The sequence below is a fragment of the Lentzea pudingi genome, from assembly GCF_014646255.1.
GTDB lineage: Bacteria > Actinomycetota > Actinomycetes > Mycobacteriales > Pseudonocardiaceae > Lentzea > Lentzea pudingi.
The window spans coordinates 167352-224758 of sequence record NZ_BMNC01000004.1; the positions used below are offsets into that span (position 1 = coordinate 167352).

50 protein-coding genes (2 of these 50 cut by a window edge) are annotated in these 57407 nt (G+C 69.2%); 26 read left to right on the top strand and 24 right to left on the bottom strand.

Annotation, left to right across the window (positions count from 1 at the left end; genetic code table 11):
- Positions 1-453, top strand: the end of a protein-coding gene (locus IEY88_RS16260; protein ID WP_229693441.1) for a PP2C family protein-serine/threonine phosphatase. The gene continues 768 nt to the left of window position 1, outside the view; only the last 453 of its 1221 coding nucleotides appear in the window; its start codon lies off the left edge, out of view; the stop codon is at positions 451-453.
- A gap of 213 nt (positions 454-666) precedes the next feature.
- A complete protein-coding gene (locus IEY88_RS16265; protein ID WP_189155597.1) occupies positions 667-1014 on the top strand; it encodes an STAS domain-containing protein in 348 nt (115 codons plus the stop codon).
- Between the two features lie 11 nt (positions 1015-1025).
- On the opposite strand, the gene IEY88_RS16270 is transcribed toward IEY88_RS16265, so the two are convergent.
- Both IEY88_RS16270 and IEY88_RS16275 read right to left on the bottom strand, forming a co-directional pair.
- The gene (locus IEY88_RS16270; protein WP_189155598.1) at positions 1026-1448 is read right to left on the bottom strand and encodes an ATP-binding protein; all 423 of its coding nucleotides are present in this window, start codon (positions 1446-1448) and stop codon (positions 1026-1028) included.
- A 72-nt stretch (positions 1449-1520) separates the two neighbouring features.
- On the bottom strand, positions 1521-2165 hold the full coding sequence (locus IEY88_RS16275) for a carbonic anhydrase (protein WP_189155599.1): 645 nt from the start codon (positions 2163-2165) through the stop codon (positions 1521-1523).
- A gap of 298 nt (positions 2166-2463) precedes the next feature.
- Between IEY88_RS16275 and IEY88_RS16280 the strand changes: the two genes are divergently transcribed.
- Together IEY88_RS16280 and IEY88_RS16285 are read left to right on the top strand one after the other, a co-directional pair.
- Positions 2464-4440, top strand: coding sequence for an APC family permease (locus IEY88_RS16280; protein ID WP_189155600.1), 1977 nt, complete (start codon positions 2464-2466; stop codon positions 4438-4440).
- Positions 4441-4480: 40 nt separating this feature from the next.
- Complete coding sequence (locus IEY88_RS16285) at positions 4481-5185, top strand: FadR/GntR family transcriptional regulator (RefSeq protein WP_189155601.1); 705 nt, start codon at positions 4481-4483, stop codon at positions 5183-5185.
- Here IEY88_RS16285 and IEY88_RS16290 read toward each other — a convergent pair.
- Complete coding sequence (locus IEY88_RS16290; protein ID WP_189155602.1) at positions 5168-6022, bottom strand: alpha/beta fold hydrolase; 855 nt, start codon at positions 6020-6022, stop codon at positions 5168-5170. The two genes, IEY88_RS16285 and IEY88_RS16290, sit on opposite strands and share 18 nt — an antisense overlap.
- A 135-nt stretch (positions 6023-6157) precedes the next feature.
- On the opposite strand from IEY88_RS16290, the gene IEY88_RS16295 reads away from it, so the two are divergent.
- The 4 genes from IEY88_RS16295 to IEY88_RS16310 all read left to right on the top strand — a co-directional run bounded on the left by IEY88_RS16295 (position 6158) and on the right by IEY88_RS16310 (position 8766).
- Complete coding sequence (locus IEY88_RS16295) at positions 6158-6505, top strand: 2Fe-2S iron-sulfur cluster-binding protein (protein WP_189155603.1); 348 nt, start codon at positions 6158-6160, stop codon at positions 6503-6505.
- Positions 6506-6507: 2 nt separating this feature from the next.
- Positions 6508-7419 (top strand): catechol 2,3-dioxygenase, encoded by a 912-nt coding sequence (locus tag IEY88_RS16300; RefSeq protein ID WP_189155604.1) that lies wholly within the window; start codon positions 6508-6510, stop codon positions 7417-7419.
- The gene (locus IEY88_RS16305; RefSeq protein WP_308425988.1) at positions 7416-8411 is read left to right on the top strand and encodes a zinc-binding alcohol dehydrogenase family protein; all 996 of its coding nucleotides are present in this window, start codon (positions 7416-7418) and stop codon (positions 8409-8411) included. Before IEY88_RS16300 ends, IEY88_RS16305 begins: the two co-directional genes overlap by 4 nt.
- 100 nt (positions 8412-8511) lie before the next feature.
- A complete protein-coding gene (locus IEY88_RS16310) occupies positions 8512-8766 on the top strand; it encodes a hypothetical protein (RefSeq protein WP_189155605.1) in 255 nt (84 codons plus the stop codon).
- A gap of 77 nt (positions 8767-8843) precedes the next feature.
- On the opposite strand, the gene IEY88_RS16315 is transcribed toward IEY88_RS16310, so the two are convergent.
- The 4 genes from IEY88_RS16315 to IEY88_RS16330 all read right to left on the bottom strand — a co-directional run bounded on the left by IEY88_RS16315 (position 8844) and on the right by IEY88_RS16330 (position 11962).
- Positions 8844-9311: an SRPBCC domain-containing protein gene (locus IEY88_RS16315; RefSeq protein ID WP_189155606.1), complete on the bottom strand. Its 468-nt coding sequence runs from the start codon at positions 9309-9311 to the stop codon at positions 8844-8846.
- On the bottom strand, positions 9308-9628 hold the full coding sequence (locus IEY88_RS16320; RefSeq protein ID WP_189155607.1) for an NAD(P)H-binding protein: 321 nt from the start codon (positions 9626-9628) through the stop codon (positions 9308-9310). Before IEY88_RS16320 ends, IEY88_RS16315 begins: the two co-directional genes overlap by 4 nt.
- A 60-nt stretch (positions 9629-9688) precedes the next feature.
- Entirely contained in the window at positions 9689-10252 is a 564-nt protein-coding gene (locus IEY88_RS16325) for a TetR/AcrR family transcriptional regulator (protein WP_189155608.1), read from the bottom strand.
- Between the two features lie 114 nt (positions 10253-10366).
- Positions 10367-11962, bottom strand: coding sequence for a right-handed parallel beta-helix repeat-containing protein (locus tag IEY88_RS16330; RefSeq protein WP_189155609.1), 1596 nt, complete (start codon positions 11960-11962; stop codon positions 10367-10369).
- Between the two features lie 511 nt (positions 11963-12473).
- On the opposite strand from IEY88_RS16330, the gene IEY88_RS16335 reads away from it, so the two are divergent.
- Complete coding sequence (locus tag IEY88_RS16335) at positions 12474-13526, top strand: LacI family DNA-binding transcriptional regulator (RefSeq protein WP_189155610.1); 1053 nt, start codon at positions 12474-12476, stop codon at positions 13524-13526.
- 44 nt (positions 13527-13570) lie between these two features.
- Here IEY88_RS16335 and IEY88_RS16340 read toward each other — a convergent pair whose 3' ends face one another.
- Positions 13571-14125 (bottom strand): sigma-70 family RNA polymerase sigma factor, encoded by a 555-nt coding sequence (locus IEY88_RS16340; RefSeq protein WP_189155611.1) that lies wholly within the window; start codon positions 14123-14125, stop codon positions 13571-13573.
- A gap of 134 nt (positions 14126-14259) precedes the next feature.
- Between IEY88_RS16340 and IEY88_RS16345 the strand changes: the two genes are divergently transcribed.
- From IEY88_RS16345 to IEY88_RS16355, 3 genes are all read left to right on the top strand, one after another.
- Positions 14260-15111: a DUF4394 domain-containing protein gene (locus IEY88_RS16345; RefSeq protein ID WP_189155612.1), complete on the top strand. Its 852-nt coding sequence runs from the start codon at positions 14260-14262 to the stop codon at positions 15109-15111.
- Positions 15112-15269: 158 nt separating this feature from the next.
- Complete coding sequence (locus IEY88_RS16350; protein WP_189155613.1) at positions 15270-15746, top strand: ATP-binding protein; 477 nt, start codon at positions 15270-15272, stop codon at positions 15744-15746.
- 163 nt (positions 15747-15909) lie between these two features.
- Positions 15910-16290, top strand: a complete 381-nt coding sequence (locus IEY88_RS16355) for an STAS domain-containing protein (protein ID WP_189155614.1) — start codon at positions 15910-15912, stop codon at positions 16288-16290.
- Here the strand turns inward: IEY88_RS16355 and IEY88_RS16360 are convergent.
- On the bottom strand, positions 16279-18213 hold the full coding sequence (locus tag IEY88_RS16360) for a SpoIIE family protein phosphatase (protein ID WP_189155615.1): 1935 nt from the start codon (positions 18211-18213) through the stop codon (positions 16279-16281). The genes IEY88_RS16355 and IEY88_RS16360 overlap by 12 nt on opposite strands.
- Before the next feature lie 39 nt (positions 18214-18252).
- The gene (locus tag IEY88_RS16365; protein WP_189155616.1) at positions 18253-19797 is read right to left on the bottom strand and encodes an anti-sigma factor antagonist; all 1545 of its coding nucleotides are present in this window, start codon (positions 19795-19797) and stop codon (positions 18253-18255) included.
- Positions 19798-19914: 117 nt separating this feature from the next.
- Here IEY88_RS16365 and IEY88_RS16370 point away from each other — a divergent pair, with 117 nt between their 5' ends.
- Together IEY88_RS16370 and IEY88_RS16375 are read left to right on the top strand one after the other, a co-directional pair.
- Complete coding sequence (locus tag IEY88_RS16370) at positions 19915-20379, top strand: STAS domain-containing protein (protein WP_189155617.1); 465 nt, start codon at positions 19915-19917, stop codon at positions 20377-20379.
- Positions 20380-20520: 141 nt separating this feature from the next.
- Entirely contained in the window at positions 20521-20979 is a 459-nt protein-coding gene (locus tag IEY88_RS16375; RefSeq protein ID WP_189155618.1) for an ATP-binding protein, read from the top strand.
- Positions 20980-21217: 238 nt separating this feature from the next.
- Here the strand turns inward: IEY88_RS16375 and IEY88_RS16380 are convergent, their stop codons facing one another.
- The 7 genes from IEY88_RS16380 to IEY88_RS16410 all read right to left on the bottom strand — a co-directional run bounded on the left by IEY88_RS16380 (position 21218) and on the right by IEY88_RS16410 (position 34708).
- Entirely contained in the window at positions 21218-22267 is a 1050-nt protein-coding gene (locus IEY88_RS16380) for a magnesium and cobalt transport protein CorA (RefSeq protein WP_189155619.1), read from the bottom strand.
- A 76-nt stretch (positions 22268-22343) separates the two neighbouring features.
- Positions 22344-24587 (bottom strand): SpoIIE family protein phosphatase, encoded by a 2244-nt coding sequence (locus IEY88_RS16385; RefSeq protein ID WP_229693442.1) that lies wholly within the window; start codon positions 24585-24587, stop codon positions 22344-22346.
- Positions 24588-24616: 29 nt separating this feature from the next.
- On the bottom strand, positions 24617-29161 hold the full coding sequence (locus tag IEY88_RS16390; protein WP_189155620.1) for a hybrid sensor histidine kinase/response regulator: 4545 nt from the start codon (positions 29159-29161) through the stop codon (positions 24617-24619).
- Positions 29162-29292: 131 nt separating this feature from the next.
- Positions 29293-30081 carry a GAF and ANTAR domain-containing protein gene (locus tag IEY88_RS16395; RefSeq protein WP_189155621.1) on the bottom strand — a complete coding sequence of 263 codons (789 nt, stop codon included), beginning with the start codon at positions 30079-30081 and terminating at the stop codon, positions 29293-29295.
- Between the two features lie 361 nt (positions 30082-30442).
- Entirely contained in the window at positions 30443-33202 is a 2760-nt protein-coding gene (locus IEY88_RS16400) for an AfsR/SARP family transcriptional regulator (RefSeq protein WP_189155622.1), read from the bottom strand.
- Positions 33203-33348: 146 nt separating this feature from the next.
- Positions 33349-33957 (bottom strand): hypothetical protein, encoded by a 609-nt coding sequence (locus tag IEY88_RS16405; protein WP_189155623.1) that lies wholly within the window; start codon positions 33955-33957, stop codon positions 33349-33351.
- 133 nt (positions 33958-34090) lie between these two features.
- Positions 34091-34708, bottom strand: coding sequence for a response regulator transcription factor (locus IEY88_RS16410; RefSeq protein ID WP_189155624.1), 618 nt, complete (start codon positions 34706-34708; stop codon positions 34091-34093).
- Between the two features lie 386 nt (positions 34709-35094).
- On the opposite strand from IEY88_RS16410, the gene IEY88_RS16415 reads away from it, so the two are divergent.
- On the top strand, positions 35095-36999 hold the full coding sequence (locus IEY88_RS16415) for a DUF1996 domain-containing protein (protein ID WP_229693443.1): 1905 nt from the start codon (positions 35095-35097) through the stop codon (positions 36997-36999).
- Between the two features lie 118 nt (positions 37000-37117).
- Here the strand turns inward: IEY88_RS16415 and IEY88_RS16420 are convergent, their stop codons facing one another.
- A complete protein-coding gene (locus IEY88_RS16420; RefSeq protein WP_189155626.1) occupies positions 37118-37612 on the bottom strand; it encodes a MarR family winged helix-turn-helix transcriptional regulator in 495 nt (164 codons plus the stop codon).
- Between the two features lie 108 nt (positions 37613-37720).
- On the opposite strand from IEY88_RS16420, the gene IEY88_RS16425 reads away from it, so the two are divergent.
- The 3 genes from IEY88_RS16425 to IEY88_RS16435 all read left to right on the top strand — a co-directional run bounded on the left by IEY88_RS16425 (position 37721) and on the right by IEY88_RS16435 (position 40949).
- The gene (locus IEY88_RS16425; protein ID WP_189155627.1) at positions 37721-38947 is read left to right on the top strand and encodes an amidohydrolase family protein; all 1227 of its coding nucleotides are present in this window, start codon (positions 37721-37723) and stop codon (positions 38945-38947) included.
- 64 nt (positions 38948-39011) lie between these two features.
- Positions 39012-39479: a MarR family winged helix-turn-helix transcriptional regulator gene (locus IEY88_RS16430; protein WP_229693444.1), complete on the top strand. Its 468-nt coding sequence runs from the start codon at positions 39012-39014 to the stop codon at positions 39477-39479.
- Positions 39480-39602: 123 nt separating this feature from the next.
- On the top strand, positions 39603-40949 hold the full coding sequence (locus tag IEY88_RS16435) for an amidohydrolase family protein (RefSeq protein ID WP_189155629.1): 1347 nt from the start codon (positions 39603-39605) through the stop codon (positions 40947-40949).
- A 39-nt stretch (positions 40950-40988) separates the two neighbouring features.
- On the opposite strand, the gene IEY88_RS16440 is transcribed toward IEY88_RS16435, so the two are convergent.
- Positions 40989-41372, bottom strand: coding sequence for a hypothetical protein (locus IEY88_RS16440; protein ID WP_189155630.1), 384 nt, complete (start codon positions 41370-41372; stop codon positions 40989-40991).
- A gap of 111 nt (positions 41373-41483) precedes the next feature.
- Here IEY88_RS16440 and IEY88_RS16445 point away from each other — a divergent pair, with 111 nt between their 5' ends.
- Both IEY88_RS16445 and IEY88_RS16450 read left to right on the top strand, forming a co-directional pair.
- The gene (locus tag IEY88_RS16445) at positions 41484-42287 is read left to right on the top strand and encodes an ABC transporter ATP-binding protein (RefSeq protein WP_189155631.1); all 804 of its coding nucleotides are present in this window, start codon (positions 41484-41486) and stop codon (positions 42285-42287) included.
- A gap of 3 nt (positions 42288-42290) precedes the next feature.
- Positions 42291-44792 (top strand): ABC transporter permease, encoded by a 2502-nt coding sequence (locus IEY88_RS16450; RefSeq protein WP_189155632.1) that lies wholly within the window; start codon positions 42291-42293, stop codon positions 44790-44792.
- Positions 44793-44946: 154 nt separating this feature from the next.
- Here the strand turns inward: IEY88_RS16450 and IEY88_RS16455 are convergent, their stop codons facing one another.
- Together IEY88_RS16455 and IEY88_RS16460 are read right to left on the bottom strand one after the other, a co-directional pair.
- Positions 44947-45603, bottom strand: a complete 657-nt coding sequence (locus tag IEY88_RS16455) for a response regulator (protein WP_189155633.1) — start codon at positions 45601-45603, stop codon at positions 44947-44949.
- On the bottom strand, positions 45591-46793 hold the full coding sequence (locus IEY88_RS16460) for a sensor histidine kinase (protein ID WP_189155634.1): 1203 nt from the start codon (positions 46791-46793) through the stop codon (positions 45591-45593). The genes IEY88_RS16455 and IEY88_RS16460 overlap by 13 nt, the downstream gene beginning before the upstream one ends.
- A gap of 280 nt (positions 46794-47073) precedes the next feature.
- Between IEY88_RS16460 and IEY88_RS16465 the strand changes: the two genes are divergently transcribed.
- Positions 47074-48195 carry a serine hydrolase domain-containing protein gene (locus IEY88_RS16465; RefSeq protein WP_189156046.1) on the top strand — a complete coding sequence of 374 codons (1122 nt, stop codon included), beginning with the start codon at positions 47074-47076 and terminating at the stop codon, positions 48193-48195.
- 298 nt (positions 48196-48493) lie between these two features.
- Positions 48494-49693 (top strand): serine hydrolase domain-containing protein, encoded by a 1200-nt coding sequence (locus tag IEY88_RS16470; protein ID WP_229693445.1) that lies wholly within the window; start codon positions 48494-48496, stop codon positions 49691-49693.
- 97 nt (positions 49694-49790) lie between these two features.
- On the opposite strand, the gene IEY88_RS16475 is transcribed toward IEY88_RS16470, so the two are convergent.
- Positions 49791-50744 (bottom strand): quinone oxidoreductase family protein, encoded by a 954-nt coding sequence (locus IEY88_RS16475; RefSeq protein WP_189155635.1) that lies wholly within the window; start codon positions 50742-50744, stop codon positions 49791-49793.
- Positions 50745-50872: 128 nt separating this feature from the next.
- On the opposite strand from IEY88_RS16475, the gene IEY88_RS16480 reads away from it, so the two are divergent.
- Positions 50873-51808 carry an AraC family transcriptional regulator gene (locus tag IEY88_RS16480; protein WP_189155636.1) on the top strand — a complete coding sequence of 312 codons (936 nt, stop codon included), beginning with the start codon at positions 50873-50875 and terminating at the stop codon, positions 51806-51808.
- A gap of 46 nt (positions 51809-51854) precedes the next feature.
- Here IEY88_RS16480 and IEY88_RS16485 read toward each other — a convergent pair whose 3' ends face one another.
- Entirely contained in the window at positions 51855-52544 is a 690-nt protein-coding gene (locus tag IEY88_RS16485) for a TetR/AcrR family transcriptional regulator (RefSeq protein ID WP_189155637.1), read from the bottom strand.
- Positions 52545-52637: 93 nt separating this feature from the next.
- On the opposite strand from IEY88_RS16485, the gene IEY88_RS16490 reads away from it, so the two are divergent.
- Complete coding sequence (locus IEY88_RS16490; RefSeq protein ID WP_189155638.1) at positions 52638-53591, top strand: zinc-binding dehydrogenase; 954 nt, start codon at positions 52638-52640, stop codon at positions 53589-53591.
- Between the two features lie 122 nt (positions 53592-53713).
- Entirely contained in the window at positions 53714-54379 is a 666-nt protein-coding gene (locus IEY88_RS16495; RefSeq protein ID WP_189155639.1) for a response regulator, read from the top strand.
- Between the two features lie 78 nt (positions 54380-54457).
- Here the strand turns inward: IEY88_RS16495 and IEY88_RS16500 are convergent, their stop codons facing one another.
- Positions 54458-55657, bottom strand: a complete 1200-nt coding sequence (locus tag IEY88_RS16500) for a monooxygenase (protein WP_189155640.1) — start codon at positions 55655-55657, stop codon at positions 54458-54460.
- A gap of 253 nt (positions 55658-55910) precedes the next feature.
- On the opposite strand from IEY88_RS16500, the gene IEY88_RS16505 reads away from it, so the two are divergent.
- Positions 55911-57407, top strand: the 5' portion of a protein-coding gene (locus IEY88_RS16505) for an MMPL family transporter (protein ID WP_229693446.1). It continues 594 nt past the right edge of the window; 1497 of the gene's 2091 nt are visible here — the first part of the coding sequence; it begins with the start codon at positions 55911-55913; its stop codon lies beyond the right edge, outside the window.

The window sequence follows — 57407 nt, forward strand, 5'->3', positions numbered from 1 at the left end:
CTCACCCTCGACGGCCACCCGTTCGACCACCTGGTGCGCCGGGCGGGCGAGATCAGCGACGGACTGATGGCCACCGTGCTGATCGCCCGGCTGAACCCGGACACCGGCGCGCTCCGCCTCGCCGGCGGCGGCCACCCGCCCGCACTGCTGGTTCCCGTCACCGGCGAACCCGCGTACCTGCCCGCCAAGGGCCGCGGGGTCGGGTTCCCCAACCCCGGCAGCATCGGCATCCACCACAGCGTGCTCCACCCAGGGGACCAGCTGCTGCTCTACACCGACGGCCTGGTCGAAAGCCGTGGCGACGTGGACGAAGGGGAGCACCGCCTCATCCGCGCCGTCCAGGCCCACGGCGGGCAGCCCCTCGGTCCAGCGCTGTCCGCCGTCGTCGGGGACATGCTCGACATCGTCCGGTACACCGACGACACCCTCCTGCTCGGTGTGCGTTTTCGTTGAGCGGCGCGCGCAGTGCTGAGCGCACTTCGCCGATCGACCGGGTTCACTGTCTGGTGTGGACGGTGCGCCAGCGGCCGCTCGGCGTCACCACGGGTGGCCACGTTCGTCGCGGGCTCCGCCGGTGGAATCGCGTCGTGCGCGCAAGGCTCACCACGTGGTGAGCACGGCGAAATTCATCATGTCGGACCGATGGCCGAGTCCTACCCTGGAGGTATGACCTCCCCTGCAGGTGACTTCCGGGTCACTGCCGCCCATACCTCTCAGACGCTGGTCATCACGGTGTCAGGAGAGCTGGATTCGGCGACGGCCGGCGAGCTCGCGGAGCACCTGGACCGGGTGGCGGCCGGGTCCGGCCCGCTGGTCGTGGACATGACGGGAGTGACGTTCTGCGACTCGTCCGGCCTGAACTGCCTGATGGCCGCGGTGGCGCGCGACGTCGATCTCCGGATCATCGGCTCTCGCCAGGTCCTGAAGGTGCTGCGCCTGGCCGGTGTGATGCACGCGGTGACACTCGAACCCTCCGTGGCGAGAGCGATCGGCAAAGCCGTCGGAGCCGACTAGGTCCGCGGCGTTCACACGACGCTGAGCATGCGGCAGTTCATCTGAGCCCACACGATCTTGCTCTCCACCTCCACGGTGCAGCCCCAGTCACTGGCGAGCTGCTCCACCAGCACCAGACCGCGACCACGTTCCCCGCCCAGCCGCGATGTGCCCAGGAGCGGGAGATGCAGCCGGTCGCCGTCTTCCACCTCGATGTGCACTGTCGGCGCGTTCGGCAGCAGGCACAACCGCAGGTGCATGGGCGGCCGCCCGTGGTCGAAGGCGTTGCTGACCAACTCGGTGACGAGCAACTCCGCGTCCTCCACGCAGTTGTCGTCGGCGTTCACCAGCGCGTGCCGGACTGAGTGCCGCAGGTCCGCCAGTGCTGGTGTGGCGCCGGTCGTCAAGCCCACGTCCAGCAGCAGCCTGCGATCCACCTCGGAAGAGCTGGCCATGGGTCCTCCAGACTTCCGACAACCAGATGCTGTCCTGGATACCCGTTCACAACCGCCGTCAACACTTCGAGATCAACGAATCAGAGGTGGAGAGGCGGAGTCCAGGCCACGGGCCGCCACGAGTCGGGCGCTGCCGTCGGCGAGCCGGTAGCACAGGCCGACCACGGCCGTCTTCCCCGCGGTCACCCGTTCGGCGAGCAGCCGGGAACGGTCGAGCAGCAGGTCGACGGTGAGGGTGACGTGCTCGGCGAGGATCTCGTCCGCGTGCAGGCGCCCGGCGGCACGCGCCGCCAGCACGCTGGGCGTCACCCGTTCGACGACGTCCCGGATGTACCCGGCCGGCAACGCGCCGTCGTCCAGTGCGGCGCACGCGGCAGCGACCGCGCCGCACGCGTCGTGGCCGAGGACCACGACCAGCGGGCAGTCCAGCACCTCCACCCCGTACTCGACGCTGCCGAGCACCTCCGCGCCCACGACGTGGCCTGCCGTGCGCACCACGAACAGGTCGCCGAGGCCGCGATCGAAGATGATCTCGGCGGCCAGCCGCGAGTCCGAACACCCGAACAACACCGCGAACGGACGCTGGGCCGGTGCGATCTCGGAGCGGCGTGTCGCGTCCTGGTTGGGATGCTCGGGCGTGCCGGCGACGAAGCGGCGGTTGCCCGAGAGCAGCAGTTCGAAGGCTTCCCGGGGCGTCGGGGAAGTGAACTCGGTCATGGTCACAGCCTAGGTGAGGCAGTCGGCTGTCGCGCTTTCCGCCGAACGGGATCGTGCGCGCGGACGGTGTCGAGAAGTCACGAACGCACGAGGTGATCTGACGGTCCACTGTGGTCATAGCGTCGCGGATCGGTGCGGCGGCCTTGCCCGGATCGTGGCAGCGGGGAATCGAGGCCGTGAGGTGATCCTCATCTTTACGCGATCCTTACGCCTGAGGCCCCGTTCTTTTACACAGGCCGGACTTCACGCGAAGTTGACTCGCTCCCAAATGACTCATCACTCGCGCGGGGGCTCTGGCATGACCGAAACATCGCAGTTCGCGATACCCGAACGCGTGGACAGCCCGGTTCGGCCGGCTGCTCCCGCGACGGGGCTCGGGCGGTGGTTGTTGCGGCACCGGGTGCAGCCGGTGGTGGGGCCGGAGAGCAGCGAGGCGCACGCCGAGCCGCAGTCCTGGTGGAAGGTGATGTGCCTGACCGGCGTGGACTACTTCTCCACGCTTTCGTACCTGCCCGCCATCGCGGCGCTCGCGGCCGGTGCGGTGTCACCGCTGGCGACGTTGCTGATCGTGGCGCTGACGCTGCTGGGCATGTTGCCGATGTACCGGCGGGTGGCGAAGGAAAGCCCGCACGGGCAGGGTTCGGTCGCGATGCTGGAGAACCTGCTGCCGTTCTGGCGCGGCAAGGTGTTCGTGCTGGTGTTGCTGGGGTTCGTCGCCACGTCGTGGATCATCACGATCACGTTGTCCTCCGCGGACGCGACCGTGCACCTGCTGGAGAACCCGTACGCGCCGGGCTTCCTGCACGGCCACGAGGTCGCGGTCACGGTCGTGCTGCTGCTGGTGCTGGGCGGGGTGTTCCTGCTCGGGTTCAGCGAGGCCGTCGGGGTGGCCATCCCGCTGGTGGCCGTGTTCCTCTTGCTGAACGCGGTGATCGTGGTCGCCGGAGTGGTCGAGGTGCTGGCCGAGCCGGTGGTGCTCGACCGGTGGCTGGACGCGCTCACGTCGACCGGCGGTGGCGTTGTCGGGCCGGCGATCCTCGCGTTTCCGTTGCTGGTGCTGGGTTTGTCGGGCTTCGAGACCGGCGTGAGCATGATGCCGCTGGTCGCGTCGAAGGGCGCGTCGGCGGAGGAACGGCTGCGGGACCGCGTGCGCAACACGCGCAGGCTGCTCACGGTGGCCGCGTTGATCATGTCGGTTTACCTGGTCGCCACGAGCTTCGTGACCACGGTGCTGATCCCGGCGGAGGAGTTCAAGCCCGGTGGCGAGGCCAACGGACGCGCGCTGGCCTACCTCGCGCACGGACTGCTCGGCGACGTGTTCGGCACGGCCTACGACATCAGCAGCATCCTGATCCTGTGGTTCGCGGGCGCCTCGGCGATGGCGGGTCTGATCAACATCGTGCCGCGGTACCTGCCGTCGTACGGCATGGCGCCGGAGTGGTCGCGTGCGGTGCGGCCGGTGGTGATCGTCTACACGGCGGTCTGCATCCTCGTCACGATCATCTTCAACGCCGACGTCAACGCCCAGGCGGGCGCCTACGCCACCGGCATCCTGGCGATGATGGTGTCCGCATCGGTCGCGGTGATGATCTCCGCGGTGCGGCGCCGGCAGAAGCCCGCGGCGGTGGCGTTCACCGTTCTCTCGCTGGTCCTGCTGTACGCGTTGGTCGAGAACGTGATCGAGAAGCCGGACGGGCTGACCATCTCGCTGTTCTTCATCCTCGGCATCGTCGCGATCTCGCTGGTGTCCCGCGTCACCCGCACCACCGAGCTGCGGGTGGAGCACATCGAGTTCGACGAGTCCGCTCGCCGGTTCGTCGCCGACACGCTCGCGCACGACGGCGCCGTGACCATCATCGCCAACCGCCGTCAGGCGGGTGATGCCGCCGAGTACGCGGAGAAGGAGGCCGAGCAGCGGGGGATGAACCCGGTGCCGGGAACGGCGGACGTGATGTTCCTGGAGATCGACGTGGTCGACCCGTCGGACTTCAGCGAGGTGCTGCAGGTGCGGGGGGTGGAGGTGGACGGCCACCGGATCCTGCGGGCGGGCAGTCCGGCCGCGCCCAACGCCATCGCGGCGATCCTGCTGGCGCTGCGCGACTGCACCGGTGTGCGGCCGCACTGCCACTTCGCCTGGAGCGAGGGCAACCCGCTGGGCCACCTGTTCCGGTATCTGCTCCTCGGCCGCGGCGACACGGCTCCGGTGGTGCGGGAGATCATCCGGGCGAGTGAGCCGGACCCGGAGCGGCGGCCCGGCATCCACGTCGGAGGCTGACGCGAAGGCAGGCGACGCGTTCTGTGAAAAGCTGCCGCGCATGACGTCGGTTCCCGAACGCATCGCCGCCGATCTCGAGACGGAGATCCTCGCCCGGAGGCTGGACTCCGGTGCCCGGTTCGCGTTGCGCACCGAGCTGATCGAGCGGTTCGCGGTCAGCGCCAACGCGATGAACGAGGCGTTGCGCATTCTGCGGGAACGCGGCGTCGTCACGGTCAAGCCGGGGGTGCAGGGCGGTGTGTTCATCGCGCAGCCACCGCCTCAGGTCCGGCTGGGCGTGATCGACCTGTGGTTCCGCGGCCTGTCGGTGGATGCTGTGGACCTGTTCGAGGCGCGGTCGGTGCTGGAGGACGGTTTCGCTGCCGTCGCGGCGGAGCGAGCGACTCCGGAGGACGCGCGCGATCTGGAGTGGGCGCTCGAGGAGCTGCGCGACCGCAAGCAGGACCCGAGGCTCTACCTCGAAGCGAACATGCGCTTCCACGGTGTCATCGCTCGTGCCGCGCGAGTCCCGGTGCTGGCGAACGTGTACGAGTCGATCATCACGCTGATGCGCGGCGCGCTGGTCCGTGCCGAGTTCGCGGTTCCGGACCCGAGTGCGGCACTCGACCGCAACGTCGAGGTGCACGCGCTTCTGGCCAGGGCGATCATCTCCCGCGACCGCGAGGCGTTGACCGGCGCCCTGGCCGCTCATCGGACTGATCTCGTTCGCCTCGCTGAGCCTTCGCGATCACCTGGGCGCGCGTGACGCCTCCGCGGCGGCCGGGGACAGGAAGTCCTCCAGCATCGCGACGAACCGCGCGTTCTGCTCGATCTGCACCCAGTGTCCACATTGGGCGAAGACGTGGAGCTGGGAGTTGTCGAGCAGTTCGTTGAGCCACAGGGACGCGGACAGTGGGATGACACGGTCGTCGCGTCCGTGGAAGATCAGCGTCTCGTGCTTCAACGACGCGATCACCTTGTCGGGCAGAGCCAGTGCGTTGACGCCGTTCTGCCGCGGAGCGGGGAACATCGCGGAGTAGGCCTCGTGCACGCCGGTGCGTGTGGCCGCCGCGAGACGTAGTCCGGCGAGATCGTCGTGGATCTTCGAGGTGTCGTAGGTGAAGACCCTTAGAAGTTCCCGCATCGCCTCCAGCGACGGTTCGAACCCCCACACGGCGTCGAGTCCGGGAGTCAGCTGGAACCGCACGCCCGCACTGCCCATCAGGACCAGGCGGTCGACCCGCTCGGGAGCCGCGGCCGCGAGACGCAGTGCCAGCGCGCCCCCGAAGCTGTTGCCGACGACCGACACCTTCGGGACGTCCAGCACGTCGAGGAACTCGATCAGGTGGCGGAGCCACGTCTCCGGTCCGTAGGCGACGCCCGGCGGGCGCTCGGTGTAGCCGAACCCGACGACGTCGGGCGCCAGCACCCTGTGCCGCCGCGACAGCCGAGGCAGCACCGTCCGCCAGTTCGCCCAGGCCGACACCCCGGGGCCGGAGCCGTGGACGAGGAGGACGGGAGGCCCTTGGCCGCGGTCGTGGTAGTTGGTCGCCACCCCGCCGACGTCCACGGTCCGGCCCACCTCTTCGCTGGCTGCGCTCATGAGCCGGATAGTTGCACAACTTTATGGAAGGTTTTAAGAAGTTCGAACTTGAACTACCCCATCGAACGGATTTAGGCTGCCCGTGATCGCTGGAAACTTGTGCAAGTTTTGAGGTACCTCCCCGGGAGGCGTGCAATGAAGGCAGTCCGCGTCGTGCCGCACGACATCGAGGTGTGGGCGCGACCGGGCGAGTCCGTGGTGGACGCGCTGCGCAGGTACGGCTGGCGAAGTCCGTACAAGTGCCGTCGTGGCGGTTGCGGCGCCTGCCGGGCACAGCTGCGCGCAGGAGAGCTCCTGTACCCGCGCGCTGTCGCCGACTCGGTGCTGAGCGCCACCGAGCAGGCGGCCGGTGCATGCCTGCCGTGCCGGGCGGTGCCACTCACGGACGTGGTGATCGACCTCGGGTCGCAACCGCTGCGCGCGGTGCTGGCGAGCTCCGCTCCTCACAAGAATCCCGACCCCGCAGAGCAGGAAGGACCGTGACGATGGCCGTCATCAGACTCGGCTACGTGCATGTTCGTGTCACAGACCTGGCCGAGGCACGGCAGCACTACGAGCAAACGCTGGGCATGGACACCGTTCACGAGGAGAACGGCAGGACGTACCTGAAGTCGTGGGATGACGACGACCACCATTCGGTGGTGCTGGAGGAAGGCGGCGTCGGACTCGTCAAGTTCGGCTACAAGGTCACCGACGACGGCACGCTGGAGACGATCGAGTCGAAGGTCAGCTCGTTCGGCGCGTCCTGCGAGCGCATGTCCAAGGGCGACAACGCCGGCGTGGGCGATGGTCTGCGCATCACGTTGCCCTCCGAGCACGTGCTGGAGCTCTACTCCGAGGTCGAACGCCTGGGCACGAAGGTCGGCAAGCTCAACCCCGACCCGTGGCCTCGCGACCTGCGCGGCATCGGCGTGCCCCGGATCAACCACGCGCTGGTCACCACCGAGGACCCCGCGCTGCTGGAGCGCTTCTTCCGAGACGTGCTGTCCTTCCGCCCGGCCGAGCGGCTCGTGGCGGGCGACGAGGACTCCGACCTGGTGGGTTCGTGGATGTACTGCGGTGACCAGCCGCACGACATCGCCTTCGTCAAGGGCGCCAACGGCAAGCTGCACCACTTCGCCTACGAGATCGACGACTGGAGCGCGCTGCTGCGGGCGGGCGACATCATGTCGATGGACGACGTGCCCATCGACTTCGGACCTGCCCGGCACGGCATCACCCGCGGCGGCACCATCTACTTCTTCGACCCGTCGGGCAACCGCAACGAGGTCTTCGCCGGCGGGTACCGCACCGGCCCCGACTTCCGCCCCATCACCTGGACGATGGACCAGGCCGCCCGTGGCATCAACTACACGCACCGCGAGATCGACCAGGACTTCCTGCGGGTGGTCACGTGAACCCGGCCTCTGCCGCGACCATGCGTGCCGCCGTGCTCGACGCTCCTGGCCCGCCGGAAGCGTTGACGCTGAAGAACTTGCCCATCCCGGAACCGCAGCCTGGTCGGATCCGCATCCGGGTCCGGGCGTTCGGGCTGAACCGCTCCGAGTTGTACACCAGGCAGGGACTCTCGGGCGACGCCGTCACCTTCCCCCGCGTCCTGGGCATCGAGGCGGTGGGTGTCGTCGACCTCGATCCGTCCGGCAGGCTCTCCCGCGGTCAGCAGGTCGCGGCCATGATGGGCGGGATGGGCAGGCAGTTCGACGGCGGCTACGCCGAGTACATCTGCGTGCCGGAGACGTCCGTCATCCCATTCAGCTCTGATCTCGACTGGGCGGTCCTGGGCGCTGTTCCCGAGATGCTGCAGACCGCACACGGTTCACTGACGACGGGCATCGGCCTGAGAAGTGGCCAGAGCGTGCTCGTGCGCGGTGGTACGTCATCGGTCGGGCTCGCGGTGGCGTCACTGGCGAAGAAGCTCGGCGCGACTGTGCTGGCGACCACCCGTGATCACGCCAAGACCGGCCTGCTGCGTCAGCACGGTGCCGACCACGTGCTGATCGATGACGGCGCGATCGCCGCCCGGGTGCGCCGTCACTTCCCCGAAGGCGTCGACGGTGCGATCGAGCTGGTCGGCACGAGCTCACTCCCTGACACCCTGCGTGCCACCCGCGTGCAGGGAACCGTCTGCTTCACGGGCATGCTCGCAGGGGAGTGGACGATTCCGCAGTTCTACCCGATGGACGTCATCCCGCAAGGAGTGCGCCTCACCGCCTACGCGGGAGAAGCCCACAACCTGGATGCGGGCGTGCTGCAGGAGTACCTCGACGACGTTGCGGAAGGGCTGCTGCGGGTTCCTGCTGGGAACCGCTACCGTCTCGAGGACATCGTCCAGGCCCATCACGACATGGAGGCGAACCGGATCGGAGGCAAGGGAGTCGTTCTCGTGTGACGCTTCCCTCCACAGTGGACGCGTGCATCAAGGGAAAATAGCTGGAATGACTGACACCACTGAGAAGACGTGGAGACAGTAGCGGGAACGTCTGGACGTCGTGATCGACGCGGTCCGCGCCCACGCCGCCGCGCAAGGAGTCGACCTCCACGTGCAGGTGGAACCGATCGAGCGGCCAGGTCCTGCGGCTGTCTGGAACTGGCACCTGACCTGTACCGCCGGCGAAGTCGAGTTCGACGTGATCGCTTCGCGGGACTCGGCCGGCTTCTTGGTCGAGGACGACGGTGGCCGGTTCGAGATCGAGTCCGATGCGGCGTCACTTCCCGAGGTGTTGGTCCAGCGGATTGCCGGGTAGGTGTTCTTCGGTGCTGGGCAGGCAGTGACCACTCCGAACCGATCGACCCCGGCAGGTCGCCGTGGCGCGAACCATCGTCAAACGTGGGCCGGGCCGCCGAGATCCATTCCCTCGAGCCATCGCTGGTGCCAGTGGAGCAAGCAGGGGCGCAGCCACCTGCCCGCGATGGCGGGAAGGAGTCCTCGCTGGGTCTCCTCCGTGACGACGTGCGTCGTCCCGTCGTTCCTCGGTGTGAGAAGCCACCGGTGATGACCGTGCGTGCCGAACGCGGTTCCCGTCCAGCCGAGCTCGCGCTGAGGGTCGAAGAAGGTCACGATGCAGTCGACGCGGACGTTGAACGTGGTCCAGCGGAACCGGGTGCCTGGACCGAGTTCCGCCACGTCGTCGAGCCGGATCCTGCGCGCGTTGCGATACCAGTCCGGCCAGGAACGTGCGTCGACGAGCATCTTCCAGATGACGTCGACGTCGGTGGCGACCACCAGCTCGTTGCGGACGTGGACGACCGTTTCCTCAGGTGACAAGCCTTGTGGCCAGTGAATGGTCATGACGTGCTCCGGGCTAGGTCACGCAGGGTTCCCGTCCGGATGCAGGCGTCCAGCACCGGACCGGTGGTCGTGCCGAAGGGGCCTGCGGCGTTGAGCACGACGGTGAGCCCGCGCAGTGCTTCGTCCAGGGTTCGCGGGTCGTCGAGCGTGCCGGTGCGCCAGGGCAGGTCCAGTCTTCGGGCGACCTTCCCGGTCTTGTTCTCGTCCCGTCTGATCAGGACGGGCTCGAGGCCTTTCTCGACGGCGATCCGCGCGGTCAGCTCACCGATGTAGCCGGTGGCGCCGTAGATCGCGATCGTGCTGCTGTGCATCGTCATCACCGAGTCCATGGGTGGTGGTGCTGCGGGGGTGGTGGGGTCACGTGCCGAAGTCGCTGCTCATGATCGGGTGAGGCCGTCCACGGTGGTGTTCACGAGTGCCATGAGCAGCTTTCGTGCCCGCGGTGCGTCGTCGAGCTCGGTTTCCAGGCCCTGCACGGTGCGCACCAGCGCGGTGGCGATGTCGGCGCAGCGATCCGCGCCGGCGCCGGTGGCGGCGAGGACGCGTGCCGTGAGTTGTTCGATCTCGGCGGTGTACTGCGCTGTGCCGGTGGTGGCGACCCGCCCGTACTCGGCGAGCAGTTCCAGGGCGTGCTCGGAGCGCTCGGCCAGACCCAGGGTCAGGCCGAGCTTGGCCTCCAGGACCGCCACGACGCGCGTGGCGATGTCACCGGTCTCGTCCGCGGCTGTCCGTGCTCGGGCTGCCGAGTCGGTGAGGAGGGCGGCCCCCACCGCCCTCAGCACGTCCTCCTTGCCCTTCACCCTCAGGTACAGCGCGGGCCTGGACATGCCCGCGCCCGCCGCGATGTCCGCCATCGTCGCCCGCTTGAAGCCGTGTCGCGCGAAGGCGTCGAAGCCGGCTGCGAGCAGCGGATCACCTGCGACCACATCCCTGACTGACATGCTGACACTATAAGCACACTTTGTCAGAGTGTCACCCAACGAGATGGTTCGCGTCGGCCGGCGGAGAAGCAAGGGGTTCATCTCCACCGGCCGACGTCCGTCGCGAATGGACGATCAGCTGCCGGCGCGCTTGCGCCGCGCCAGCCAGAAGGCCGCGGCACCCGCTGCCAGCACGGCAGCGCCTCCGATGGTCAGGGCGACCACGCTGGCCCCGGTGCTGGCGAGCCCGCCGGAGCCGGTGACGGAGGCGGTCTCGGTCGTTTCCGGCGACGTGGGGGACGTGGTGGTGGTGGCGCCGGTCGCCGGTGCGACCGGGGCGGCCACCGCGTTGTCCCTGGCCGGCGCCGTCACCGGGTCCGCGGGTTCACCGCTCACCGAGAACTCGAAAGCCCCGCGGTCCACCGCGCTTCCCGCTTTTCGCTGCTTGCCCGCGATGTCGTTCGCGGGCAGCTCGAACGCCGTACCGGAGTCGATCGCGGGAGATCCCTCGGTGAGGCGGAAGTCCGCGGTCGCGAGATCGGTGCCCGGCTTGGCCAGTCCGGGGTCCGCCACGAGGTCCTTCGGGCCCATGGCTTCCGGCTTCTCGCCACCGAAGTAGATGTTGTGGTCGTAGGTGACGTTGGTGTTGCGGTGCGTCGAGTTGGTCGGCTTGCCTTCGCGCACGTAGGACACGTTGTTCAGGATGCGCACGTCGTCGCTCATCGCGGCGAAGATGTTCGCGTACGGCTCCATGTTGGTGCTGCGGGAGTTCAGGTACGCGGTGTTGTTGACGATGTCGACGTGCTGCGACTTGTACGAGTGGATGCCCGAGCCGCCGTTGTCGAACGACAGGTTGTTCGCGACGAGGACACGGCCCTTGTAGGCGGGATCGGAGTTGTCCTTGTCCTTCAGGGTGTCGATGATGATCCCGTTGCCGTCCGAGTGCCTGTCGAGCTTCGTCCAGACGACCTTGGTCTCGTTGTCGTGCACCACGTTGCCGGTGATGCGGATCTTGTACTGCGACGGGTCGCCGGGACCTTCGTCCAGCGCGCGCAGGACGGAGATGCCGCTGGTGGCGTACTCGGTGTACCAGGACGTGGAGTTCACCCTGTTGCGGTCGATCGTCACGTGGTCGGCGTCGATGGCCGAGATGCCACCGCCGGGGCAGTGGTGGACGTGGTTGCCGGTGATCTCCAGGTGGTGCGAGGCCTTGCCGGACTTCTCGTCCTTGTAGGCGCCGATGCAGTTGGTGTTGAAGACGGCCTTCTTCTGCCCGGCCTGCTTCCTCGCCTCCTCCAGGCTGATGGACGCGGCGTCGCCCGCCACCTCGAGGCCCCTGACCTTGATGTGGGAGGCGCCGGTGATCCTGACGCCGTGCCACCCGGTGACAGGGGTGAGCACGGGCTTGTGACCGGGGAACGCCTCGTAGGTGATGGGCGCTCCGGGGATGCCGGAGCGGGTGATGTTCACGACGTCGCGGCCCGGCGCGGTCTCCCGGTAGGTGCCGTTCATCAACTGCACCACGTCACCGGGACCGGTGGAGTCGGCAGCCTTCTGAATCGTTTTGAACGGTTGCGCGGCCGACGTTCCCGCGTTGCCGTCCGATCCGGACGGGCTGACGAAGTACGTGGTGGCCGCGGCATTCGCCGTGCCGCCCGAGGCGAGCAGCACCCATGGTGCGGAGCTGACGCTCACCACGACGGCGAGCCGTAAGAGGCGAAGGGATTTCACGTGCTTCCTTCCTGAGGCGACACGGTTCGCGTCCTCGCCCGTTCGGTCGCGGGGCGCGAGTGTGCCGGACGTCCTGTGCTCCCGCAACCCTCCGGTCGGAGGCGTCCAAACGGGGCACTGGCAGGGTCGAGTTCGTTGTGGTGGAACAAAAACCGCTGGTCGGGGAGTGTGGTACGGCGAGGGCCCCCAGCCGGTTGCCGCTCGTGGGAAAAGCTTTTCCCGAGGAGACGCGGAGGATCGTAACCGATGCCCGCCGCGTTGTTCAGGGGGTATGCCTTGTGTTGCGGTGCAAAGCGTTTCATGTGGACTGACGTGCGTCTTCTGGGTGGAAGGCAAGTCCTGTCTTGAAATCAGCGTTCCGGCATGCCTAGAGTGGTAGCGCGGGAAAACATTTTCCCAAGCCTTGCCGACGACTCGCCGCCGGCCGGTGCCGGGCGGTGCCGGACGGCCGGGAACCACTGGTCCGGGGTGGACTGGGTGGGCGGCGGCTTGGTCCGTAGGATCAGCGGGCGTGGAGGGAAACGCGACGCTGTTCGACGTGGCACGGGTGGCAGGGGTGTCCCTGGCGACCGCGTCGAGGGCGATCAACGGCAGTGCTCGGACGGTGGGCGCGGAACTGCGCGAGAAGGTGCTGCGGGCCGCGCAGGAGTTGGACTACTCCCCGAACGTGGCTGCCAGGGCGATGAAGCGCGGCCACGCCGAGGTGGTCGGCATGATCGTCCCCGACATCGCGGACCCCTACTTCTCGGGCATCGCCTCGGGGGTCATGAAGGCCGCCGACGAGCAGGGCCTGATGGTGTCGATCGCCAGCACGCGCCGGCAGAGCAGCCGGGAAGCCGAGTACCTGGAGGGATTCCGCCGCCAGCGCAACCGCGCGGTCATCCTCGCGGGCAGCCGCACCACCAGCCGTGCCGAGGTCGACCGCCTGCGCGCCGAGGTCGACCGCTTCGAGGCGCAGGGCGGCAGGGTCGCGGTGGTGAGCCAGCGCAAGCTCCCGGTGGACACCGTGGTCGTGGAGAACCGCCAGGGCGCCAGGGCGCTGGCGGCGGACCTCGCCGGACTGGGCTACCGCGACTTCGTCGTGCTCGCCGGCCCCCGCGACCTGCTCACCGCCAAGGACCGGCTCGACGGTTTCCGGACGGGTCTCGCCGACCACCGCGTCGAACTGGCCAGGGAGAGGGTCGTCAACGGCGAGTTCAGCAGGGACGGTGGCTTCCAGGCGATGGAGCAGGTCCTGGACGAGCGCGACGACATCGACTGCGTGTTCGCCGTCAACGACGTCATGGCGCTCGGGGCGATCGCGGCCATCCGTTCGCGGGGACTCGACGTACCCCGCCACCTGTCGATCGCGGGCTTCGGCGACATCTCGACGCTGCGGGACATGTCGCCGCGGCTGACGACCGTGCGGGTGGACCTCGAGAAGTTGGGGCGCCTGGCGCTGGAGATGATCTTGTCGGACGGTGGGGGCGTGCCGCGCACCCACCGGGAGAAGTGCCAGGTGGTGCGGGGGTCCAGCACCCCTGGCCGGAAACCCGCCGGCCGCGGGGCGGCAGCGAGGAAATGACCGCAACGCGGTCGCGGGCCGAGGCGGTAGATGCGCAAGGCCCTTCACGCTCCTCGTCGAACTCCCATCTCCTCCATGGTCAGCCTCAACGCCTTCAGCCCGAAGTGGACCCTGCTGCGCAGGGTCGCCTGTGGCACGCCCAGTTCGGCGGCCACCTCGCGGTACGACCTGTCGCGCAGGTAGGTCTCGACCAGGGCGGTCCGCTGGTCCGAGCTGATCCGCAGCAGCGCGACCTGCACCAGGCGCCGGTCGATCGCGGTGCCCGCGATGTCGGTGCTGACCTCACCGGCCGCGGCGGCGGCTCTCATCGCGGCGGCGATCCGCTTGTCGTGGCGCAGTCGCGAGCGGACCTCGTCGATCACCACGTTGCGAGCGATGGTGAACAGCCACACGCGAACGGTGGCCAACTCGGGCTTGAAGCCGCCCGCGGACTTCCACGCCCGCAGGAACACCTCCTGCACCGCCTCTTCCGCCGCGCAGCCGTCACCCAGCTGCCGCACTGCGAAGCGGTGCAACTCCGGCGCGTGCAAGGCGTAGACCTCCCGGACCCTGAAGCTGCCGTGCAGGTCGGGGCTCTGTCGACTGCCGATGTCCGCCATGAGCTCCCCGTCGCCGTTCCTGCGGGGGATTCGAGACCGCGGACATGACGGATGGGTGATTTCGTCCTGTTTTCAACGCGACGGGTGGTCCGGTCGTAAACACCTGCGACCACAACCCACACCGGGAGAACACCATGCGTATTGCTCGCACGACTGCGCTCGTGGGCGCGGCAGCACTGCTCATGACCGCACTCGGCGCCACGCCCGCGTCGGCGTCGGCCGACCAGCCCCGTGTCCACCTGCTGACTTCCGACGGAGTCCTGAGCACCAGGAGCTGGTCGTCCCCGTTGCTGTCCCAGCAGCGCGTCCGCGTCAGCGGGCTCAAAGCCCGCGACCGGCTGATCGGCATGGACGTGCGGCCCGCGACCCGAGCGTTGTACGCGATCGCTGCCTCTGGCCAGCTCTACGTCCTCGACCCGCGCACGGGCAAAGCGACCGCGGTGGGCGCGCCCGCCGCGATCACGGGAACGGCCGTGGGCTTCGACTTCAACCCGGCCGTGGACCGCATCCGCCTGGTCGCGACCAGCGGCCAGAACCTGCGGCTGCACCCGGACACCGGGGCGGTGGCGGCCGTCGACACACCACTCGCCTATGCCCAGGGAGACCGCGCCGAGGGCAGCACTCCGCAGGTTTCCGGCGCCGGCTACACCAACAGCGTCGCCGGTGCGACGTCCACCACCCTCTACGACCTGGACAGCCGCAGGGACACCCTCGTCACGCAGGGCACGGTCGCGGGCGCGACCCCGGTCGTGTCCCCGAACACCGGACAGCTGTTCACCGTCGGCGGCCTCGGCCTCGACATCGCCAAGACCAACGGCTTCGACATCGCCACCGTGGGCGGACGCGACTCCGCCATGGCCGCGGTGCAACCCGACTTCTCGTTGCTGGGCGGATCGCTCCTGGTGAAGGTCAGCCTGACCACCGGCCGCGCCTCGGTCGTCGGCCTCGCCGGAGGTGACGTCGTAGGACTCGCGTTCGCCCGCTGAGCCGGCCGCGAACGGCCGCCGCGGACTCGAGGCCCGCGGCGGCCGGGGCCCTGATCACTTGCGGGTCGCGGTGGCGGCAGCAGGAAGTTCCGCTCGATCGTGACGCAGGGCAGCCGAACCGCCGAGCGGGCGTCGAGCGAACACAGGAAGTGAGGACCGTGCTCCCGAACGACCAGCCCGGCGACGAACCGGGACTCCTCTCGCAGGAGCTGGACCTGGACCGTCCGAGACCGTCGATCGCGGCGGTCAGGGACTGGACCAGGGACGGGCTGAGCGGCCTGGACGAAGACGTCCTGGAGGACGTCGTGCTGGTGATCAACGAGCTGGTGAGCAACGCGTTCGACCACGGCCTGCCCCCGCGCCGGATCAGGCTGCACCGGTCCAGCGATCTCCGCCTGGTCCGGGTGGAGGTCGACGACGCCTCGCTCGACACGCCGGTCGTGGGCGCCTCACGCCTCAACGCCGACCGCGGCCGGGGATTGATCATCGTCGATCGGCTGGTCAAGGGGTGGGGGGTCGTGGACCAGCCGGCCGGCAAGACCGTCTGGGCGGAGGTCGACGCGGTGCTTCCAGTAGGTCGCGACGAGCCTTCTCGACACGATCACCCGACGCTGACCGCCCGCAGCGTGTCATAGAGCGGACGCGGGTCGGCTGGGCCGTGGCCGCGCGGCGGGCAGTCCGGCAGCGGTCGAGCTCGGCGTTGATCATGTGCGGCCGCGTGGCAGCTCTTACGCTCGGAACGCGTCCTGTCGCACTGAGGATCGAATGTCGTTGCCGAGCAGAAGGCCAGGAACTCCGATGGACCCCACAGTTCGGGCCGCGTCGGTCACCGTCAGCGCAGCCGAGCACTCCGACGTGCTGGTCGTGCGGCTGTCCGGCGACCTGGACGCCGAGTCCGCCGTCGCGGCGCAGGCCGCGCTGGTCGAGATGACCGACGGGCTGATCCCGCCCGCACGGGTCGTCCTCGACCTGACAGCGGTGGACCTGCTGTCAGCAGCCGGTGTCCGCGTTCTGCAAGGCCTCGTCGGCACGTTCGCCGAGCGGAACGTCGGTGTTCGTCTCGCGGCGGACCCGGACAGCCTCGTGCACTCGATGGTGAGGCTTGCTCTGCAGGACCACGGAATCGGTGTTCACACCAGCGTGTCAGACGCCCTCCGTGCCAGGTGTTCAGGCAGGTGACCACGGCAGGTCGACGAGATCGAGGACGAAGGCCGCCGGACTGCCGCGGTGGGCGATCAACACCGGTTCGTGGTGATGTGCGGCGAGTTGCCCGGCGAGGTCGTAGAGGATCCGCACGCCCGCGCTGAGCAGGTGGGAGACCTCGGACAGGTCGACGGTCAGGGGCAGCACGCCGCCTCGGGAGGCGAGGAACAGGTGGCGTGCGAACTCGGTCGAGGTCATCGCGTCCACTGGGCCGTGCACGCGTACGACCGCCGTGTCCGGGCCTTCCACCGTCTCGACGCGGAACGCCGGGGAGGGCTCCTCGTGCGAGGCGTCGGGGCTCGTGCCGGAGGCGAGCATCGGGGGTTGGCGGATGCGGTGCCGGAAGGTCACCGTGGTGCCGCGCGCGCCTGGTGGCTCGCCGGCGCGTTGCGGGGGATGGGTGACGGTGACCTCGTCGACGAGTTGCTGGCACAGCATCAGGCCACGTCCTCTGTCGGTGCTGCCGGGGTCCGCCGCACGCCAGCGGCCCTCGTCGCCGACGCGGAGTTCGCAGATGCCGTCGGGTGTCAGCTGTGCGGTGATCAGGACGGTGCCCTGCCGGCCTGGCGGGTAGGCGTGTTCGGCCGTGTTGGTGGTCGCTTCGCCGACGGCGAACTCGAGGACCTCCCGGTCTCGTCGGCCCGCGTTGACGCCGGCCAGCCAGTCCCGGATCTCGCGCCGGGCGAGAGCCAGGTTGGAGAGCGTGCTGGCGAACCGCACCGACAGCGGTGGCACCGGCTCGGCCAGGCGCTGGACCGCGAGGGTGGTGACGTCGTCGCGGTAGCCGGTGCGGGTGAGCAGGTCGATGGTGAGCCGGCAGACTCGTTCGACCGCCTGATCAGTCTCGGTGTGGGGCAGCACGCGGTTCATCGCGGCGTCCGCAGCCAGCGTGGCGAGTTCGACAGCGGCTTCGCCCGGTGTGCGGCCGGGCCGTTCGACCAAGCCGTCTGAGTACAGCAGGACCAGGTCGTCGGGGGCGAGGCGAGCAGTGGACAGAGCGGGGGAGCGGCCCACACCGAGTGGCCCGCTCGTCGGACCGCTCAGGAACTCGGTGGTGCCGTCCGCTCGGACCACGAGCGGCGGTGGGTGGCCGCACGAGCTGTAGGACAACTCTCCTGTCCGCGGATCGAGCTTGACCACCGCGAGTGTGGCGGCGTGCAGGGCCCGGTGACCCGCGGCGAAGGAATTGGTCTGCTCGAGCGCGCTGAGCAGGTCGTCGTTGGTGTGCAACAGGAACGCCAGGACCGTGCGCAGCTGGCCCATCGCCGCCGACGCGGTGACGCCGCTTCCCGCGACGTCACCCACCGCCAGGACGACGGCGCCGTCCTTCAGCGGGATGGCGTCGAACCAGTCACCTCCGGCGGTGGGGCCGTGCTCGCCGGCCAGGTACCTCGCGGCGATCCTGGCCTGCGGCAGCACCGGCAGCGATGTCGGCAACAACGCGGCTTGCAGCTCCGCGACCCCACGGCCGCGCCGATCCCGGACCTGCTCGGTGACGTCGACGGCGTACGCCGAAACGCCGCGAACCGCCCCGTCGTCGTGGAAGTACGGCTCCATCACGAGATCGACGAAGGCCTCCACCGGCCTACCGGCGGCACGATCGACCTGGACACCCCACTCACCGACCGTGTGCGGCTCTCCTGTGACGTAGACCCGGTCGATCCCGGCCTGGACTCGTCGGCCCTCCAACCCCGGCAGCAGCTCACGGGCCGCCAGGCCCACGGGTTCGGAGACCCCGGCGAATCTGCGGAAGGCTTCGTTCGCCGCGACCAGCCGCTGCTCAGGCCCTTCCCAGGCGGCGAGCGCCGGCGACGACTCGTCGAACCGGTCACGCACGACGTGCGGATCGCCGACGCGCCGCAAGTGCGTGGCGTCGTCGCGCCGCGATTCCGGTCCCATATCCGCTAGACGTACCCAGCCTCGCGTCACCTATGCGTGTCAGTCGCTGCCCTGATGGTCAGGGCGCGCGGACGCGGCACGATCGACGCGCTCGTACACCGCCAGCACCTCCTGGCCGAGCTTGTCACGCGCGTAGCGCGCCATCACACGGTCACGCGCGGCGATGCCCAACTCCTCCCTCAGCGTCTGGTCGGCGAGCAACCGCCGGAGCGTCCGAGCCAGAACACGAGGTTCACGTGGCGGTACGTGCAGGCCGGTGATGTTGTGCACGACGATGTCCTCCAGCGCGCCCACCGCGGTGGCGACCACCGGGACACCACACGCCATGGCCTGCAGAGCCACCAGGCCATACGGTTCGGCGGTGGGTACGCAGACCACGACGTCGGCGGAACGCAACAAGACGGGCATGCGGGCACGGGGGACTTCGCCGGCGAACGTGACCCGGTCCCGGACCCCCAGGTCGTGTGCGAGCTCGCGCAGCTCCTGAGCGACCGTGCTGGACCTCGGGTTGTCTCCCGCGATCACCAGCTCGACGGTCTCGAGCGCGGGCAGGCACGCGATGATGTCCGCGAAATCGGTGCCGCGAAAGAATTTCCCGACGGTGACGAGACGTTGCAGCGCTCCCCGGGCGGCGACCGGGCCGTCCGGGTGGAAGTGCTCCACGTCGACTCCGGACGGGATCATGGAGACCTGGATCCGGCGCACGCCCTGTCGCCACATCTCGGAGGCTTCCGGTGAACTGGCCGCCACGACCCATGAGGCCTTGCGCGCGACGAGCCTTTCGACGTCGGCGCGCTGCTGGATCTCCTGCGCACTGACCGCGTTGTAGGAGTGCACGACAGGGATCCAGGTCCGGCGAGAACCGATGGCGGCCGCCAGTCCGGACGTCCAGTGGTGCGTGTGCGCGATGTCCGGCGGACGCGACCTCCAGCGTTGTGCGAGGAACTGCGCGAACTCTTCGAGGTGAGGCACGACCTCGTCCTCGGTGAGCCGGCGGGCAGGCCCTGCCGGCACGTGCACCACCTCGTACCCGTCCTCGGTGCGGACGCGATCCGGAGCTCGGGGATCGTCCCGCCGGGTGTAGACGACCACTTCGTGCCCGAGGCCGCGCAGGGCTGCCGCCAGCTGTGCGACGTGCGTCCCCTGCCCGAGATCGTCAGCGAGCGGGCTGGCCTGCTCGGACACCAGGGCGATCCGCATCGACGCCCGTCCGGCCCTGCGCGCCACGCGGATCGCGTCCGACAGGGTTTCGTGTCGTGAGAAGTTTTCAGCCAACCCGGCGACCTGAAGCGTTCGCGTGATGTGCGCTCCAGGCGTGACGAGATGAAGCGGGATGTCACGGCTCCGCGCGTGCTGTTGGATTTCCATGAGCGCGTTGATGCCGGACGAACTGAAGTAGGACACCTGGCCGAGGTCGACGACGACGGCGTGGGGACACGTCTCCACCTGAGCCGCCAGCTCCGCGACCAGCGCGGGAGCCGTGCTCAGGTCGACCTCTCCCGCAACGGAAACGATCGATATCCCGCCATCGAGTGTCGTGCCCACCGACCAATCCTCGGGCACGTCGAAAAGAGGGTCCCGCATCTCGATCGCTCCCTTGTGCCGGGACGTCATCGAGCTGAATGCTTAACCCGAGAAGCCGCTGAACGCTACCGACCGTAGCCCCCTCGCAACGCTGCCCACAAGCCGAGAAGTGTGAGTTTGACTTTCGCTGAGAACGGGTATGTCCACCGACGACCGATATGCTCAGGAAATCTGATCGCGATCAGTTGGCCATTCGGCAGGGAAGAGGCCTTCGGTGTGACTGAGCCAGCCCCGAGCGTGCAGCCGATTTCCGTCGGGATCAGCCAAGTCGGCGACCAGGTGTCGGTGGCGTCCATCGCCGGTGAGATCGACATGCTGACCGAAGCGGTGGTCCGGGACGCGGTCCGCTGCCAGCTCGCGGCAAAACCGCGCTTGCTCGTGCTGGACCTGACCGAGGTCGGGTTCATGGCGTCGTCCGGGCTCGACCTGATCCTGCAGATCCAAGCTCGCGCGCTTGAACAGGGCACTCGCCTCTCCGTGGTCGCGAACCAGGGTTCCGTGCGCCGCCTTCTGAGTGTGAGCGGCGTCGACACCGCCGTGGACCTGCATCACGATCTCGGCTCGGCTCTGCGGTCGTGCTGAGTGGCCGGTCAGAATGTGGATCTCGTGATGAGAACTCAACCGAAAACGGGTTTGGACTCGCTTTGCAGGTGATTGTGGCGAGAACTGGTCACCGTCGTGGTGAGATGCGGTGGATCAGCGAACGTGGAGGCAAGATCGCTCGTGACCATCGCCGATGAGGACGCCGCGTCATTGGTCGTCGACCTTCCGGTCGAGCGCGAATCGCTGGTGCCCGATGTGCGCCGCGAGGTCGATGCGGCATTGCGCGACCTGGGAGAGGATCACCGTTACGACGTGCTCCTCGTCGTGACCGAACTGGTGAGCAACGTCCTGGACCACACGGCCGGCCCCGGCCGGCTTCGAGTTCTTCGCGGCGACGCTCCCTGCGAGGTCTCGGTGGAAGTCGACGACACGTCGTCCGCGCGGCCGCGTCATGGCCGATCGAGGCTGGGCCCGCACCGCGGCAAGGGGATGGTGGTCGTGGGCAACGTCTCGAACGACTGGGGGACGAGACCGGGACCGGAGAGCGGTAAGACCGTCTTCGCGGTGATCCGATGTGGCGACGGTGCGACGTCGGCCGCCCCATGCGAGCCCTCGGACGGCGTCCACTACGGAGTCTGATGGATGAGCACGACGATCAGAACGACCCAGCTGACCAGAGCGGTCACCAGGACGATCCTCAGTAGTTTGTTGCTGGACAAGGGGAATCCTCGTGGAAATCGGTGGTGGAAGGCGGAGGTTCCACTGCGTGGCCGCCTTGAGGTCGTGACCCGGTTACGCTGAAGGCTCCTTCATGCGCCAGAGGCGCACAAGCACGTGGCTGTCGCGTGTTCGGCTGATCCCCCGGGGCACACGCCGATCACAACCACCGGTTGCGCTTGAACATCCGGTAGAGCACCAGGCACGCGATGAGGATCATCGACAGGACTAGTGGATAGCCGTATCTCCAGCGCAGCTCCGGCATGTGGTCGAAGTTCATGCCGTAGACGCCGACGACCATCGTGGGCACCGCGATGATCGCGACCCAGGAGGAGATCTTGCGCATGTCGTTGTTCTGCTGCAACGACACCTTCGCCAGCGTCGCGTTCACGAGGGTGGTGAGCAGTTCGTCGAAACTGACAAGTCGCTCCACCACGATGGTCAGGTGGTCGTTGACGTTGCGGAAGTACGAGTGCAGCATCTCGGGAACCAGCGGGCCGCAGTGGTCCTCGCTGAGCTTGCGCAGCGGGCCGGTCAGCGGCATGACCGCGCGGCGCAGTTCGGTGAGTTCCCGTTTGAACAGGTACATCTGTTCCACGCCGATCTCGCTGTGCGGAGCGAACACCGCGGTCTCGATCACGTCGACGTCGCCTTCGAACGCCTCGACGACGGCGAGGTAGTCGTCGACGACGCGGTCGGCGATGGCGTGCAGCACCACCGCCGGTCCTGCGGCCAGCCGGGCGGGCTGGTCCTCCAGCTCTCTGCGGAGCTCGCCGAGCGGAGAGTGGTCGCCGTGCCGGACGGTGATGACGTAGTCGCGGCCGAGGAACACCATGATCTCGCCCGATTCGACGATCTCGTTGGCCGTGGTGGGGGACTCGTGTTCGACGTAGCGCACCGTCTTGAACACGGTGAACAGGTTGTCCGCGTAGAGCTCCAGCTTGGGCCGCTGGTGAGCGTGCACCGCGTCTTCCACGGCCAGCTCGTGCAGTCCGAACGCTTCGGTCACGTCCCGGATCTGCTCGGCGTCGGGAGCGAAGAGGCCGATCCAGACGAAGCCGGTTCCGCGATCGCGCACCTCGGCGACCGCCTCGGCCGGTGACCGGTCGCCCGGCACGCGAGCGCCGTCGACGTAGATGCCGCAGGCCACCACCGGGTCGCGCTCTGCGGGCAACAGCCCACCTGGACTCACGCCTGCGGAAGTCGTCATAGCGGCGATCTTCCCTCGACAGAAGACCAATCGAACGCCGTCTGGCTATTCTTACGCGATCCTTACGCCGCGACGATTACGGCAGTTGAACGCCGACGACGCAGGTGTCGTCGTCGGTGTTGGACTCGCCGTGTGCGAGCAGGTGGTCGAGCAGCTCGTCCAGGTTCGACGCCGGCGTTCGCGCTGCCTCGCACAGGTGGTCCAGGCAGTCGTCGAGCGGAACGTCCCTGCGCTCGACCAGGCCGTCGGTGTACAACAGCAGGGTGTCACCCGGTTCCAGCTGCAGCTGACCCTCCTCATAGGACGGTTCGGCGAGGGCGCCGAGCAGCACACCGCGCAGCATCGGCAGCAGTTCGGCGTCGCCGTCGCGGATCAGCACCGGCGGCAGGTGGCCCGCGCGGGCCCAGCGCAGGACGCGGGTGTGCGGATCGTAGAGGCCGCAGATCGCGGTCGCGATGATGTTGTCGCTGAGGTGGTGCGCCACGAGGTTGAGCCACGTGAGCAGTTGCGCGGGGCCGGCGCCGGTGGCGGCGAGCCCGCGCAGTGCGTTGCGCAGCACCACCATGCCAGTCGCGCCCTTGATGCCGTGGCCGGTGATGTCACCGACCGACACGAGGATCTGCTTGGTGGGCAGGACGACGGCGTCGTACCAGTCGCCGCCGACGAGCTCCTCCTGCGCGGCGGGCCGGTACCGCACCGCCACGCGCAGTCCGAACGCGTCGATCGTGGGGTGTGTCGGCGGCATGATCACTTGCTGGAGCTGCAACGTGAGCGTGTTGCGCTCCAGGGATTCCTGCTCGGTGATCGCGAGCTGGTCCTGCGTCGCGGACAGCGCGACCTCGGTCCAGTGCTGGGCGGACACGTCCTGGTACGCCCCGCGGACGGCGAGCAGTTCGCCCTGTGAGTCGAGCACGGGCTCGGCGATCACCCGCACGTGCCTGGTGACGCCGTCCGGGCGTTGCAGGCGGAACGCCGTCGACGCCTGCTGCCGGTCCCGCAGGACGTTGTGCACGAACCCGTTGAGCGAGAGGACGTCGTCGGGGTGGGCGTGTGCCGCGATCTCCGCCAGGGGCACCGGATCGGTGCCGGGTGCGAGCCCGTACAGGGCGTACAACTGGCTGTTCCACATGATCCTGCCGCTGTGACGTTCCTCCTCGAAACCACCGACACGGCCGAGTCGCTGCGCGTGTTGCAACAGGTTCGCCAGACGGGCCGTCTCGTCCTGCGCCCTCCACACGACCAGGACCAGCGCACCGTGCCTGGTGATGCTCACACTGGCCGCGACCGTGAGCGGCACCTCGTCGATGAGCGCCGCGAGGGTCATGCGCTCGGCCCGGAACGATTCGCCGGTGGCGTGCACGTGCTCGATCTTGTCGAACAGGTTTCCTTCGGCCGAGGCCAGCGGGTAGGCCTCCAGCAGTGACTTGCCCGCGATCGCGGAGCGCGGCCTGCCGGCGAGGTCGACGAACCCGCGGTTCACGTGGTGCACCCGGAAGTCGGCGATCGTGCCGTCGGGCGAGATCTCCGGTCCGAGCACGAGAGCGGGGTCGAGCAGCCCGTCGGCGAGGTCGACGAGTTCGGACGGCGCCCGCGCGAGATTCGGTGCCGCGGTGCTGTCGAGGGTGGCGGCGCACAGCTGCGCCAGCGCTTCCACCTGTTTGTGCACGCTCAGGGACTGGGGCGCGAGCGGAGCAGGCCAGCAGATCTCCAGCACGCCGGCGATCCGCCCGCCGGTCCCGGCGGGGACGGCGACGCGGCCGGGCAGGCCCGGGCCGATCGACGGCAGGCCTGACTCGTCGAGGTCGACGATCCACACGGCGTCCCGCTCGACCAGCGCGCGGCGGGCGGGAGTCGACACACCGGGCGGGACGTAGTGCCAGCGGCTCGCCTCGCCCGGCTCGAACCCGGCGTGCCCGGCGAGCGTCAGCGACGCGTCGGAACCCGCTGACCAGATCGCCACCGCGCTCGCGCCCAGGGGTGCGAGCGCGTGGGTGAACAGGGACTGCGCGACGGCCTGCGTGTCATCGGCGCCCAACGCGCCGCTCTCCGCGGTCCGCAGCCGGACCGCGGTCGTTCTGCTCGGCTCGTCGGGCACCGCGGTGAGGGTGTCGCCGGACACCTCGTTGATGATCTCCACGGCGAGCGTGAGCTGTGTGATGCCTGCCTGCTCGGCGAGCAGCGCGAGCTGTTCGGCGGCCTGTGCCGGGCCGCAGCGCAGCCGTTCGACGAGCACGCCTTTGGCGAGTTCCACCAGCGCCCGGCCGTCCGCGGTGGCCCGCACCTCGTCCATCTCCCTGCTGAGCCGGTCGATCGTGCTCACGAGCCGGTTCACGGCAGGCTGACCGGCGGTCACCGCGCACGCATCCACCGGCGCACGCACGAGATGAGGTCGTCGGCGTCGACCGGTTTGGTGACGTAGTCGTTGGCGCCGGAGGCGATGCTCTTGTCGCGGTCACCCGGCATCGCCTTCGCCGTCACCGCGATGATCGGCAGCTCGGAGTGGTCCGGCATCGCGCGAATCGCCGAAGTGGCGGCGTAGCCGTCCATCTCGGGCATCATCACGTCCATCAGGATCAGGTCGATCTCCGGGTTGGCGAGCAGCGAGTCGATGCCCTCCCTGCCGTTCTCCGCGTGCAACACCTGGACGCCGTGCAGTTCCAGGATGCTGCTCAGGGCGAAGAGGTTGCGGGCGTCGTCGTCGACGATCAACACCGTCCTGCCGTTGAGCTGGGCGTTCACCTGGGGCGCCGCGACCGGTTGCCTCGGCTGTTCCGGGCGGACCAGGGGCAGCACGTCGTCGGGGCCTTCGGCGTTGAGGTGCAACGCGATCCGTTCGCGCAGCTCGTCCAAACTGGACAGCAGCTCCAGGGGCCGGGTGTCGCTGTGCGCCTGCAGCTGCCGCTCGTACTGCGGGGACAGCCTGCGGTTGTTGTGCGCCAGCACGGGGATCATGCGTGCCGCGGTGTCACCGTCGAGCGCCTCCAGGAAACGCAGTGCCGCACCGTCGGGCATGTCCAGTTCCAGCACCACGCAGTGGCAGGGCTCCGCGGCGAGCGCGGCTGCCGCCTCTTCCCTGCCGACCGCGGTGACCACCTCGACCGGGCCGCGCGGGTCGTCGCTCGCCGAGAGGTCCGTGACAGCGCTCTGGGCGACGAGGGAGAGCAGGCCCTGCGGTCGTTCCTCGATCACCAGCAGCCTGCGCTTGTGGCCGCTCACCGGCTTCTTCGTCTCCGACGGCGCGACCAGCGCGTCCGGCGCGGCCTGCGTCTGGGGGTCCTGCACGGACTCCGGGAAGCCCGCACGGCGCACCGGCAGGTAGAGGGTGAAGGTGCTGCCCTTGCCGACCATGCTCTCCGCGGTGATGGACCCGCCGAGCAGGTAGGCGATCTCGCGGCTGATCGACAGCCCCAGGCCCGTGCCGCCGTACTTGCGGCTGGTCGTGCCGTCGGCCTGCTGGAACGCGCCGAAGATGGATTCGAGCTGGTGCTCGGCGATCCCGATGCCGGTGTCGCTCACCCGGAACATGATCGCCGGGCCGTGCTCGCGCACCGCGGGCGGCAGTTCCTGCGGGTCGGCGAGCTCGATGCGCAGCTCGACGCCACCGGTCTCGGTGAACTTCACCGCGTTGGACAGCAGGTTGCGCAGCACCTGCTGCAGGCGCGAGTCGTCGGTGACCAGCTCCGGGGGAGTGCCCGGCGAGGTGGTCAGCTGGAACGTCAGGCCCTTTTGCGAGGTGAGCGGGCGGAAGGTCACCTCGACGTAGTCCAGCAGCTGCCGCAACGACACGCGTTCGGGCGTGATGTCCATCTTGCCCGCTTCGATCTTCGACAGGTCGAGGATGTCGTTGATCAGCCCGAGCAGGTCGGAGCCGGCGGAGTGGATGATGCCCGCGTACTCGACCTGTTTCGACGTGAGGTTGCGGCTCGGGTTCTGGGCGAGCAGCTGGGCGAGGATGAGCAGGCTGTTGAGCGGGGTGCGCAGCTCGTGGCTCATGTTGGCCAGGAACTCCGACTTGTACTTCGACGCCAGGGAGAGTTCCCGCGCACGGGTCTCGAGTTCCTGGCGTGCCTGCTCGATCTCGAGGTTCTTCGCTTCGATGTCGCGGTTCTGCGTGGCCAGCAGCGCCGCCTTCTCCTCCAGTTCGGCGTTGGAGCTCTGGAGTTCTTCCTGGCGCACCTGCAGTTCGCCGGAGCGGGACTGCAGCTCGCCGGCCAGGCGCTGCGACTCGGCGAGCAGCTCGTCGGTGCGGGCGTTGGCGATGATCGTGTTGACGTTGACGCCGATGGTCTCCATCAGCTGTTCGAGGAAGTCGCGGTGGATGTCGGTGAAGTGGTGCACCGACGCCAGTTCGATGACGCCCAGGACCTGGTCTTCCACCACGATGGGCAGCACGACGAGGTTCACCGGTGCCGTGCGGCCGAGGCCCGAGGTGATGGCGATGTAGTCGGCGGGCATCTCGTCGACCGCGATGGTCCGGCGGCTGCGCGCGGCCTGGCCGACCAGCGACTGCCCGAACCGGAACCGGGTCGGCTGCGAGTCGTCGGAGTGCCCGTAGGAGCTGATCAGCCGCAGCTCTTCCCGGTCCTCGGAGTCGTCGGCCAGGTAGAACGCGCCGTACTGGGCCGTCACCAGGGGAGTGAGCTCGTCCATGATCAGTTCGGCGACCACGGCGAGGTCGCGGCGGCCCTGCATGAGACCGGAGATGCGGGCCAGGTTGGACTTGAGCCAGTCCTGGTCCTGGTTGGCCTTGGTGGAGTCGCGCAACGACCCCACCATCGAGTTGATGTTGTCCTTGAGCTCGGCGACCTCGCCGGAGGCCTCGACGGTGATCGACCGCGTCAGGTCACCCTCGGCGACCGCGCTGGTCACCTCGGCGATCGCGCGGACCTGCCGGGTGAGGTTGCCGGCGAGCTCGTTGACGTTCTCGGTGAGCCGCTTCCACGTGCCGGAGACGCCCTCGACCTCGGCCTGACCGCCCAGCCGCCCCTCGCTGCCGACCTCGCGCGCCACTCGGGTCACCTCGGCGGCGAACGAGCCGAGCTGGTCGACCATCGTGTTGATCGTGGTCTTGAGCTCCAGGATCTCGCCGCGCGCGTCGACGTCGATCTTCTTGGTCAGGTCGCCCTGCGCGACGGCGGTGGTGACCTGGGCGATGTTGCGCACCTGGTTGGTCAGGTTGTTCGCCATGAAGTTGACGTTGTCGGTCAGGTCCTTCCACGTGCCGGCGACGTTCGGCACCCGTGCCTGGCCGCCGAGCATGCCCTCGGTGCCGACCTCACGCGCCACACGCGTGACCTCGTCGGCGAACGCGGACAGCGTGTCGACCATCGTGTTGATCACCCCGGCCAGCGCGGCGACCTCGCCCTTGGCCTCGACGGTGATCTTCTGGCTGAGGTCACCACGGGCGACCGCGGTGGCCACCTGGGCGATGGACCGCACCTGGTTGGTCAGGTTGGTGGCCATGACGTTGACGTTGTCGGTCAGGTGCTTCCAGGTGCCGGAGACGCCCCGCACGGTCGCCTGGCCGCCCAGGTTGCCCTCGGTGCCGACCTCGCGCGACACGCGGGTGACCTCGTCGGCGAAGCCGGACAGCTGGTCGACCATCGTGTTGATGGTCTCCTTGAGCTCCAGGATCTCGCCGCGGGCGTCGACGCGGATCTTCTGGCTCAGGTCGCCGCGGGCCACCGCCGTCGTCACCTGGGCGATGGAACGCACCTGCGCGGTGAGGTTGTCCGCCATGACGTTGACGGACTCCGTCAGGTCCTTCCACGTGCCCGACACACCCTTGACGTCGGCCTGGCCGCCGAGGCGGCCGTCCGTGCCGACCTCTCGCGAGACGCGGGTGACCTCGTCGGCGAACGAGCTGAGCTGGTCCACCATCGTGTTGATCGTGTTCTTCAGCTCGAGGATCTCGCCGCGGGCGTTGACGGTGATCTTCTGCGACAGGTCACCACGGGCGACCGCCGTGGCGACCTGGGCGATCGACCGCACCTGGGCGGTGAGGTTGCCCGCCATGAAGTTCACCGAGTCGGTCAGGTCGCGCCAGGTACCGGACACGCCCTTCACGTCGGCCTGCCCGCCCAGCGCGCCTTCGGTGCCGACCTCGCGGGAGACTCGGGTGACCTCGTCGGCGAACGAACCGAGCTGGTCGACCATCGTGTTGATGGTGTTCTTGAGCTCCAGGATCTCGCCGCGGGCGGTCACGGTGATCTTCTGGCTGAGGTCGCCCTGCGCGACGGCCGTCGTCACCTGGGCGATGTTGCGGACCTGGTCGGTCAGGTTGCCCGCCATGAAGTTCACGGAGTTCGTGAGGTCGAGCCACACACCGTCGACCCCGGGCACCTCGGCCTGCCCGCCGAGCTGCCCCTCGCTGCCGACCTCGCGTGCCACGCGGGTCACCTCGTCGGCGAACGAGCTGAGCTGGTCGACCATCGTGTTCACGGTGTTCTTGAGCTCGAGGATCTCGCCGCGCGCGTCCACGTCGATCTTCTGGCTCAGGTCACCCCGCGCCACCGCCGTCGCGACCTGGGCGATGTCGCGGACCTGGCTCGTCAGGTTGCCCGCCATCGCGTTCACCGAGTCGGTGAGGTCCTTCCAGGTGCCCGACACGCCGGGCACCTCGGCCTGGCCGCCCAGGCGGCCGTCCGTGCCGACCTCCCGGGCGACACGGGTGACCTCGGAGGTGAACAGCGACAGCTGGTCCACCATGCCGTTGAAGACCGTCGCGATCTCACCGAGCAGCCCGTCCGAGTCGTCCGGGAGCTGGATGCCGAAGTCGCCGTCGCGCACCGCCGTGAGCCCGGCGAGCAGTTGCCGCAGCTCCGGCAGGTCCACTGCTCTTCGGGCGCTGTCCTGACCTTCGCCCTGCTCGGTCGACGTGGCCGTCCCGCTCATCCGCACTTCCTCCACTGCCTGGCTGGAACGACGTGGAGGCAGACCTGTGTCTTCAAGTGCACCTCGTTCGACCATGAGATTACTGGACCCGGGGTGCGTTCCGGACGGCTGGACGACGTCCGGCTCCGTGCTCAGGACCGGGTCACGGTGTCGAGCAGGTTCTTCGCGACGTCACGGAGTTTCGTGTTCTCGTGCTGCGACTGCTCCACGAGCATCTCGAAGGCTTCGTCGGCGTCGCAGGAGTGCACGGCCATCAGGACGCCCTTCGCCTGGTCGATGACGGCCCGCGACACCAGGGCCTGTTCCAGGTTGGCGATGTGGTCGCTGGTGCGCTTCCAGCGGTGGGCGCTGGCGATCGTGGTCGACGCCGCCGTCGTGAAGAGCCGCATGAGCCCCTCGTCGAACGGGTCGAAGGCCGCGGCCGTGTAGCTGTAGACGTTGAGCGACCCGAGGTGCTTCTCCTCGCCGGGCTTCGAAGCCGGCAGCAGAACCGGCACCGACAGGTAGGCCCGGATGCCGTGCTCGCTCGCCGACGCCTCGAACTCCGGCCACTCGTCGAGGTGTTCACCGACAACCGCGCGCACGGCCTGCAGAGTACGTGCGGACTCCAGGCACGGACCTCGATCGGCGCTGTACTGCTTCTCGTCGACCTCGTTGAAACGGGCGTTCGTGGAGGCCGCGGTCCGCGGTTGCGCCAGATCCACCACCGACACCGTCACCGCGTCGGCGTCGGGAATCGCTCTGGCCGCGGTGTCCGCGAGTCTCTGCAGAGCGGTGTTGAGCGGCTCCTCGCCGGTGAAGGAGTCGCGGAGCACCGTCAGCGCCTCGGTGGTCTCGTCCAGGCGAGCGAGGGCGTCAGGGCGCCCGCCGTCGCTCGACCCGCTCGAGGAGCGGTCGAACGCGCGCGTTTCATCGGCCATGCCGCGGTCCTCTTCAACCGGAGGGAACTGAGTCCACGGCGCCGCTGTTTGACGTCGTCAGCGCATCGTACGGGGGCGATCAGGATGCGGTGGCGTCTGTTCGGCCGACTGGAACCGGGCCGGCGCGGGGAGCTGCGATGTTTCAACTTCCCCGCGCCGGGGCCCGGCCGGTCTGCTCGTAGGCAGGCCTACCGTGCTCACGCGCACGTGCACGGCGTTGACTCAGTACCCGTCCGGCGTCGATCTCACTCCTGAACGGATCATTCGTGACGACGGGCTGCGCGGAGTCGTGCCCTGGGGCCTGCCCGGCGGGTTCGCACAACGGGCCTGCCGCACGGCGGCGCCGTCCGCTCGCCGCTCGTCAAAGATCCTGCCCGGTCCGTTCGGGCAGGGCGTCGAGTTGCTTCCGGACGCGCTCCGCCTCCTCGGTCCTGCCTTGCTGCCGGTAGATCTCCAGCGCCTCCTGCCACACCGCACGCGCCTGGTCGTGCTGGCCGAGCGCGGCGTGCGGCGCGCCCAGTCCGGCCAGGGCCTCCGCGATCCCGTAGTCGTAGATGAGTTCTCGTTGCAGCGCCAGGGAATGCCGGTAGTGGTCGACGGCCAGCGCGTGGTCGCCGGCGAGGTGGGCGATGTAGCCGAGGCTGTCCAGCACCCCTGCCTCACCGGACGGGTCGTCGTGCTCGCGGTAGAGCTCCAGAGCGGCCAGGCAGTGCTCACGCGCCACGTCGTGCTGACCGAGCCGGGCGGCGAACCAGCCGACGCCGTTGAGCGATCCGGCCTCCCAGACCCGGTTGCCGAGCGCGCGGCAGAGCTCCAGGGAACGGACCGAGTGCTCCAAGGCGCGCGCGTCGTCTCCTTGTTGCTCGTACGCCCTGGCCAGGGCTGTGTGGGTGTGGGCCTGCGCGGTCTGGTCGTGTTGCCGCTCGGCCAGGACGAGAGCGCGCAGGAGGTGGTGGAGGGCCTGCCGGTGCCGGCCGAGGTCGGCGTTGGCGAGTCCCAGCTGGCGGTGGCCGAGCACGGTGGCGGCCACGTCGGGTCCCTGCTCGCTCGCGACCAGCCCGGTCTCCCAGGCACGGATCTGGGCGTGGTGGTGTCCGCGGAGCTGGTGGAAGGTGGACAGCGACCACGCCAGCTGCCAGACGGCGCGGCGCCACCCCAGTGCCGCGGTGGCGTGCTGGGCCGCCAGCAGACAGGCGTGCTCCGCGTCGAACCACGCCATGGCCGCCGCTGTGTCGGGCAACGGCTGAGGGGTGTGGCTCGGTCCGTCGAGCTCGATGTCCACGCGGTGCGGATACAGGAGGCGATCGGCGGCATGGGCGGTGTGCAGGTAAAAGCCGATCACCCGGCGCAGCGCCGACTCCCGCGCCTCCCCGTCCAAGGTGCGGTGCGCGACGTCCGCGGCGTAGTGGCGGATCAAGTCGTGCATCCCGTAACGGCCTTCGGCGCCCTGGCTGATGAGCGACGCCTGTTCGAGACCGCGCAGCGCGGTCCTGGCCTTGGCCTGGGACAGACCGGTCAACGCCGCGGCGCCGGGCAGGCCGATGCCCGGTCCCGGCGCGATGGCGAGCAGTCCGAGCACCTCGGCCTGCTCACCGGTCAGCGCGGTGTAGGACAACGACAGCACGGCGGGCAGGCTCGCGACGGGGTCTCCCTCGTCGAGCACGTCCAGCAGGCTTTCGCGCAACTCGGCCGTGAGCGCGGACAGCGACGTCCCGGGACAGGTGTGCACGCGTCCCGCGATGATGCTCAACGCGAGCGGGTAGCCGCCGCACAGCTCCACCAGTTCATCGGCGGCGTCGTGCTCCGCTTCGACCTGCGCGGCTCCGAGCCTCGCGACGAGCAGGTCCCGGGACGCGGTGTCGCTGAGGGCGTCGAGGACCAGGTGCCGGGCGCCGTGCCCCGTGGCCAGTCCGGGCATCCGGTTGCGGCTGGTCACCAGCACCGCGCACGACGTGCCGCCCGGCAGCAGCGGGGTGACGTGGGCGGTGTCGGCGGCGTTGTCGAGGACGAAGAGCATCCGCCTGTCCGCGACGAGGCTGCGGAACAACGCGCTCTGGGTGTGCGGGTCGGCCGGGATGCGGCCGGGCTCGATCCCGAGGGCGTCGAGGAACCCGCGTACGGCAGCGGCAGGGGACAACGCGCCGCCGTCGGGGCTGAAGCCGCGCAGGTCGACGTGCAGCTGGCCGTCGGGGAACCGATGGGCGTGCTGGTGCGCCCAGTGCAGAGCGAGCCAGGACTTGCCGATACCGCCGGAGCCGACGACGGCCATGATGGAGGAGCGGTCCAGGAGGGAGTCCAGGGCGGTCAGCTCGTCCTGACGGCCGAGGAACGGCGCGGGCGTCATCGGCAGCTGCCGGGGAGTCGCGTTCCGGGACTCGCCGGCGGGAACGTGATCGGCGGTCAGCAACTGCTGGTGCAGGTCCTGCAACGCGGCGCCGGGCTCGGTGGCGAGCTCCTCGCGCAGGCGCGCCCGGAACCTCCGGTAGAGGTCCAGCGCGTCGCTGGTGCGGCCGGCCTGCCGCAGCGCCAGCATGTGCTGACCCGTCACCCGCTCGTCCAACGGCAGCTGTGCGCCGCGTGCGGACAGCACGCCCACCAGCTGAGCACCTCTTCCGCGACGCAGCAGGGCGTCGGCCAGGTCGTGCTCGGCCTCCAGCCGCTCCTGCGACAGCCTGTCGCGTTCGGCTTCCGCCCACTCGCCGTTCACGCCGGTCAGCGGCTGGCCCTTCCACAGCGCCAGCGCCTCGTTCCACAGGCTCACCGCCTCGCCGTCCTCATCGCGCGCACGGGCGCACAGTGCGCGGAACTGCTGCAGGTCCGTCACCGGTTCGGTGTCGGCGAGCAGGGCGTAGCCGCCGGAACGGGACGCGATTCTCACACCGGTCCCCGCCTCGGCCAGCGCTCGGCGCAGCCGGGAGATGTAGCTGTGCAGGACCGTCCGTGACCGGTGCTCCGCGTCCGCTCCGGAAACCCGCACGACCAGACGGTCCACCTGCACGACTCGGCCCCAGTCGAGGGCGAGCGCGGCCAGTACGCACCGTTGCTTGGGCGTGCCCAGATCGACCGGTCGCCCGTCGACCTCGGCACCGACCTCGCCCAGCAGGCGAACCACCACTGCCACGACACCGCTCCCCGCCTCGAACCCGTTCCGTGATCATGGCAGCACGGAGCGAGACGGTGCACGAGTACGGCGGTGATCGAGCTTCTGGCGGCGAACGGCCCGCCGATGGACCCCATCGGCGGGCTGCTCGGGTCCTGGAGGTGAGCTCAGCGAATTCGGTTGATGCAGCCCGCGATGGCGACGGCGAGTGCGATCCTCGGGTTCTCGGCGATGTAGGCCGGGTCGTTTCCGGCCGCCTTCACGATCGCGTCCCGGGCGCCGTGCAGGCAGCGGGTCGCTTTGCGCAGGGACCAGACGCCGGCCTTCTTGGCGGCGTCGACGATCGATCGCCAGTTGTTCTTGACGAACTTGAGGATCTCGGACAACGGGAGTTTCCCGGGCGTGTCGATCGCGCCCTTCTCCATCTCGTTGATCTGCTTGATGCTGAGCCGGAACGCCGCCACAGCCTCGGCGTCGAGGGCTGCCACCACGTGGTCGGGTGCGTTCAACGACATGCCGTCATCGGTGATGGTGACGTAGGGCTCGAGGGCCTCGGCCGCGATCGCCACCTCCTGCGGCTTGCGCGCCTCCAGCTCCGCGACGTGGTCGAAGATGGGTTCCTTCGCCATCTGGCTGCCGGCGGTCGCGGACTCCGTCCGGCTTTCCAGGGCCGCTGTCGCCGCTCCGGTCGTCGCGGCCAGTCCGATCGTCGAGACGAGCGTGAGTGCGACGGCGGTGATCAGACCGCGACGACGGCCCATGCTGTTCCTGGACATTGTTGCTCTCCTTGGCTGGCCCTCAGTGGAAATCATTGATTCGTATCCTTTTCGCGGCAGAGGCGAGGATTCGAACAATGTGAACGTAGCGAATGTGTTCACTCCCGTCCCTGTCCCGAAGTACGGTCTTCGGTCATCTGGTCTGGGGTGATCCTGTCCGTTGGAGCAGGGTCATCACCTGGCGGCGATCCCGCAGTTCGAGTTTCATGAGGATGTTCGACACGTGGTATTTGACGGTGCGCACGGTCACTGTCAGCCGGGCCGCGATGTCCCGATTCGAATCGCCGGTGGCGACCAGGGACAGCACTTCTCGCTCACGTCTGGTCAACCCGTCGAGGTCCACTCCGGCCTCTTCCGCTGCCGCGGAATCCACGAAGCTGTCCATCACATGACTTGCGAGAGACGGCGCCAGGAACGCTTGCCGCGCTACGGCCGCCCTGACCGCCGCGATGATCTCCTCGGTGGGCCCGTCCCGGAGGGCGACGGCTCTCGCTCCGGCACGCATCAGCGGGATCAAGGCGTCGTCGTCGTCGTCCCGTCGCGTCAGGGCCACCACTCGTTTTCCGACGCCGGCCGCCTCCCGGCACCAGCGCACCGCCTTCCAGCCGGCCGCTGTGCAGTCGATGACCACGACCTCCGCGTCCGACGGCGCACACAGGTCCTGGGCGGCTGTGGTCGCGCGAACGTTCATCACGCCTGGCAGACAGCGCACCACCTCCATCAATCCGACGCGAAAAGCCGTGTGTTCCATGCTGAGCAGAACCTTCGTGGTCCGCGGACGGACGTGTGCCTCCCTGCACAGCCCGCTCGACATGGATCGTGGATGGTCCATGCAAGTTCCCCCTGCGATCTGGTGCGGCAGCTCGTCCGGGCACTCCTCGCCGGAGGTCGTCCGAACAGCTGGGGCAACCGTGCGCCACTGATCTTGCAAAGATCGTGTGGCGGTCTTGAACCCGCAGTTCAGGCCTTTCAGGTCGGGTTTCGGCGCCCCATCCGCCACTCGGTCAGGGGTGTCGTGGAACCCGGGCCGTCGCGTTCGATTTCGCTCGACGGGAACATTCGGTTGAGCCGATGTGCCGCGCCGTACGTACCCCCGGTCATGCGCCGCTTGAACGAGGAGTACGTATGACGCACCGCGTGACGGACAGACGGAAGTTCCGCCTGATCGCTTCGTTGTCGGCGGTGGCCGTGGTCGCTGCGGGCACCGCCACCGTGGCGCTGGCCGCCAAGAACGGTGATCCCGCACCGCTCGGTGCGTTCGTGCCCATCGAGCAGGTGAGCAAGAACGTCGTGGAGCCGAAGGTCGGCAAGAACGGTGCCGGTGGCGTGTTCACGGTCGACTGCGGCACGAACGAGCAGGGCAAGTTCAGTGCCGACAACCCTGTCGCACAGCCAGGTCTGAAGCACGGTGCCCAGCACGTCCACGACTTCGTGGGCAATCTGTCGATCAGCGCTGAGTCGACGGACGAGAGCCTGGTCGACTCGGAGACGACCTGCCGCAACGGCGACCGCTCGTCCTACTTCTGGCCGGTCGTGCGCATCAACCCCAAGGCCAACCCGCAGGACGTCGGGTCCACCCCGGACAAGGTCAAGGAGACGGGCCCGGGCGAGGTCGCGTGTCCCGGCGTCGCGAACCGGCTGCCAGCCGTGCCGCAGCGGGTGCGCGACGAGATCATCAGGAACCTCCAGCAACTCGCCCAGCAGCTCAGGGAAGCCAACGACCGGGTGGTGCGCGCCCAGAACCCCGCCGACCCGAACTTCGTCAACAACACCGTTCTGGGCCCGTTGCGCAGCAAGCGGGCCGCCACGCTCGACCGCATCGCGACCGCCATGAGCAGGTCCGGGCGCAAGCCGAACCTGACCTCGCTCGCCGACTGCGACCTGCGCTTCGGTCACGGTCACGGCGGCGGCGGCCACGGCAACCACTCGCCGAAGCCGCGCAAGTTCGCCGCGGAGGGCGTTCTCCAGCAGGCGGAGCAGAACGGCGCCGAGCAGAACGGCGCCGAGCAGGACGCCGCCACGCCGACGATCAAGTGCCCGTCGGTGCGCGAAGCGCTGCCGGGTGTGCCGGACCAGGCCCTGGACGAGGTGGACAACAACCTCGACCAGCTGGACAAGCAGATCGCCGAGGCCAACCAGCGCCTGGTGACCAGCAAGGGGCAGGGCGGGGCGAACTTCATCGACAACGCGATCCTCGGGCCCTTGAAGGACAAGCGGGTCGCGACCCTCGACCGGATCGCGATCGCGATCGGCCGCAACGCCGAGAAGCCGCAAGGGCTGGAACGCCTCGCGAAGTGCGGCCTCAACGAGGACGAAGGCGGCGAGAACAACAACGGCGGCAACAACAACGGCGGCAACAACAACGGCGGCAACAACAACGGCGGCAACAACAACGGCGGCAACAACAACGGCGGCAACAACAACGGCGGCACCACGACCACCGCGCCCCCTGCCACCACCGCCCCGCCGCTGGCCGCTCCCACCGGCAAGAACCTGGAGCTCGTCGGCAACAACGGCAAGATCGTCCGGCCGGCTCAGGTCAAGATCGAGTACCGCGGCAACGCGGCCAGCAAGGTCACGGGCATGCCGAAGTTCCTGAAGATGGTCGTCGGTGACGCCAAGCCCACCAGCCGCGGACCCGCCAACGCCCGCGCCACGTGGACCTGCAGCGGGTTCGAGGACCGCCTGTCCGACAAGTACGTGATCTGCCCGAACGGCAGCAAGGTCATGCGCGTGCACGACTTCGCGGGCTGCTGGGACGGCAAGAACGCCGACAGCGCCAACCACCGCGACCACGTCCGGTTCGCCGACAAGCAGACCGGCGCGTGCCCGCAGGGCTTCAAGGCCATCCCGCAGTTGCGGATCAGCATCCTCTACAACATCTCCCGCGACATCCAGCAGAAGGGCCAGTACCAGCTCGACGCGTTCCCGGAGGAGAACCACAACCCGTTCTCCGACCACAACGACTTCGCCAACGTCAACTCCGACCAGACGATGGCGAAGATCGTGAAGTGCGTCAACGACGGGCGCAAGTGCTCCTGAGCGTCGCCTGATCCACCGCGGGGTGTCTGTCCGGGCTGTGAGGCCGGGCAGGCGCCCCGTCGGCGTTGATCCGCCTGGAACACCGCCCGGACTCAGGGCTCGCTCGTCCAGGTGAGGGTCATGTCGATCCCGGATCCGACCCCGCGTCGTCCTCTCGGCGGCGGGTCCGCCCGGCGGACCAGGCAGTGGCGTCCTGGCTGTAGCGGATGAGGAACTGAGCGAACTGGGTGCGCTCGGCCGGGTCCCATGCGGCGGTGATGTCCTCGAAGGTCACACGCTGTTCGGAGGCGAAGCGCCGCCGCTCGCTCTCGCCGGCGGGAGTGAGTTCGAGGACCGTGCGCCGGCCGTCTGTCTGCGATGCGGCTCTCCGCAGCAGCCCGTCGGCGATGCAGGCGGCGATGGTGCGGCTGACGACGGGCTGGGAGACGCCCATCTCGGCGGCGATGGCACCGACGGTCACCTCGCCGGGTGCGTCCGAGACCACGTTCAGGATGAGGTTGCGGGTCAGGTCGCCACGCCCGCCCGAGGTGCGCCGGCGTAGATGCGACAGCGCGGGTCCGACCTGGTCGAAAAGAGCCTCGCCGGTCTCCGGGGGCGTTGATGAGCCGCTCATGCCGTCATCCTAAAGAGTTCCGATCATCACACACATCCATCTGAGAAGTATATCCATAGCATATGCTATAGATTGACGAGGTTCTCCACCCCAGGAACGAGGTAGATCGTGAGTGTGACCGCCATTACCGGTGCTCAGGTGTTCGACGGTGAGAAGGCGCTGGGGGTGACCACCGTGCTCGTCGACGGCGGGCGGATCACCCGCGTCGGCGGCGATGCCCCGGAAGGCGCCGAGATCGTCGACGGCAGTGGTGCCACGCTGTTGCCGGGCCTGATCGACGCCCACGTCCACACCAGCAGGGACGCGCTGGCGCTGGCGCTGCGGTTCGGTGTGACGACCGAGCTGGAGATGCAGGGCACGAACACGCGGGACAGCCGGGCCCACATCAGCGAGGACGACACCGTCGCCGACGTGCGTTCCTCCGGTTTCGCCATCACCCCTCCGGGCGGGCATCCCAGCGAGTTGTTCCCCGAGGGGTTCCGTCCCGGCCCGCCCGCTGGCGCGAGGCCGGCCGGACCGCCTCCGCTCATGCCGTTCTCGACCACGCCCGAAGAAGCCGTGGCGTTCATCCCGCAGCTGATCGAGCGGGGCTCCGACTACATCAAGTTCATGGTCGACGACGGCAGCGTCGAAGGGCACCCCGGCCTGCCCATGCTTGACCAGGCCACTTTGAACGCCGGGGTGGCCGAGGCCAAGAAGCACGGCATGCTCACCGTCGCGCACGCCCTGACGGTGGACGCGACGCGCATGGCCATCGAGGCGGGCATCGACGGCCTGGTCCACCTGTTCATGGACCAGCCCCACACCGACGAGATCATCGACCTGGTCAAGGACGCCGGGGTGTTCGTCGCTCCCTGCGTCGTCCTGAACGCCTCCATGATGGGCATCACGGGCGGTGACCTCGCCGACGACCCGCGCGTCGCCTCCCGCCTGGACGACGAGTGGGACAAGGCCCTGCGCTCCAGCTTCGGCCACTACCCCCAGGGCCGGATCGAGGACGTGCTGGCCACGGTGAAGGCCCTCGGCGACGCCGGAGTGGACCTCCTGGCCGGCACCGACGTGTCCCTTCCCCTGCCCTTCCTGGGCGGGCTCGCCCACGGTGCCAGCGTCCACCACGAACTGCGGTACCTGACCCTGGCCGGCCTCACCCCTGTCCAGGCCCTGCGCGCGGCCACCGCCACCACCGCCCGCCGCTTCGGTCTTAATGACCGCGGACATGTCGCCGAGGGCCTTCGTGCGGACCTCCTCCTCGTCGACGGCGACCCCACCACGACCATTTCCGACACCCTCAACACCCGCGCCGTCTGGCGTCGCGGGACTCGTCTGGCGATGTGATCGGGGCGCCATATGTGTGACGTCACGCATGTGCTTGCCATCCGCAGTTGATTACTGTGGGTACGTGACGAACGAGGCGCACCCGCAGGAGTCGGACGATGACCTGTTCGGGGCCGTAGGCCCTGCCTTCGCGCGATTGCGCAGGCGGACGCCACAGGTACCTGTCGACCCACCGGTCGAGCGCAAGGACATCAACCGCAACCTCGTCCTGAACGTCATCGACGAGATCGGGGGAGAGGTGAGCGTGGGCGGGGTGGCCGACGCTCTGGGAATCGACCCGTCCGTGGCCAGCCGAATGGTCTCCGACTGCATCGCCCACGGCTACCTGCTTCGCGCGCCTTCGCAGCTCGACGGCCGGAAAGCGGTGCTGCGGCTCACGGAGGCCGGTCTGGCTCTCCGCGATCGTTTCCGCTCTCAGCAGCGGCAGGCGTTCGAGTACATCACCCAGGACTGGCCGGTGGCCGAGCGCCGGGAACTCGCCCGTCTGATCATCAAGTACGCCGACGCGACCATCAGGGCGATCGAGGACTGACCTCCCTCGGCGCACAGGCTGAGACTCCTCTCAGGAATGAAGTAGACCGTCTGCAACTGCATGTAAGTTGCATATGTCTGCTGCATGCATGTGACACCGCGTGGTGTCCTGGAAGGAGTGCTGATGTGTCTCATCGATCGACGTGCGGTTCTGAGGTCCATCGGGCTCGCGGGAGTCGTCGCGGGCTCGTCAGCGCTGGTCGGCTGCTCGACCACCGGTTCCGCGGGCGGTCCATCCGGTCTGACGGCCATCACCAACGCGAAGGTCTTCGACGGTGAGCGCGTGCTCGACCTGCACACGGTGCTGATCGAGGGCTCCTCGATCGTGGGCGTCGCCGGTGAGGCTCCGAGTCGCGCTCACGTGGTCGACGCGGCGGGGGCGATGCTGTTGCCGGGGCTGATCGATGCTCACGTGCACACCTCTGTGGACGGTCTGCGCGACGCCCTGCGGTTCGGGGTGACGACCGAGTTGGAGATGCAGGGGGACTTCACCGCCGCGGGACGCAAGGCGATCGCCGGCCGCGACGATCTGGCTGACGTCCGGTCGGCCGGGTTCGGTCTGACCGCGCCGGGTGGCCACCCGAGCGAACTCGTCCCCGACGGCCCGCCGGGAGAAGGAGCGGGAGAGGAGCCCGAACTCAACTCCGGGGCGAACCCGGCCGAGTCGGAGGTCACCACACCGGATCAGGCGGTGGCCGCGGTCCGGAAGCGCGTCGACGGCGGATCCGACTACATCAAGATCATGATCGAGGACGGCCACGTGCTCGGGGCCCCGAACCTGCCCATGATGAGTGACGCGACGATCAAAGCGGCCGTGCGCGAGGCACAGCGGCTCGGCAAGCTCGCTGTCGCGCACGCACTGACGGTGCAAGCCACCGAGCAGGCTCTCGCGGCGGGCATGAACGGACTCAGCCACGTCTTCCTGGATCGTCCGCACACGCCCGAGATCATCGACAAGATCGCGCGCTCCGGCACGTTCGTCACCCCCTGCCTGTGCCTCAACGCCTCGATCATGGGCAGGACCGGAGCCGAGCTGGCGGCAGACCCCAGGGTCGGCCCCAGGCTGAGCCCCGAGTGGCTGGCGACGCTCAACGGAAGTCTCAACAAGTACCCGCAGGGGGACTTCAGCGCGGTGCTGGCCACCGCCAAAGCACTGCACGAGGCAGGTGTGGACGTCCTGGTGGGAACGGACGTCTCCGTCGCGTGGCCCGAACTCGGCGGAATGGCCCACGGTGCCAGCGTGCACCACGAGATGCAGTTGCTGGTGAAAGCCGGCCTGACTCCCATCGCGGCGCTCAAGGCGGCGACATCGGTGCCCGCTCGCCGCTTCGGCCTGCCCGACCGGGGGCGCATCTCCGCCGGGGCGCACGCGGATCTCCTGCTGGTGGACGGAGACCCGACGAAGAACATCGGCGACTCCCTGTCCATCAAGGCGGTGTGGCGCGGCGGAGTCCGCCAGGCGGCCGGGTGACGACGCGGACGGTGAACCGCTGGACGGGCATTGGCCGTTTCAGTTCCGCGTGTCGTCCAGGTTCTTGCGGTAGTTGAAGAACAGGGCGATGCCGCCGGCGATGGCGATCAGTCCGAAAGCGGCGCTGATGTAGAGGCTCAGACCGAAGGCTTGAGCGGCGATGTTGGCCGCGACGCTGACCACGAGGACCGTCGCGAGCAGGGCCTGGCTGCGGGTGGGTGAGAGGTTCATGACGAAGAAGTTAGTCGTGTTCGTCAGCGCCTTCGATACCGCAGGCTCCCAGGTGTCAGGTAGAGCAGGCTGCACCTCGGTTCTGTGCGCTGGCGCGACGAGTTCCAAGCGCAGCAGGACTTTGCTCGGTTTCGCGAGCTCGTAGCCGTCGTCAGTCCTAACCGGATCCAGGCTGGGATTGCCGCGGAGCAAGAGGTACAGCCTGCGCTACCAGTGGTCACCTACTGCCTGGGTCGTTCCGGCAGGCGGGCGAGATTACCGTCCTGCCTAGGAAATCGACGAATAGGACCTCGGGTTTTTGTGATGTCAAACCATAATGCGCAAGTTGACCGGACTTCTGGTGCGGGCGTTGCCCGGCCCGCGCCGGCGGTGCGGGTTCAGGGCCTGAGAAAGGTCTACGGCACGGAACTGCAAGCGGTGACTGCCCTTGCGGGTGTCGACGCGGTGTTCGACCGGGGCACCTTCACCGCGGTGATGGGGCCGTCCGGTTCGGGCAAGAGCACGTTGCTGCAGACCGCGGCGGGCCTGGACCAGCCGACCGGCGGCCAGGCGTGGGTCGGCGACACGGAGTTGTCGCGGCTGTCGGAGACCGATCTGACGAAGCTGCGGCGGTCGAAGATCGGGTTCGTCTTCCAGGCGTTCAACCTCATCGGAGCGTTGACGGTGCGGGAGAACATCGTGTTGCCGTTGCAACTGTCGGGGAAGCGCGCCGACGCCGCGTGGTTGCGGCAGGTCGTCGACCGGGTCGGGTTGACTGATCGGCTGGCGCACAGGCCGTCGGAGCTGTCCGGCGGTCAGCAGCAGCGGGTCGCGATCGCGCGGGCGTTGGCGACGCGCCCCGAGGTCATCTTCTGCGACGAACCGACCGGTGCGCTGGACACCCAGACCGCGGGCGAGGTGCTGAGCCTGCTGCGGTCGGTGGTGGACGAGGCGGGGCAGACGGTGATCATGGTGACGCACGACCCGGTGGCGGCGTCGTACGCGGATCGTGTGATGGTGCTGGCCGACGGCCGGATCGTGCACGACGTGCCGCAGCCGGGCGCGGAACGCATCGCGGAGCAACTGGCCTTGCTGGGCCGCCGTCAGCGCGTGACGCAGGAGCGCTGACCGATGCTGAAGCTAGCCGCGAAGATGCTGCGCCACCGCAAGGGCAGTGCGGTCGCCACCCTGCTGGCCTTGACGGCCGGGGTGGTGCTCTTGATGTCGATGGGACTCCTGGTGGAGTCCGGCCTGCGGTTCGAGGCCGCGTCGAAGCGCTACGCCGCAACGGATGTCGTCGTCGCCGATCGCGACATCACGTTCACGACGAACGGCCAGAACGTCACCGTGCCGCTGCCTGAGGGAGGCACTCTCCCGGCCTCGATGGTCGAGCGGCTCCGGCAGGTACCGGGCGTGGCCACGGTTGTGGCGGACACGTCGGTGACGGCGATCCTGGAGAACGGCGGGGCCACCGGGCACGGGTGGAGCAGCACGGTTCTCACTCCCTACCAGCTGACCAAGGGCGTCCAGCCCAAGAACGACACCGAGGTCGCGCTGGACGAACGCCTGGCCGGCTCGGTGGTGCCCGGCGACGAGGTCCCGATCCTGATGGAGGGGACGGCGCGCGTGTACCGGGTCAGCGGCCTCGTGCGCGACGCCGGTCCCCGGCCTGGCCCTGACGCGTCGCCCGCGGTGTTCTTCACCGACGAGCACGCGGCGGCCGTGCACCCGCGGCAGGGCCGGGTCGACGCCGTCGGCGTCATCGCCGAGCCAGGCGCCGACCGCGCCGCACTGGTCGCCGACGTGCGCGAGCTGGCCACAGAGGCCGGTTTCAAGGCCTACGCCGGTGCCGAGCGCGGGCAGCTGGAACAGTCCGCGGAGCTGGCGGCCAGCGACATGCTGATCCAGCTCGGCACCGTCTTCGGCGGATTCGTGGCGCTGCTGGTGATGTTCGTCGTGGCCGGGACCATCGGCCTCTCGGTCCGGCACCGGCGACGCGACCTCGCGTTGCTCCGGGCCGTCGCCGCGACTCCGGGCCAGATCGCCCGGTTGATCCTGACCGAGGTGGGGCTGCTCGGTCTGGTGTCGGTCGTGATCGGTGTGCCCTCCGGCTGGTTCGCCACTCGATGGGTGCGCGGGGAGCTGGTCGACCGCGGGTTCATCCCGGACACGTTCCCCTTCAGCAGCGGTGCGCTGACCGCGGCCGCCGTGGTGGGGGCGACAGTGGCGGTGGCGGTGGGGGCCGCGCTGATCGCCGCCCGCCGGACGGTGCTGATCCGCCCGACGGAGGCGCTCGGCGAGATCGCCGTGGAACCCGCTCGGAACAGCAAGATCCGGCTGTTCGCCGGGTTCGCCACCCTGGCCGGTGCCATCTACCTGACCACGCTCGGCACGACGCAGAAGGGGAACGCCGCCCTCGGCACCGCGCTCGGCATGCTGTCCGCGCTCATCCTCGCGGTCGCCCTGCTCGCCCCCTGGATCAACCGGGTGGCCGCCCGGCTGCTCGGCCCGGTGCTGCGCGCGGTGTGGGGCGACAGCGGCTACCTGGCCGCGGCGAACCTGCGCGCCACCGCCCAGAGCATGGTCACCGTGCTGACCGCACTGGTGCTGACCGTCGGCCTCGGTGGCTCGATCTGGTTCCTCCAGGACAACCTGCTGCGGCAGACCGTCACCCAGACCCGCGCCGGGATGCTCGCCCAGCACTCCGTGGAGTCCGCCGCCGGCCTGCCTGAGAGCGCTCTCGCAGAGATGCGCGAGATTCCCGGCGTGGTGGCCGCGACAGGAGTGCGGAACACCTCGATCATCCTCGGCGGGAGCGGGGAAAGCGGTGGTGTGCAGGCGATCGATCCGGACGGCGTCGAGCACACCATGGACCTGGAGGTTCGCAGCGGAAGCCTGGCCGACCTGCGCGGGTCCGCCATGGCGGTGTCGGCCCTGCAAGCCGATTCGAACGGCTGGCAAGTCGGCGACCAGGCCGAGGTGTGGCTCGGTGACGGCACACCGGCCGCCCTGCGCATCGTGGCGATCTACGGCCGGGGCATAGGTTTCGGCGACTTCACCGTCACCAAGGACGTCATCGCGGGCCACACCGCCTCCACCGGCTACGAGCGGATCCTCGTCCGCGCGGAACCGGGCACCGACATCACCACCGCCCTGGCCGGCGTCACCGGCCGGTACCCCGGCAGCACCGTGACGAACACGGCCGGGCACGTGGGCCGGCTCGCCGGCGACCTGGCACTCAGCGCCTGGATGAACAAGCTGCTGATGGGCATCATGATCGGTTACGCCGCCATGGCCGCCGCCAGCACCATGGTCATGGCCGCTCTCACCCGGGGCCGTGAACTGGCTTCACTGCGCATGGTCGGCGTCACCCGGAAGCAGGTGAAGAGGATGGTCCACGCGGAACAGTCCGGCCTGCTCGGCGTTTCCCTGCTCATCGGCGGAACCATCGCGGCAATCACATTGGTGTCGGTGGTGCGCACTCTCACCGGGCAGAGCGTTCCTTACGTCCCCCCGCTGGGATGGGTGTCCATCATCGGCGGCACGGCGCTGCTCGCCCTGCTCACCACCATCCTGCCCATCGCACGACTGCTCCGCGTCCCACCGATCGCCGCCATCGGCGTCAAGGAGTGACGGCCGCCGGGGACGGCGGACGTCCCCGATCCGGCCGCACGACAACCGATGGGCGTGTCCGCGCCGCCCGTCGGTTGTCGTCCGGCCGAAGCCCGGAGTGGCAACGATCGACCGCCGCAGCGCGACTCCGCTCGCCGCCGCTGACGAACCGGCGCTACCTCGGTCCGGTGCCCTCGAGGTAGCGCAGGACCGCGGTGACGCGCCGGTCGCCCCGGTCGTCGGGTGCGAGGTCGAGTTTCGCGAAGATGCTGCGGATGTGCTTGTGCACTCCGCCTCCGGTGATGACGAGCTTCTCGGCGATGGCGGTGTTGCCGAGGCCTTGGGCCATGAGCGCGAGCACGTCGCGTTCCCGTGGGCTCAGCCGGCCGAGCGCGCTGGTGTTCGGGTTGCGGGCCAGTAGCTGGGCCACCACTTCGGGGTCCACGGCGGTGCCGCCGCCGGCCACCCGGTGCAGCGCGGTCAGGAACTCGTCGACCCGCCCGACGCGTTCCTTCAGCATGTAGCCGAGCCGGCTGGCGCCGCCGCTCAGCAGTTCGGTGGCGAACGTCTGCTCCACGTACGCCGAGAGCACGAGCACCGCGAGGCCGGGCCGGCGGCGCCGCGCTTCGACGGCTGCCAGGATCCCCTCGTCGGTGTGGGTGGGAGGCATCCGCACGTCGACGATGGCGACGTCCGGCTCGTGTTCCGCCACCGCGGCCAGGAACGATCCCGGCGTATCGGTGGTGGCCACCACGTCGAGCGATTCGGCGCGCAGCAGCAGCGCCAGCCCCTCTCGCAGCAGGGGGTCGTCTTCCGCGATCACGATCCGCACGGCAGCTCCACTCGCATCGTCGTCGGCCCACCGGCTGGGCTGTCCAGGGCGAAGCGCCCGTCGTAGGCCTCGATCCGCCGGCGGATGCCGGCCAGGCCGGACCCGCCGCTCTCGTCCGCGCCGCCCCGCCCGTCGTCGTCGATCCGCAGCACCAGCCGATCGCCTCGCCTGGCCACCTGCACCGCGGCGGTCGTGGCGCTGCTGTGCTTGGTCACGTTGGAAAGGGCTTCGGCGACCACGAAGTACGCGGTGGCCTCGACGGAGGCGGCACACCGGCCCGGTACGTCCACCACCAGCTCGCAAGGCACGCCGCAGCTGCCCGCGAGGCCGGCCAGGGCGCCGGCGAGCCCGCGGTCGGCGAGCACGGGGGGCAGGATGCTGCGGGCCACGGCACGCAGTTCGGAAAGCGCTTGCTCGGCGGCGTCCTGAGCTCGGTCCAGCGCGGCGTGGGCCGCAGCGGGATCGCGGTCCACGGCCCGCCGGACGGCGCCGAGCAACACGTTCACCGTGACGAGCCGGTTCTGCGTGCCGTCGTGCAGCGACCGTTCGATGCGGCGCAGTTCGGCGGCGTGCGCGTCGAGGGCGGCGGCACGGGTGGCGGTCAGCTCGGCGATCCGCAGCGAGAGGTCAGCCCCCGGCGCAGGCACCAGCAGGTGCCGGCCCGGCCACTCCTGCACCCGCATGAGCGCCGGCCCGAACGCGACGACGAGGGCGCCGCAGAGCACGCCGGCCATCCCGACGGCCCAGGGACCCTCGACGGTCCAGAAGAAGAAGCTGGGAGCGTTGTCCTCGGGCGGCAGCAGGTGGTACCAGAACGGGTACGTCGTGTTCTGCAGCATCGTGACCGGTAGCGCGAACCCCGTGAACCCGACGGCGAAGCCGACCGTGGCGTGCAGCAGCAGCCAGGCCAGCTCGCGCCGCACAGTCCCGTCGCGCAGCGCGGCGCGCGTCTCGCGCGGCACCGGGCCGGGGGCGAGAACATCGAGCCGGGCCCGTTCCCGGTTCGCGGCCGCCCGCAGCACACGCAGGGCGGAGGGCACCAGGAGAACGCCGACACCGACACAACTGAGCAGCGCGACCACGCCGACCCAGACGAGGACGGCCATCGCGAGCAATGCCGTGCCCAGGCCACCTATCAGGCGCGCGACGGCATCGAGCGACGCCCACAGGCGCTGCCACACCGGTGTCATTCCGCCTCCCGAGCCGGGACCCTATCCGATCACAGCGATCCCACATCGGATCGAGCCGGCTTGCCCGACGCCGCCGGCCCACCAGGACGAAAGGCAGCCCTGGCTTGGTGGTGCTACCACTACCTCGGTTGTTCAGTGAGCTGGATTGTCCACTTGGGAGCAGATGAGCAGCCTGGACCCAGTCGGCCATCGCAAGACCGACGTTCGTGGAACCCAGGAGTTGTCTGCATTGTTCACATCCTCTTCCCAACGATATCGACCTTCTTCCCGTGTGGCCGCCATGACGGCGGCGGCGGTCGCGGCGGGCGGTCTCGCGTTCGCCGGTCCAGCCGCCCAGGCCGAGCCCCGCGGCGATGCGGTGCAGCAGAGCATCGACAAGCTCGTCGGTGTCGACCGGCACCCGGGAGCGCTGGCCGCTGTCCGGGACCAGCGCGGCCGGACCCGCCACTACACGGCCGGGGTCGGTGACCTGCGGACCGGCGCCGAGGTGCCGGCGAACGGCAGGGTGCGGCTCGGCAGCGCGAGCAAGATGTTCACCTCCGTGGTCGTGCTCCAGCTCGTCGGGGAGGGCAAGGTGGAGCTCGACGCGTCGGTCGAGAAGTACCTGCCGGGCCTGGTGCGGGCCAAGGGCGTGGACGCCTCCAGGATCACGGTTCGCCAGCTGCTCCAGCACAACAGCGGCCTGCCCGACTACACCAGCACGATGTTCGAGCCCTTGGGGGACTTCTTCCCGTACCGGCACGCCTACCTCGAACCGCGTGAGCTGCTCGACCTGGCGAACGCCCGGGAGGACGGCGGGCCCGCCGGCGGCGGTTGGTCCTACAGCAACACGAACTACGTCCTGGCCGGGCTGATCGCCCAGCGGGTCACCGGCCGCCCGTTCAACGAACTGGTGACCACCAGGGTCATCGAGCGGATCGGTCTGCGCGACACGTACGCACCCGAGGCCGGCGAACAGGACATCCGCGGCCGGCACCCCAAGGGCTACCAGCGCATCATCGCGACCCGCGAGCTGGTCGACTTCACGCGGATGGACCCGAGCTGGGGCTGGGCGGCCGGCCAGCTGGTCTCCACGCCCGCCGACCTCAACACGTTCGTGCGCGCGCTGCTGGACGGCAAGTTGCTCGAACCGGCCCAGCTGGCCCAGATGCGCACCACCATCCCGACGGACCGGGAGTCGGGCCGGGGCTACGGACTCGGCATCTTCAGCATGCCGTTGAGCTGTGGGAAGGTCGCATGGGGCCACGGCGGCGACATCCCGGGCTACTCGACCCTCAACGCCGCCACCGACGACGGTCGCGCAACGACTCTCGTCGTCACCTCGCTCACCGGTTCGGTGAACGACAAGTCCGTCCCCGCGGACCGGGCCGCTCTCGTCGACGCCACGCTGTGCGCGAAGTGAACGCCGGTCGGAGGGACGGCTCCTGAGTCCAGGAAGTCGCGTAGTACCAAGGGCTCTGGCGTGGTGCGTTGTCGCATCTCGCCAGAGCTCTTTCGCGCTGTGCGTTGCTCCGGTGCGGATCCGGCCGGTCGGCGACCGACCGGAGGTAGTGCTGGCTGTACCGGACTTGTGCAGTACGTGGGATCGCGAATGCGCCGGGACGATCGCGAAACTGTGCGTGTCAGTCACAACAGTCCAATTCGGAGAGTGTGCTTTGCCGAAAGATGAGAGTCCTACGACTGAAAACAGCCCGGCCCGCGTGCGCCGGCGTCGTGGTGTGTTCGCCGCGGCAGTAGCGGCGGCAGCGGTGGCCGGTCTCGCGGCGACCTCGATGGCGTCGGCGGGTGCGTTCGAGACCGGTTCGCGGCCGGCTCACGACAAGACGCTGCAGGCGGGCCTCGACGCGCTGGTCAAGCCCGGCGGGGTAGCGGACGGACTCCTGCCAGGGGCGCTGATGTCGGTGCGGAACCCCGACGGGCGCGTGACGAACTACACCGCCGGTGTCGGTGACATCCGGACGAAGTCGAAGGTGCCGACCGACGGTTACGTGCGGATCGCCAGCAACACCAAGATGTTCGTCTCGGTGGCCGTGCTGCAACTGGCCGGCGACGGCAAGCTCGCGCTGGACGACACGGTGGAGAAGCACCTTCCCGGTGTGGTGCGGGGTACCGGTGCCGGTGCGGCGATCGACGGCCGGAACATGACGATCAGGCAGCTGCTGAACCACACCAGCGGCATGACCCGCGCGATGCCCCTCATGCCCAACGGGATCCTGCCGATCAAGGACAGGTACTTCGAGGCCAGGGAGCTGCTGGACGCCGCGCTGGCCGAGGCACCCACGTTCGCTCCCGGTCAGGACCGGGTGTGGGAGTACAGCAACGCCGGGTACGTCCTGCTCGGCCTGGTGACGCAGAAGGTCGCGGGACGTCCGCTCGCCGAGGTGATCACGGACCAGATCATCAACCGGATCGGGCTGAAGGAGACGTACTACCCGGGACCGGGCGACCGCGACATCCGTTCGCCGCACCCGCGGGGTTACCTGACGGCCACGGACGCCGAGGGCAAGCCGATCCCCGGCAAGCTGACCGACATCACCCGGTTCGACCCGTCGATCGCCGGCGCCGCCGGGCAGATGATCGCCACTCCCAGCGACGTGAACAAGTTCCTCGTCGCTCTGCAGGCGGGGCAGCTGCTCAAGCCCCAGCAACTGGCGGAGATGCGCAAGACCATCACGGCACCCGGCTTCCCCGAGTCGTGGACCTACGGTCTGGGGGTCATCGGGATGAAGCTCAGCTGCGGGGTCATGGCGTACGGCCACGGCGGCGACGCCGACGGTTTCCAGAGTCGCACCGCGATCACCACTGACGGCCGGGCGGTCACCCTCGCCGTGACGAACGACGAGGCGGGCCGCGGCGAGGTTCTCGCCTTCTTCGACAAGGCCCTGTGCGCCACGAAGTAGCAGTCGTTCTCGAGGACGCTCACCGGCCGGCGCGATGGGGGAATCATCGCACCGGCCGGTGGGTTCGTCGAACGACCCACCGGGGCGCGGCGCCGGTTCAGGGAACGAGCACGATCTTGCCGAAGGCGGCACCGGACTCGAGCCTGTCATGCGCGTGCGCCGCGGCTGCGAGAGGGAACGCTTCGTCGATCGGACTGGCGACGGTGCCGCCGGCGACGAGCTCCAGAAGCTTCTCCATGCGTGCGCGGAGTTCCGCACGGCTGATCGAGGAGAGGCTGAGCATGAGCAGGGCCGGGGATGCCGTGAACCTGCCGAGCAGGGTCGAGCCGAAGTCCGGCGTGGGGAAACCCGCGACTCCTCCGCACAGCACGTACCGGCCGTTCGGAGCCAGCTTCTCCAGGAAGCGGTCGAACTCCGGGCCGCCGACCGGGTCGATGATGACGTCGTAGTCCTCGTACGCCCGGGCATCGGCAAAACGATTGACCACAGTGGACGCACCCAGCGCCGCCAGCCGTTCACCACGAAGTGCGGTGCTGGTCACTGCCGTCACGGCGGCCCCGAGGTGGATGCCCAGCAGGGTCGCCATGAGCCCGACCCCACCACCGGCACCACGAACCAGGGTCTTGTCTGCTTCGCGCACCTGGGCACGTTCGAGCGACGTCAGAGCGGTCAACGCGTTGAACCCGAGCGCCACCGCTTCCGCCGCACCGACCTGGTCGGGAAGAGCGACGACAGCCTCGACTTCTGCCGTGACCAGTTCGGCATAGCCACCACCTGTCCGGTCCAGCATCGCGTAGACGCGTCGGCCGACCCACGCGTCGTCGACGTCCTCACCGGTCCCGACGACGACACCGGCCACCTCGATGCCCGGCACGAAACCGGGGGAGGAGGAACCACCGAACTCACCTCGGCGGGACATGACGTCGACGTGTCCCACACCGGCCGCCTTGACTTCGACCAGCACCTCTCCCGGTCGCGGCCGAGGATCGGGGAGGTCGGCGAGGACAAGGTTTTCCGCGCCTCCGAACGCCTTCAGAACAACAGCCTTCATGATCGGTGTTTCTCCTCGGTGGGGGCTGCGTCCGAGTGGATCGCCCTTTCACTGTATGAGGCTCAAATCGGCACATGCCATGCGTAAATGCGCCTTATTCATACGCGATTGTGCCTACAGTCAAGGACATGGACGTGTTCAGCGATGTGATCGGCAGCATCCGGGCAGGGCGTCCGTCGTTCTGTCGCACTTCCGGCAGCGGCGCTTGGGGACGGAGCTTCGACGACTTCACCGGCGCCGGCTTCCACGTGCTGCTCCGTGGTTCGTGCTGGCTCCTGTTGCCCGGCCGGACGCCGTTGGCGCTCAGCCCGGGCGACGTCGTGCTCCTGCCGCACGGCACTCGGCACGGGTTGAGCGAGCGACCGGATCGGCCACTGGCCGATCTGCCGAAGGAGGCGAAACTCCCCTCGGGAGCCGATTTGCGAGCGGAAGTGCCGATCGACCCCGCGGAGGCGCACGCGGACATGGTGTGCGGCGCTTACGAGTTGCGGCTCCGGCCGCTGCACCCGTTCCTGCGGGCGCTGCCGGACGTCGTCCACGTGCCTGCGCGGGCGGGCCGGCACCCGGCGCTACGCGCGGCGGTCGACCTGTTGGCCGCCGATGTGGTGGACGCACTCCCCGGTGCTGACGCGGCGGTGCCCGCGCTCATCGACCTGGTGGTGATCTACACGCTCCGCGCGTGGTCGCAGGAGGAGTCCGAGCGCACAGCCAGCACCGGCTGGTGGGCCGCGCTGGCCGATCCCGCGATCGCCGAGGCGCTTCAGCACATGCACCGCGAACCAGGTCGCAAGTGGACGGTGCTGGAACTCGGTGAGGCAGTCGGCCTTTCCCGAACCGCGTTCACCCGGAGGTTCACCTCCATGATCGGTCAGCCCCCGCTGGTCTACCTGACGAACTGGAGGCTGGGCAGGGCAGCCCAACTGCTGCGGGAGACCGATGATCCCCTCGCCCTCATCGCGCGTCAGGTCGGCTACCGGTCCGAGTTCGCCTTCGCCAACGCCTTTCGCAGAGCGTTCGGCGTGCCACCGGGGCGGTTCCGGCGCGCTGAGCTACCGGTCGGGTAAGTCCTCCACTTGCGGCAGCACCAGCACTTCTACCGGCGAGGGCGTCTCACAGCGTGCCGACTCGGGATTGCGGTGCCCGGTCGGCCGGTGCGGCACCGGTGAGGGTGAGGCTGCCGGGGATCGCCGCGAAGGCCGCGAGCGTGTCGGTGGCGAGGTGCTCGGCGGTGGGGTCCTGTGGCCGGTCTGCCCAGGTCTCCAGCGCGCGGTGGAACGCGGCGACGAGGATGTCCAGCGCGAGGCGGGGACGCAGGTCGTGCGGGTCGAGCCCGAACCTGCGGTGCAGGACGTCGAGGGCGGCGCGGACGGTGACGCCGCAGAAGTACCGGCAATGCGCCTCGATCGCCGGAGTCCTGCCGGCCAGCCGTGTGCAGGACAGCAGCCGATGTGCCCACTCGCCGGTGTCCATGGTCCGCATCGCGGCGAGCACGGCCTCTTGCAGCACCTGCAGGATCGAGCACTCCGCAGCCACCGGGCGGGATTCCAGCTCGTTGATGAACGCTCTCCACATGTCCTCGTACGGCGCCATCGCCACTTCTTCCTTGCTGGCGAAGGTGCGGAAGAACGTGCGCTTGGACACCTCCACCCGATCGCACAGCTCGTCCAGCGTCACGCCGTCGAAATCTCGTTGGGTGAACAGGCGCAGCGCGGTGTCGATGAGCGCTTCGCGTGTGCGCTGCTTCTTGCGCTCCCGCAGCGTCGGCCGCAGGACGGAAGACGGCGCGGAGTCGGTGGCCATGCGGCGATCTTACCTCGGTGTCATACGCCACTTGAAAGCAAACGCCACTCAGTGGCAAACTGCCGGGGACGATCACCAATCTGGGAGGCACCCATGCAGGCCCTGCTCCTCGACCGCTCCGCACCCGGCAACCTCCGGCTCGGCTCGGTTCCCGACCCGGAGCCGGCCGCCGACGAGGCCGTGATCCGCGTGATCGCCAGCTCCGTCAACCCCGGCGACCTGCACCTGGATGCCGCTCCGGAGGGCAGCGTGCCCGGTTACGAGGCCGGCGGGGTGGTCGTGCGGGCGGCTGCGGACGGCTCGGGGCCGGCTGTCGGCACACCGGCGGTGACGCTCGGCTTCGCCGGCGGGTGGGCCGAGCTCCGCGCGGTCCGGACCGGTTGGATCGGCGTCGCTCCGGCCGGCGCCGACCTCGCCGCCGTCAGCACGGTTCCGGTGGCCGGCACCAGTGCACTGCGCGCGTTGCACAGGCTCGGCCCGATTCTCGGCCGCCGGGTTCTCGTGACCGGCGCCACCGGTGCGGTGGGCCGGTACGCCGTGCAACTGTCGCGGCTCGGCGGCGCGTACGTCGTGGCCTCCACCGGCGACCCGGACGCCAACGGTGACCGGCTGCGGGCACTGGGCGCGGACGAGGTGGTCCGCGGGCCGGGAGACCTCGACGAACCAGTGGCGGGCGTCATCGACGTGGTCGGTGGTGAACACATGGTGCGGGCGTACGAGAAGCTGGCTGAAGACGGCGTTCTGGTGTCGGTCGGCCACATGAGTGGCAACGGGGAGCACTTCCCCGCCTTGGCCTTCTCCGGTCACGACGGCCGGAACAACCGCAGCATCGCCTCCTTCTTCCTGGGCGCCCACGCCGAACTGTCCGCGGACCTGTCCTGGCTGGCCGCGCGGGTCGCGGACGGCACGCTGAACCCAGGCATCTCCCGGCGCGAGGACTGGAAGAACGCGGGCGCGGCCGTTCAGGCTCTCGCCGAAGGCCGTGACCGCGGCAAGCTGATCCTCGACATCGGCCAGCACGCTCAGGACACCGCCCGCACGTCCTAGCCGCGCGGATGCCGCCCTTGGCGCCGTTTTAACGCTCGTCTCAGGTCCGCTCGGTATGAACTGGGCATCGCCCCGCGCCGGACGCGATTGGATCGTCCACGCGACCTGAGAGGCAGCCGGTCATGATCTCTGTGCTCGTGGTGGACGCCCAGCCGCTGCAGCGCTTCGGGTTTCGCGTGCTGCTGGAGAGCGCTCCCGACACCGAGATCGTCGGCGAGGCCGAGAACGGCGCCGAGGCCGTTCGGCGGACCACCGAGCTGCGGCCCGACGTGGTGCTGATGGACATCCGCGTGCCGGGCGTCGACGGGATCGAGGCCACCCGGCGCATCGTCGCCGCCGGTGGGCGTTCGCGAATCCTCGTGCTGACGACGTTCGACGTGGACCGGTTCGCGTTCGCCGTGCTGCGGGCCGGGGCGAGCGGTTGCCTGCTCGAGGACACCCGCCCGGAGGAGCTGCTCGCCGGCATCCGGGCCGTCGCCGCCGGGGACGCGGTGATCGCGCCGGTGCTGACTCGGCGGCTGCTCGACGCGGTCGCCGACCAGCTCGGCGACGAGCTCCGCGGACCCGTGCGGAAGGATCCCCGGCTGGACTCCCTGACCGGCCGCGAGCGCGAGATCCTCGTCGCCATCGGCCACGGCCTCACCAACGGCGAGATCGCGCGACGGTTCACGCTGTCGGAGTCGACGGTGAAGACCCATGTGGGGCGGGTCCTTGCCAAGATCGGCGCACGGGACCGGATCCAGGCCGTCATCCTCGCCTACGACCTGAGGCTCACCCGGCCGATCTAGCGCTTCATCCCGCGCGTCCGTCTGGCGTCTTTGAGGCACCGCAGCCGACTCCCTGTTCACGCATGTTCGACCCTCACGTCAGGACTTGCGGGGGGAGACCGTCATGATGCCCGCGCACATCTCGTCGCTGGTGCCGTCGCCCCACACCACGTAGCGCGGCGGCAGCTTGCTCAACTGCGGCAGCCGTTTGCGCAGCCCCGCGTCGTGCGTGCACGTCACCCGCAGCGTGTCCCCAGGACCGATCTCCACCGGCTCCGGCAGCTTCACCAGCCGCTGGTTGTCGAAGTCGAACTGCGGCACGTCCAGCACGACCTCCGCGGTCGGCGTGCCGGGGTTGAGTTCGACCCTGATGGCCCGCCCGAGCAGGTGCATGTGTCCGAAACCGGCGAACAGCGTCATCGGCTCCTCCACCTCGTGGTCGCAGGTCTGCGTGTCGCCGGGCTTCGGCGCGCTCTGGCCGCACTCCTCCAGCTGTTCGTCCGCGGTGGCGCCGACCTCCCGCCCGAACCGCTTCGTCACGTCCGCGATCGAGGCCGCCCGATCACAGAGCGGACCCGACTCGTCGGGGGCGCAGGGCAGGTCGGTCGGCGCGTCGAGCGGCAAGGTGTCGAGTTCCCGGGTCTGCGGCGTGCCCTCCGTCAGCCGCAGCCGCACCGCCGAGCGGTCCGAACCGGCCGGCTTGCCGTCGGTCGCGAGCAGGTTGTAGTGGAGCTGCAGGACGATCAGGCTGCCCGGTTCCAGCTTGAAGCCGACGTCCTGGGTGAACAGCGTCTCCGCGGCACCCGGCGCCCAGGTGTCCACCCACGCCGCGTCCCCCTCTTCCACTTCGGCGCCCTCCACGCCGGTCCCGCCGAAGCACTGCCAGCCCAGTCCTGGGGTCTTCGCGTCCTGCTCGCGCACTGCGGCAGCGCCGCCCGGCGGCACCGCGTACACGATGGCGTGGTGCGCGATGGCGACGTTCTCCGGCGTGACCTGGGTCCCCGTCAGGAATGCCGCCTCCGTCAAGCCAGGATCGACCACCTGGCACCGGTACTCGTCCGTGCCGCCGCCCTCCGGCGGTGCGGGCGTGTAGGCCTCGGCCATCTCGAGGTCGACGAACCGCTCGCCGGCGCGCAGCGGCTGCGTTGAAGCTGGCGGCTGGCCCGCGTGCGCGTTGTGCGGGCCGGGCGGGACGGGCGCCGCACCGTTGCCGGCGTTCGACCCGCAGCCGACGACGGCGAACGTCAGCGCCACGGCGGCTGCCCCGAACCTCCACAGTGGACTACCAGGTTTCGTCATGACCTGAACGCTAGGGCCGATCCCGTCCCGTTTCGTCCTACCGCGGTCGTCACTTCGGGAGAGAGGCGGTACGACGGTACTACCTGCCACTCGGTCAACTGGCCTGAGCACCGCTTTAACGGTCGTCTCAGATTCGCTCGATAGGAAGTCGGCGCCAGACAGGCGAAGTACCACTTGTGCAGGAGGCTCGTGAATGGCAGTCGACGCAGCACCTTCCGGGAGAACACCCGCCGGTCGGTTGGGAGGCAGGTGGGTGCCGTGGTTGGTGATCGGCCTGTGGTTGGTGTTGACGGTGATCATGGCGCCGTTGAGCGGAAAGCTGAGTTCGGTCACCACCGACAAGGCCGCGGACACCCTGCCGGCCGGCGCCGAGTCCACCAAGGTCGCCGTGCTGGAGGACAGTCTCCCCGGCGGCAACGACAACACGTTCGTCTTCGTGTACCACCGTGACAGCGGCATGACCGACGCCGACCGCGCGACGGTCGAGCGCCACTACGACGCCCTTGCCGAGAAGTACCCGCCGAAGGTGGTGACTCCGGCCGGCGAGGACGACGAGGGCCCGGAGACGAGACCTTCCACTGACGGCAAGGCGATGATGTTCACCCTCGACGTGAGCACGACCTACGGCGAACCGGAGGCCATCGTCGGCCCGTTGCGCGACGCCGCGAAGGACCGGCCCGCGGGCCTCGAACTCGACGTGACCGGACCGGCCGCGGTCGAGGGCGACATGGACGCCGTCTTCGACGGCATCGACCTGCAGGTCCTCCTCACCACCATCGTCGTCGTCACGCTCCTGCTCATCATCACCTACCGCAGCCCGGTGTTGTGGCTCATCCCGCTCGTGGCGGTGGGCGCTGCCGCACTGACCTCGATGGCGACCGTCTACCTGCTCGTCAAGGGTTTCGGCATCGTGGTCAACGACCAGAACTCGGCGCTGCTGACGATCCTGGTGTTCGGCGTCGGCACGGACTACGCGCTGTTGCTCATCGCCCGGTATCGGGAAGCGTTGCACCACCACGAGAACGTCCGGGTCGCGATGATCCACGCGCTGCGCGGCGCGGCGCCGGCCATCGTCGCGTCCGCGGCCACCGTGGTCGCCGGCCTGCTCTGCCTGCTCGTCGCGGACCTGAACAGCACCAGCGGATTGGGCCCGATCGGCGCGGCCGGCATCCTGTGCGCGCTGGTGGCCATGCTGACGCTGTTCCCGGCGCTGCTGGTGGTGCTCGGCAGGCGGATCTTCTGGCCGGCCATCCCGCGGTTCAGCACGGCCGTGGAGGAGAAGCCGGGGCTGTGGGTGCGGCTCGGCGCCGCCATCAGCCGCCGCCGGTGGGTGGCGACGCTCGGCTCGCTCGGAGTCCTGGGCGTTCTCGCTCTCGGGCTGTTGGGCAACACCGGCCCGCTGCGGGAGCAGGACCAGTTCGTGTCCGCGCCGGAGTCGGTCACCGGCTTCACCGTTCTGCGCCAGCACTTCCCGGAGCTCGGCGGCCAGCCGATGACGGTCTTCACGCGGCCGGCGCACCAGGAGCGGGTGCTCGACGTCGTCAAGGGCGTTCGCGGTGTGGCAGTGGCCGTCCCGGGCGAGACCAGCGGTGGCTGGGCCGACATCTCGGTGTTCCCGACGGACGCGCCGGACACGGTCGCGGAGTACGACACGATCAAGCGGGTGCGCACCGCCGTGCACGCGGTCAGCGGCGCGGAGGCGATCGTCGGCGGTCCGAGTGCGGAGCACCTCGACACCGAGGAGACCACC

Excerpts from the sequence above, each read along its gene's own strand:
- IEY88_RS16265 (WP_189155597.1), top strand. The coding sequence starts at position 667 with ATGACCTCCCCTGCAGGTGACTTCCGGGTCACTGCCGCCCATACCTCT.
- IEY88_RS16270 (WP_189155598.1), bottom strand. The coding sequence starts at position 1,448 with ATGGCCAGCTCTTCCGAGGTGGATCGCAGGCTGCTGCTGGACGTGGGC.
- IEY88_RS16275 (WP_189155599.1), bottom strand. The coding sequence starts at position 2,165 with ATGACCGAGTTCACTTCCCCGACGCCCCGGGAAGCCTTCGAACTGCTG.
- IEY88_RS16280 (WP_189155600.1), top strand. The coding sequence starts at position 2,464 with ATGACCGAAACATCGCAGTTCGCGATACCCGAACGCGTGGACAGCCCG.
- IEY88_RS16285 (WP_189155601.1), top strand. The coding sequence starts at position 4,481 with ATGACGTCGGTTCCCGAACGCATCGCCGCCGATCTCGAGACGGAGATC.
- IEY88_RS16290 (WP_189155602.1), bottom strand. The coding sequence starts at position 6,022 with ATGAGCGCAGCCAGCGAAGAGGTGGGCCGGACCGTGGACGTCGGCGGG.
- IEY88_RS16295 (WP_189155603.1), top strand. The coding sequence starts at position 6,158 with ATGAAGGCAGTCCGCGTCGTGCCGCACGACATCGAGGTGTGGGCGCGA.
- IEY88_RS16300 (WP_189155604.1), top strand. The coding sequence starts at position 6,508 with ATGGCCGTCATCAGACTCGGCTACGTGCATGTTCGTGTCACAGACCTG.
- IEY88_RS16315 (WP_189155606.1), bottom strand. The coding sequence starts at position 9,311 with ATGACCATTCACTGGCCACAAGGCTTGTCACCTGAGGAAACGGTCGTC.
- IEY88_RS16320 (WP_189155607.1), bottom strand. The coding sequence starts at position 9,628 with ATGACGATGCACAGCAGCACGATCGCGATCTACGGCGCCACCGGCTAC.
- IEY88_RS16325 (WP_189155608.1), bottom strand. The coding sequence starts at position 10,252 with ATGTCAGTCAGGGATGTGGTCGCAGGTGATCCGCTGCTCGCAGCCGGC.
- IEY88_RS16340 (WP_189155611.1), bottom strand. The coding sequence starts at position 14,125 with ATGGCGGACATCGGCAGTCGACAGAGCCCCGACCTGCACGGCAGCTTC.
- IEY88_RS16345 (WP_189155612.1), top strand. The coding sequence starts at position 14,260 with ATGCGTATTGCTCGCACGACTGCGCTCGTGGGCGCGGCAGCACTGCTC.
- IEY88_RS16355 (WP_189155614.1), top strand. The coding sequence starts at position 15,910 with ATGGACCCCACAGTTCGGGCCGCGTCGGTCACCGTCAGCGCAGCCGAG.
- IEY88_RS16360 (WP_189155615.1), bottom strand. The coding sequence starts at position 18,213 with ATGGGACCGGAATCGCGGCGCGACGACGCCACGCACTTGCGGCGCGTC.
- IEY88_RS16365 (WP_189155616.1), bottom strand. The coding sequence starts at position 19,797 with ATGCGGGACCCTCTTTTCGACGTGCCCGAGGATTGGTCGGTGGGCACG.
- IEY88_RS16380 (WP_189155619.1), bottom strand. The coding sequence starts at position 22,267 with ATGACGACTTCCGCAGGCGTGAGTCCAGGTGGGCTGTTGCCCGCAGAG.
- IEY88_RS16390 (WP_189155620.1), bottom strand. The coding sequence starts at position 29,161 with ATGAGCGGGACGGCCACGTCGACCGAGCAGGGCGAAGGTCAGGACAGC.
- IEY88_RS16395 (WP_189155621.1), bottom strand. The coding sequence starts at position 30,081 with ATGGCCGATGAAACGCGCGCGTTCGACCGCTCCTCGAGCGGGTCGAGC.
- IEY88_RS16405 (WP_189155623.1), bottom strand. The coding sequence starts at position 33,957 with ATGTCCAGGAACAGCATGGGCCGTCGTCGCGGTCTGATCACCGCCGTC.
- IEY88_RS16410 (WP_189155624.1), bottom strand. The coding sequence starts at position 34,708 with ATGGAACACACGGCTTTTCGCGTCGGATTGATGGAGGTGGTGCGCTGT.
- IEY88_RS16420 (WP_189155626.1), bottom strand. The coding sequence starts at position 37,612 with ATGAGCGGCTCATCAACGCCCCCGGAGACCGGCGAGGCTCTTTTCGAC.
- IEY88_RS16435 (WP_189155629.1), top strand. The coding sequence starts at position 39,603 with ATGTGTCTCATCGATCGACGTGCGGTTCTGAGGTCCATCGGGCTCGCG.
- IEY88_RS16445 (WP_189155631.1), top strand. The coding sequence starts at position 41,484 with ATGTCAAACCATAATGCGCAAGTTGACCGGACTTCTGGTGCGGGCGTT.
- IEY88_RS16450 (WP_189155632.1), top strand. The coding sequence starts at position 42,291 with ATGCTGAAGCTAGCCGCGAAGATGCTGCGCCACCGCAAGGGCAGTGCG.
- IEY88_RS16460 (WP_189155634.1), bottom strand. The coding sequence starts at position 46,793 with ATGACACCGGTGTGGCAGCGCCTGTGGGCGTCGCTCGATGCCGTCGCG.
- IEY88_RS16465 (WP_189156046.1), top strand. The coding sequence starts at position 47,074 with ATGACGGCGGCGGCGGTCGCGGCGGGCGGTCTCGCGTTCGCCGGTCCA.
- IEY88_RS16475 (WP_189155635.1), bottom strand. The coding sequence starts at position 50,744 with ATGAAGGCTGTTGTTCTGAAGGCGTTCGGAGGCGCGGAAAACCTTGTC.
- IEY88_RS16480 (WP_189155636.1), top strand. The coding sequence starts at position 50,873 with ATGGACGTGTTCAGCGATGTGATCGGCAGCATCCGGGCAGGGCGTCCG.
- IEY88_RS16485 (WP_189155637.1), bottom strand. The coding sequence starts at position 52,544 with ATGGCCACCGACTCCGCGCCGTCTTCCGTCCTGCGGCCGACGCTGCGG.
- IEY88_RS16490 (WP_189155638.1), top strand. The coding sequence starts at position 52,638 with ATGCAGGCCCTGCTCCTCGACCGCTCCGCACCCGGCAACCTCCGGCTC.
- IEY88_RS16495 (WP_189155639.1), top strand. The coding sequence starts at position 53,714 with ATGATCTCTGTGCTCGTGGTGGACGCCCAGCCGCTGCAGCGCTTCGGG.
- IEY88_RS16500 (WP_189155640.1), bottom strand. The coding sequence starts at position 55,657 with ATGACGAAACCTGGTAGTCCACTGTGGAGGTTCGGGGCAGCCGCCGTG.